The sequence below is a fragment of the Jiangella muralis genome (assembly GCF_001270745.1).
GTDB lineage: Bacteria > Actinomycetota > Actinomycetes > Jiangellales > Jiangellaceae > Jiangella > Jiangella muralis.
Genome location: NZ_KQ434760.1, coordinates 4121 through 60448, shown reverse-complemented (window position 1 = coordinate 60448; position 56328 = coordinate 4121). Strand labels below are relative to the sequence as shown.

Annotated in this window: 56 protein-coding genes and 1 pseudogene (1 of these 57 running past the window's edge); 38 read left to right on the top strand and 19 right to left on the bottom strand. The window is 73.7% G+C overall.

All coding sequences use genetic code 11. From position 1 onward, the window contains the following. On the top strand, window positions 1–165 hold the end of the coding sequence (leuD, locus tag ACW62_RS17615) for a 3-isopropylmalate dehydratase small subunit (protein WP_053205428.1). 426 nt of this gene lie to the left of the window's left edge; only the last 165 of its 591 coding nucleotides appear in the window; its start codon lies beyond the left edge, outside the window; it ends in the stop codon at window positions 163–165. 80 nt (window positions 166–245) lie between these two features. Next, the gene (locus ACW62_RS17610) at window positions 246–1178 is read left to right on the top strand and encodes an HU family DNA-binding protein (protein WP_053205427.1); all 933 of its coding nucleotides are present in this window, start codon (window positions 246–248) and stop codon (window positions 1176–1178) included. 87 nt (window positions 1179–1265) lie between these two features. On the opposite strand, the gene cofC is transcribed toward ACW62_RS17610, so the two are convergent. Then, on the bottom strand, window positions 1266–1910 hold the full coding sequence (gene cofC / locus ACW62_RS17605; RefSeq protein ID WP_053205426.1) for a 2-phospho-L-lactate guanylyltransferase: 645 nt from the start codon (window positions 1908–1910) through the stop codon (window positions 1266–1268). 114 nt (window positions 1911–2024) lie between these two features. Here cofC and ACW62_RS17600 point away from each other — a divergent pair, with 114 nt between their 5' ends. The 3 genes from ACW62_RS17600 to ACW62_RS17590 are packed head-to-tail and all read left to right on the top strand — an operon-like array spanning window position 2025 to window position 4934. After that, window positions 2025–2798, top strand: coding sequence for a lysophospholipid acyltransferase family protein (locus ACW62_RS17600; protein ID WP_053205425.1), 774 nt, complete (start codon window positions 2025–2027; stop codon window positions 2796–2798). After that, complete coding sequence (locus tag ACW62_RS17595) at window positions 2795–3802, top strand: NAD(P)H-dependent glycerol-3-phosphate dehydrogenase (RefSeq protein ID WP_053205424.1); 1008 nt, start codon at window positions 2795–2797, stop codon at window positions 3800–3802. Before ACW62_RS17600 ends, ACW62_RS17595 begins: the two co-directional genes overlap by 4 nt. A gap of 19 nt (window positions 3803–3821) precedes the next feature. Further along, window positions 3822–4934 carry a D-alanine--D-alanine ligase family protein gene (locus tag ACW62_RS17590; RefSeq protein WP_053205423.1) on the top strand — a complete coding sequence of 371 codons (1113 nt, stop codon included), beginning with the start codon at window positions 3822–3824 and terminating at the stop codon, window positions 4932–4934. Here the strand turns inward: ACW62_RS17590 and ACW62_RS17585 are convergent. Genes ACW62_RS17585 through ACW62_RS17575 form a run of 3 tightly spaced genes read right to left on the bottom strand, consistent with a single transcriptional unit; the run spans window position 4931 to window position 6123 of the window. Further along, entirely contained in the window at window positions 4931–5437 is a 507-nt protein-coding gene (locus ACW62_RS17585; RefSeq protein WP_083459871.1) for a GNAT family N-acetyltransferase, read from the bottom strand. The two genes, ACW62_RS17590 and ACW62_RS17585, sit on opposite strands and share 4 nt — an antisense overlap. A gap of 9 nt (window positions 5438–5446) precedes the next feature. After that, window positions 5447–5908 carry a DUF3515 domain-containing protein gene (locus ACW62_RS17580; protein WP_053205422.1) on the bottom strand — a complete coding sequence of 154 codons (462 nt, stop codon included), beginning with the start codon at window positions 5906–5908 and terminating at the stop codon, window positions 5447–5449. Further along, window positions 5887–6123: an Lrp/AsnC family transcriptional regulator gene (locus ACW62_RS17575; protein WP_053205421.1), complete on the bottom strand. Its 237-nt coding sequence runs from the start codon at window positions 6121–6123 to the stop codon at window positions 5887–5889. Before ACW62_RS17575 ends, ACW62_RS17580 begins: the two co-directional genes overlap by 22 nt. An 85-nt stretch (window positions 6124–6208) precedes the next feature. Here ACW62_RS17575 and ACW62_RS17570 point away from each other — a divergent pair, with 85 nt between their 5' ends. Then, window positions 6209–7159, top strand: a complete 951-nt coding sequence (locus ACW62_RS17570; RefSeq protein WP_053205420.1) for a thiamine-phosphate kinase — start codon at window positions 6209–6211, stop codon at window positions 7157–7159. Window positions 7160–7246: 87 nt separating this feature from the next. On the opposite strand, the gene rpmB is transcribed toward ACW62_RS17570, so the two are convergent. Continuing rightward, a complete protein-coding gene (gene rpmB, locus ACW62_RS17565) occupies window positions 7247–7435 on the bottom strand; it encodes a 50S ribosomal protein L28 (protein WP_046771409.1) in 189 nt (62 codons plus the stop codon). A 133-nt stretch (window positions 7436–7568) separates the two neighbouring features. On the opposite strand from rpmB, the gene ACW62_RS17560 reads away from it, so the two are divergent. The 14 genes from ACW62_RS17560 to ftsY all read left to right on the top strand — a co-directional run bounded on the left by ACW62_RS17560 (window position 7569) and on the right by ftsY (window position 22697). Next, window positions 7569–9179 carry a DAK2 domain-containing protein gene (locus tag ACW62_RS17560; RefSeq protein ID WP_053205419.1) on the top strand — a complete coding sequence of 537 codons (1611 nt, stop codon included), beginning with the start codon at window positions 7569–7571 and terminating at the stop codon, window positions 9177–9179. Further along, window positions 9179–11362 (top strand): ATP-dependent DNA helicase RecG, encoded by a 2184-nt coding sequence (recG, locus tag ACW62_RS17555; protein ID WP_053205418.1) that lies wholly within the window; start codon window positions 9179–9181, stop codon window positions 11360–11362. Before ACW62_RS17560 ends, recG begins: the two co-directional genes overlap by 1 nt. A gap of 341 nt (window positions 11363–11703) precedes the next feature. After that, complete coding sequence (locus ACW62_RS17550) at window positions 11704–12675, top strand: magnesium and cobalt transport protein CorA (protein WP_053205417.1); 972 nt, start codon at window positions 11704–11706, stop codon at window positions 12673–12675. 28 nt (window positions 12676–12703) lie between these two features. After that, a complete protein-coding gene (gene rsmD / locus ACW62_RS17545; RefSeq protein ID WP_053205416.1) occupies window positions 12704–13282 on the top strand; it encodes a 16S rRNA (guanine(966)-N(2))-methyltransferase RsmD in 579 nt (192 codons plus the stop codon). 18 nt (window positions 13283–13300) lie between these two features. Beyond that, complete coding sequence (gene coaD, locus ACW62_RS17540; RefSeq protein WP_053205415.1) at window positions 13301–13780, top strand: pantetheine-phosphate adenylyltransferase; 480 nt, start codon at window positions 13301–13303, stop codon at window positions 13778–13780. Window positions 13781–13810: 30 nt separating this feature from the next. Continuing rightward, window positions 13811–14452: a hypothetical protein gene (locus ACW62_RS17535; RefSeq protein ID WP_157574823.1), complete on the top strand. Its 642-nt coding sequence runs from the start codon at window positions 13811–13813 to the stop codon at window positions 14450–14452. Window positions 14453–14528: 76 nt separating this feature from the next. After that, window positions 14529–15131, top strand: coding sequence for a YceD family protein (locus ACW62_RS17530; RefSeq protein ID WP_420843600.1), 603 nt, complete (start codon window positions 14529–14531; stop codon window positions 15129–15131). A gap of 2 nt (window positions 15132–15133) precedes the next feature. Further along, window positions 15134–15337, top strand: coding sequence for a 50S ribosomal protein L32 (gene rpmF, locus ACW62_RS17525; protein ID WP_053205413.1), 204 nt, complete (start codon window positions 15134–15136; stop codon window positions 15335–15337). 19 nt (window positions 15338–15356) lie between these two features. Further along, entirely contained in the window at window positions 15357–16100 is a 744-nt protein-coding gene (rnc, locus tag ACW62_RS17520) for a ribonuclease III (RefSeq protein WP_053205412.1), read from the top strand. Continuing rightward, window positions 16084–16944, top strand: a complete 861-nt coding sequence (gene mutM, locus ACW62_RS17515) for a bifunctional DNA-formamidopyrimidine glycosylase/DNA-(apurinic or apyrimidinic site) lyase (protein ID WP_053205411.1) — start codon at window positions 16084–16086, stop codon at window positions 16942–16944. The genes rnc and mutM overlap by 17 nt, the downstream gene beginning before the upstream one ends. A gap of 156 nt (window positions 16945–17100) precedes the next feature. Continuing rightward, entirely contained in the window at window positions 17101–17316 is a 216-nt protein-coding gene (locus tag ACW62_RS17510; protein ID WP_053205410.1) for a hypothetical protein, read from the top strand. Between the two features lie 46 nt (window positions 17317–17362). Then, window positions 17363–20914 (top strand): chromosome segregation protein SMC, encoded by a 3552-nt coding sequence (gene smc, locus ACW62_RS17505; protein ID WP_053205409.1) that lies wholly within the window; start codon window positions 17363–17365, stop codon window positions 20912–20914. 173 nt (window positions 20915–21087) lie between these two features. After that, window positions 21088–21438 (top strand): hypothetical protein, encoded by a 351-nt coding sequence (locus tag ACW62_RS17500; protein ID WP_157574822.1) that lies wholly within the window; start codon window positions 21088–21090, stop codon window positions 21436–21438. Window positions 21439–21503: 65 nt separating this feature from the next. After that, the gene (ftsY, locus tag ACW62_RS17495; protein WP_083459869.1) at window positions 21504–22697 is read left to right on the top strand and encodes a signal recognition particle-docking protein FtsY; all 1194 of its coding nucleotides are present in this window, start codon (window positions 21504–21506) and stop codon (window positions 22695–22697) included. Window positions 22698–23177: 480 nt separating this feature from the next. On the opposite strand, the gene ACW62_RS17490 is transcribed toward ftsY, so the two are convergent. Next, complete coding sequence (locus ACW62_RS17490; protein ID WP_083459868.1) at window positions 23178–25403, bottom strand: MMPL family transporter; 2226 nt, start codon at window positions 25401–25403, stop codon at window positions 23178–23180. A gap of 131 nt (window positions 25404–25534) precedes the next feature. On the opposite strand from ACW62_RS17490, the gene ACW62_RS17485 reads away from it, so the two are divergent. The 9 genes from ACW62_RS17485 to ACW62_RS17445 all read left to right on the top strand — a co-directional run bounded on the left by ACW62_RS17485 (window position 25535) and on the right by ACW62_RS17445 (window position 35417). Further along, on the top strand, window positions 25535–26731 hold the full coding sequence (locus ACW62_RS17485; RefSeq protein WP_053205406.1) for a sensor histidine kinase: 1197 nt from the start codon (window positions 25535–25537) through the stop codon (window positions 26729–26731). Continuing rightward, on the top strand, window positions 26728–27408 hold the full coding sequence (locus ACW62_RS17480) for a response regulator transcription factor (RefSeq protein WP_053205405.1): 681 nt from the start codon (window positions 26728–26730) through the stop codon (window positions 27406–27408). Before ACW62_RS17485 ends, ACW62_RS17480 begins: the two co-directional genes overlap by 4 nt. Before the next feature lie 75 nt (window positions 27409–27483). Beyond that, on the top strand, window positions 27484–27702 hold the full coding sequence (locus ACW62_RS17475) for a hypothetical protein (RefSeq protein WP_157574821.1): 219 nt from the start codon (window positions 27484–27486) through the stop codon (window positions 27700–27702). Between the two features lie 58 nt (window positions 27703–27760). After that, window positions 27761–29959: a hypothetical protein gene (locus tag ACW62_RS17470; RefSeq protein ID WP_053205403.1), complete on the top strand. Its 2199-nt coding sequence runs from the start codon at window positions 27761–27763 to the stop codon at window positions 29957–29959. Continuing rightward, on the top strand, window positions 29952–31217 hold the full coding sequence (locus ACW62_RS17465; RefSeq protein ID WP_053205402.1) for a hypothetical protein: 1266 nt from the start codon (window positions 29952–29954) through the stop codon (window positions 31215–31217). Before ACW62_RS17470 ends, ACW62_RS17465 begins: the two co-directional genes overlap by 8 nt. Before the next feature lie 22 nt (window positions 31218–31239). After that, window positions 31240–31746, top strand: coding sequence for a hypothetical protein (locus tag ACW62_RS17460; protein WP_053205401.1), 507 nt, complete (start codon window positions 31240–31242; stop codon window positions 31744–31746). 22 nt (window positions 31747–31768) lie between these two features. Next, window positions 31769–33058, top strand: coding sequence for a hypothetical protein (locus tag ACW62_RS17455; protein WP_053205400.1), 1290 nt, complete (start codon window positions 31769–31771; stop codon window positions 33056–33058). Window positions 33059–33071: 13 nt separating this feature from the next. Then, window positions 33072–34589 carry an OmpA family protein gene (locus ACW62_RS17450; RefSeq protein WP_053205399.1) on the top strand — a complete coding sequence of 506 codons (1518 nt, stop codon included), beginning with the start codon at window positions 33072–33074 and terminating at the stop codon, window positions 34587–34589. A gap of 120 nt (window positions 34590–34709) precedes the next feature. Next, window positions 34710–35417, top strand: a complete 708-nt coding sequence (locus tag ACW62_RS17445) for an AfsR/SARP family transcriptional regulator (RefSeq protein ID WP_083459867.1) — start codon at window positions 34710–34712, stop codon at window positions 35415–35417. Here ACW62_RS17445 and ACW62_RS17440 read toward each other — a convergent pair. Further along, complete coding sequence (locus ACW62_RS17440) at window positions 35380–36009, bottom strand: LysE/ArgO family amino acid transporter (protein WP_053205398.1); 630 nt, start codon at window positions 36007–36009, stop codon at window positions 35380–35382. The genes ACW62_RS17445 and ACW62_RS17440 overlap by 38 nt on opposite strands. 40 nt (window positions 36010–36049) lie before the next feature. Between ACW62_RS17440 and ACW62_RS17435 the strand changes: the two genes are divergently transcribed. Then, on the top strand, window positions 36050–36946 hold the full coding sequence (locus tag ACW62_RS17435) for a LysR family transcriptional regulator ArgP (RefSeq protein WP_240477329.1): 897 nt from the start codon (window positions 36050–36052) through the stop codon (window positions 36944–36946). Here ACW62_RS17435 and ACW62_RS17430 read toward each other — a convergent pair. Together ACW62_RS17430 and ACW62_RS17425 are read right to left on the bottom strand one after the other, a co-directional pair. Further along, window positions 36922–37515, bottom strand: coding sequence for a TetR/AcrR family transcriptional regulator (locus ACW62_RS17430; protein WP_053205397.1), 594 nt, complete (start codon window positions 37513–37515; stop codon window positions 36922–36924). The genes ACW62_RS17435 and ACW62_RS17430 overlap by 25 nt on opposite strands. Beyond that, the gene (locus tag ACW62_RS17425) at window positions 37502–39049 is read right to left on the bottom strand and encodes an MFS transporter (RefSeq protein WP_053205487.1); all 1548 of its coding nucleotides are present in this window, start codon (window positions 39047–39049) and stop codon (window positions 37502–37504) included. Before ACW62_RS17425 ends, ACW62_RS17430 begins: the two co-directional genes overlap by 14 nt. Window positions 39050–39257: 208 nt before the next feature. Between ACW62_RS17425 and ACW62_RS17420 the strand changes: the two genes are divergently transcribed. From ACW62_RS17420 to ACW62_RS17405, 4 genes are read left to right on the top strand one after another with little or no spacing between them, the layout of a single operon-like run. Further along, a complete protein-coding gene (locus ACW62_RS17420; RefSeq protein ID WP_053205396.1) occupies window positions 39258–39863 on the top strand; it encodes a dihydrofolate reductase family protein in 606 nt (201 codons plus the stop codon). 14 nt (window positions 39864–39877) lie between these two features. Further along, on the top strand, window positions 39878–40480 hold the full coding sequence (locus tag ACW62_RS17415) for a dihydrofolate reductase family protein (RefSeq protein WP_053205395.1): 603 nt from the start codon (window positions 39878–39880) through the stop codon (window positions 40478–40480). Window positions 40481–40499: 19 nt separating this feature from the next. Continuing rightward, window positions 40500–40823: a YciI family protein gene (locus ACW62_RS17410; RefSeq protein ID WP_053205394.1), complete on the top strand. Its 324-nt coding sequence runs from the start codon at window positions 40500–40502 to the stop codon at window positions 40821–40823. Then, window positions 40820–42058, top strand: a complete 1239-nt coding sequence (locus tag ACW62_RS17405; protein ID WP_053205393.1) for an RNA polymerase sigma factor — start codon at window positions 40820–40822, stop codon at window positions 42056–42058. Before ACW62_RS17410 ends, ACW62_RS17405 begins: the two co-directional genes overlap by 4 nt. A gap of 9 nt (window positions 42059–42067) precedes the next feature. On the opposite strand, the gene ACW62_RS17400 is transcribed toward ACW62_RS17405, so the two are convergent. Continuing rightward, window positions 42068–42667, bottom strand: coding sequence for a dihydrofolate reductase family protein (locus tag ACW62_RS17400; protein WP_053205392.1), 600 nt, complete (start codon window positions 42665–42667; stop codon window positions 42068–42070). After that, entirely contained in the window at window positions 42664–43539 is an 876-nt protein-coding gene (locus tag ACW62_RS17395) for a metalloregulator ArsR/SmtB family transcription factor (RefSeq protein ID WP_053205391.1), read from the bottom strand. Before ACW62_RS17395 ends, ACW62_RS17400 begins: the two co-directional genes overlap by 4 nt. A 100-nt stretch (window positions 43540–43639) precedes the next feature. Here ACW62_RS17395 and ACW62_RS17390 point away from each other — a divergent pair, with 100 nt between their 5' ends. Both ACW62_RS17390 and ACW62_RS17385 read left to right on the top strand, forming a co-directional pair. Beyond that, the gene (locus ACW62_RS17390; RefSeq protein WP_053205390.1) at window positions 43640–44272 is read left to right on the top strand and encodes an alpha-ketoglutarate-dependent dioxygenase AlkB; all 633 of its coding nucleotides are present in this window, start codon (window positions 43640–43642) and stop codon (window positions 44270–44272) included. A gap of 43 nt (window positions 44273–44315) precedes the next feature. Further along, entirely contained in the window at window positions 44316–45149 is an 834-nt protein-coding gene (locus tag ACW62_RS17385; protein ID WP_053205389.1) for an MBL fold metallo-hydrolase, read from the top strand. Window positions 45150–45159: 10 nt separating this feature from the next. Here the strand turns inward: ACW62_RS17385 and ACW62_RS17380 are convergent, their stop codons facing one another. Continuing rightward, window positions 45160–45762 carry a DUF3558 family protein gene (locus ACW62_RS17380; protein WP_053205388.1) on the bottom strand — a complete coding sequence of 201 codons (603 nt, stop codon included), beginning with the start codon at window positions 45760–45762 and terminating at the stop codon, window positions 45160–45162. A 40-nt stretch (window positions 45763–45802) separates the two neighbouring features. Beyond that, a complete protein-coding gene (locus tag ACW62_RS17375) occupies window positions 45803–46777 on the bottom strand; it encodes a helix-turn-helix domain-containing protein (RefSeq protein ID WP_053205387.1) in 975 nt (324 codons plus the stop codon). Between the two features lie 188 nt (window positions 46778–46965). Here ACW62_RS17375 and ACW62_RS36230 point away from each other — a divergent pair, with 188 nt between their 5' ends. Continuing rightward, complete coding sequence (locus tag ACW62_RS36230; RefSeq protein ID WP_053205386.1) at window positions 46966–51267, top strand: S8 family serine peptidase; 4302 nt, start codon at window positions 46966–46968, stop codon at window positions 51265–51267. 36 nt (window positions 51268–51303) lie between these two features. On the opposite strand, the gene ACW62_RS17365 is transcribed toward ACW62_RS36230, so the two are convergent. Then, entirely contained in the window at window positions 51304–51573 is a 270-nt protein-coding gene (locus ACW62_RS17365; RefSeq protein WP_205629428.1) for a hypothetical protein, read from the bottom strand. A 121-nt stretch (window positions 51574–51694) separates the two neighbouring features. On the opposite strand from ACW62_RS17365, the gene ACW62_RS17360 reads away from it, so the two are divergent. Further along, complete coding sequence (locus ACW62_RS17360; RefSeq protein ID WP_053205384.1) at window positions 51695–52543, top strand: glycerophosphodiester phosphodiesterase; 849 nt, start codon at window positions 51695–51697, stop codon at window positions 52541–52543. A gap of 210 nt (window positions 52544–52753) precedes the next feature. On the opposite strand, the gene ACW62_RS17355 is transcribed toward ACW62_RS17360, so the two are convergent. The 5 genes and pseudogenes from ACW62_RS17355 to ACW62_RS36545 form a co-directional block, all read right to left on the bottom strand. Then, complete coding sequence (locus ACW62_RS17355; RefSeq protein ID WP_053205383.1) at window positions 52754–53536, bottom strand: aminoglycoside phosphotransferase family protein; 783 nt, start codon at window positions 53534–53536, stop codon at window positions 52754–52756. Window positions 53537–53690: 154 nt separating this feature from the next. Beyond that, window positions 53691–54530: an ABC-2 transporter permease gene (locus ACW62_RS17350; protein WP_083459880.1), complete on the bottom strand. Its 840-nt coding sequence runs from the start codon at window positions 54528–54530 to the stop codon at window positions 53691–53693. Between the two features lie 5 nt (window positions 54531–54535). Next, complete coding sequence (locus ACW62_RS17345; protein WP_053205382.1) at window positions 54536–55465, bottom strand: ABC transporter ATP-binding protein; 930 nt, start codon at window positions 55463–55465, stop codon at window positions 54536–54538. Window positions 55466–55576: 111 nt separating this feature from the next. Then, on the bottom strand, window positions 55577–56167 hold the full coding sequence (locus tag ACW62_RS17340; protein ID WP_053205381.1) for a histidine phosphatase family protein: 591 nt from the start codon (window positions 56165–56167) through the stop codon (window positions 55577–55579). Beyond that, window positions 56164–56328: pseudogene (locus ACW62_RS36545) on the bottom strand (alpha/beta hydrolase); the annotation flags it as partial. The gene ACW62_RS17340 and the pseudogene ACW62_RS36545, both read right to left, overlap by 4 nt.

Genomic DNA, 56328 nt, shown 5'->3' with positions numbered 1-56328 from the left:
GTGGTCACGTGCGGCGACATCGTCGCGCAGCTGCAGGTCGACGACTACACCCGCTGGCGGCTGATGGAGGGCCTCGACGACATCGGGCTCACCCTGCGTCACCCCGACGCGATCGACGACTTCGAGGCGGCCCGTCCGTCGCACAAGCCGCGCACGCTGGTCTGAAGTCCCTGATCCGCTGCCCTCAGCCGTCTATGGTGGGTGAGATGAACTCGCCCGCCGGGCGAGACGGCTGAGGAGCAACGGTGGGGAAGAAGAAACTGATCGACCGCATTGCCGACGGTTTCGACGGCAACCGCGAGGTGGCGCAGCACGCGCTCGACTCCGTCGTCGAGGGCATCCAGCGTTCGCTGGCCGCGGGCGAGAAGGTCGCCGTCAAGGGGCTCGGCGTCTTCGACCGCGACAAGGACAAGAGCGCCAAGAAGAAGTCCAAGAAGCGCACGGTGGCCACGTTCAGCCCGGCCGACGAGTTGCAGGACGTCGTCGCCGGCGTGAAGAAGGCGAGCACGCGGGTCAAGGAGTCGCTGTCGCTGGTGCCGGCCCAGGCCGCCGCAGCCGCGGAGTCGGCGACACGCTCGGTGTCGTCGGCGGCGAAGAAGGCGGCCGTCGCGGTTCGCGGCGAGTCGAAGGACACCACGGCCGCGGCGCCGGCGAAGAAGGCGGCGTCGACCGCGCGCAAGGTGCCGGCCAGCCGCCCGGCGGCGCCGAAGAAGGCAGCCGGACCGGCCCGCAAGTCCACCACGCCGGCCGCGAAGAAGACGACGGCCACCGCGGCGAAGAAGACGGCCGCCCCGGCTGCCCGCAAGACCACCGCCGCCAAGAAGGCGACGACGGCGGCGGCCGCCAAGAAGGCGACCACGGCGGCCAAGAAGACGACCGCGACGCCGGCGAAGAAGACCACGACCGCCGCGAAGAAGACGACCGCGACGGCGGCGAAGAAGACGACGACCGCCGCGAAGAAGACGACCGCCACGGCGGCCAAGAAGACCACGACGGCGGCGGCGAAGAAGACCACGACCGCCCGCAAGGCCACGGCGGCGAAGAAGACCGTGGCCCCGGCCGCCGGCGCCGCCACGGCCGCCAAGAAGACGACCGCGGCCCCCGCCAAGACGACCAGCGCGGCCCCGGCCTCGACGTCGGCCCCGGGCACCACCACGCCGCCGTCGACGCGCAGCTGAACCGAGCAGCACCCGAGCAGCACCCGAGCAGGCGCCCGAGCCGGGCGGCGGCCGCGAGCCCCCGCCCGGCTCGTCGCCGTCCCGGGTCTAGAGCGCGACGTCCAGCTCGGCTAGCAACGCGGCCGTCCGCGGGCCCACGCCGAGGCGGCGGGCGTCCCAGAGGTCCACGGCGGTGTCGACGTCGCGGCGGACCGTCGTGACGTCGTCGAGGTCCAGTTCGACGACGCCGGCCAGCCGGTGCGCCGCCCGGGACCGCCCGCCGAAGGCCGGCTCGAACGCGGCGCCCGGACCGGCGGCGTAGCTGGTGGTGCCGACGCCCGCGGCGTCGGCGAGGAACGACCGCGGGTGCGCCGCGGCCGCGTCGAGCACGCGGGCCAGTTCGGCCGGGCGCAGCGCCGGGAGGTCGGCGGAGAGCGTCGCCACGGCGGCCGAGGCGTCGGCGTGCCGGGCCACCGCAGCGCCGTGCCGCAGCGCCGCGTTCAGCCCCGCGTCGGGCGCGTCGGCCACGACCTCGGCGCCCAGCGTCCGCGCCTCGGCGGCCGCCTCGTCGTCGTCGGTCACCACGATGACGCGGGCCACCGGCGCGCAGTCGAGGGCGGCCTGGACGGTGTCGGCGGCGAACGCGCGGGCGAACCGCGGGCGGTGCTCGCCGACGGCGTCGGCCAGGCGGGTCTTGGCGTGCTCGGGTCGCTTGACGGGGATCACGATCGTCCAGCGCTGCGGTGTCGTCATCGAGATCCAGTCTGGCGCATCGGCTCGCGCGGCGCGCCGGTGGCCGGTTCGACGCGCGCACCCCGGTGGAGCGACACTGTCTGCGGGCATTCACGTGGGCGGAGGGAGAGGTACGTGGCGGGACCGAGTGCGAACGGGCCGGCGGGGGTGGGGTTCGCGTTCAAGTTCATCGCAACCCTGATCCGTCCGTTCCTCATGACCTTCACCCGGCAGAACTGGCGCGGCGGCGAGAACATTCCGCCGGGCGGCACCGGAGTGATCGTCGCGGGCAACCACATCTCGCACTTCGACCCGCTGTCGTTCGCGCACTTCCTGTGGGACAACGGCCGCGCCACCCGGTACCTCGCGAAGTCCGGCGTGTTCCGGGTGCCGGTGTTCGGCCGGCTCATCACGGCCGCCGGGCAGATCCCGGTGTACCGCGAGTCGCGCGACGCGTCGCAGGCGTACCGGGCCGCCGTCGCCGCCGTCAAGGCCGGTGAGCTGGTCGCGATCTACCCCGAGGGCACCATCTCCCGCGACCCGGACCTCTGGCCGATGGTCGGCAAGACCGGCGCCGCGCGGGTCGCGCTGGAGACCGGCTGCGACGTCATCCCGGTCGCGCAGTGGGGCGCCAACCACGTGCTGGCGCCGTACTCCAAGCGCATCCGGCTGCTGCCGCGCAAGACGATGTCCGTCATCGCCGGGCCGCCGATCCCGCTCGACGACCTGCGCGGCCGGCCGGTCGACTCCACCGTCCTGCGCATCGCCACCGACCGCATCATGGCCGCCATCACCGCGCAGCTGGCGCAGATCCGCGGCGAGGTCGCGCCGGCCGAGCGGTTCGACCCCAAGGCGGTCGGGCTGCCGCCGGTCGGCGACCCGAAGCAGCAACCGGAGGAGCAGCCGTGACCCGCGCCGCCGTCTTCGGGGCCGGCTCGTGGGGGACGGCGTTCGCGCTCGTGCTCGCCGACGCCGGCGCCGACGTCACCATCTGGGGCCGCCGCCCGGAGCTGTGCGACGCCATCAACGCCACCCACACCAACCCCGACTACCTGCCCGGCGTCGGGCTGCCGCTCGCGATCCGGGCCACCCACGAACCCGCCGAGGCCGCGCACGAGGCCGACCTCGTCGTGCTGGCGGTGCCGTCGCAGTCGTTGCGCTCGAACCTCGCCGAGTGGGCGCCCGCGCTGCCGTCGTCCGCGGCGCTGGTCAGCCTGATGAAGGGGGTCGAGCTCGGCACGGCGAAGCGGATGAGCGAGGTCATCGACGATGTCACCGGCGCCGGCCCGAAGCGTATCGCCGCCGTCTCCGGGCCCAACCTCGCCGGCGAGATCGCCCAGCGCCAGCCCGCCGCCAGCGTCGTCGCGGCCGCCGACGACGACCTCGTGAAGGCCATCCAGCGGGCCTGCCACTCGCCGCACTTCCGCCCGTACACCAACCACGACCTCGTCGGGGCGGAGCTGGGCGGCGCCGTCAAGAACGTCATCGCGCTCGCGGTCGGCATCGCCGCCGGGCTCGGCTTCGGCGACAACGCCCGCGCCAGCGTCATCACCCGCGGGCTGGCCGAGACCGCCCGGCTCGGCGCCGCGCTGGGCGCCGACGCGTACACGTTCTCCGGGCTGGCCGGGCTCGGCGACCTCGCCGCCACCTGCATGTCGCCGCTGTCGCGCAACCGCTCGTTCGGCGAGCAGCTGGGCCGCGGCAAGACCGTCGCCGAGATCGTCGCCGGCACCCGGCAGGTCGCCGAGGGGGTCAAGTCGTGCGAGTCGATCCTCGACCTCGCCGGACGCCACGGCGTCGACATGCCGATCGTCGAGCACGTCACCGGGGTGGTCCGGGGCGAGCTCACGCCCGCCGAGATGGTGGGGTCGCTGCTGTCCCGCTCGGCCAAGCCCGAACGGCACGGACATTGAGAACGGTAGGGTCGGCGCGGTGAACTACTCGCAGGACCGTCGCATCAGGGTCGCCGTCGTCTTCGGCGGCCGAAGCTCCGAGCACGAGATCTCGTGTGTCACGGCCGGTGGCGTCCTGGCCGCGCTCGACCCGCGCCGGTACGAGGTGCTGCCGATCGGCATCACGACGTCCGGCCGCTGGGTGCTGACCACCGCCGACCCGGAGCGGCTGGCCATCCACGGCCACACCATGCCTGCCGTCGACGACGAGGGCGGCACCGTCGTGCTGCCCGGGCGGGGCGCGCTGTCGGTGCAGTCGCCGGGCGAGGTGCCGCACGCGCTGGGCACGGTCGACGTCGTGTTCCCGCTGCTGCACGGCCCGTACGGCGAGGACGGCACCATCCAGGGGCTGCTCGAACTGGCCGACGTCCGCTACGTCGGGTCCGGCGTGCTGGCCTCGGCCGTCGGCATGGACAAGCACGTCATGAAGCTGCTGCTGGCCGGCGCCGGGCTGCCCGTGACCCGGCACGTGCTGGTGCGCCCGTCGGCGTGGGAGCCGCAGCGCGACCGCGTCGTCGCCGAGGTCGAGGCGTTCGGCTACCCGGTGTTCGTCAAGCCGGCCCGCGCCGGATCGAGCATGGGCGTCAGCAAGGTGCACGACGAGTCCGAGCTCGAGGCCGCCGTCCTGGCCGCCCGCGAGCACGACCCGAAGGTGCTGGTCGAGGAGGCCGTCACCGGCCGCGAGGTCGAGTGCGCCGTGCTGGAGGGCCAGGGCGGCGGCGAGCCCGAGGCGAGCGTCGTCGGCGAGATCCGCCTCGGCGCCGGCCACGACCTCTACGACTTCGAGGCCAAGTACCTGCCCGGCGACGACGTCGCGCTCGACATCCCCGCCGACCTCCCGGCCGACGTCGCCGAACGGGTCCGCCGGATGTCCATCGACGCGTTCCAGGCGTTGTCCTGCGAGAGCCTTGCCCGGGTCGACTTCTTCCTCCGCGACGACGGCTCGCTCGTGGTGAACGAGCTGAACACCATGCCGGGCTTCACGCCGACGTCGATGTTCCCGCAGCTGTGGGCGAAGACCGGCATCGACTACCCGTCGCTGGTCGACCGCCTCGTCGACACCGCGCTGCGCCGGCCGACCGGGCTGCGTTAGGTGGCGTCGCGCGCGTACACGACGACGTCGAGGCCGTCGTGCGTCGTCTCCTGCCAGAGCGTGAAGCCGAGCCGGCGCATCACGGCGATCGACCGCTCGTTCTCCGGGACGGTGACCGAGATCAGCCGCGGCAGGCCCAGCTCGCCGAACGCGTGCTCGATCCAGGCGGTCGCCGCCTCGGTGGCGTAGCCGTGGCCCCAGGCGTGCCGGGTCAGCCGCCAGCCGATCTCGACCTCGCCGGGGAACCACGGGTGGCGGTGCATGCCGGTGAAGCCGAGGAACACCCCGTCGGCCGTCCGCTCGACCGCGGCCAGGCCGAACCCCTCCTGCAGATGCTGCTCGCGCATCCTGGCGAGCATGCGGTCCGCCGCGGCGCGGTCCAGCGGGCCGGTGGTGAAGTGCTCCATGACGGCCGGATCGGCGTTCATGGCGGCCCACGCGTCGGCGTCGCGCTGCTCGATCGGGCGGAGGGTGAGGCGGTCCGTCGTCAGGGTGGTGGGCATTATCCGACGCTAGCGCAGGGCGCGTTCCGGGTCGGTGTCGAGGATCGCCGTCGCGAGGTCGGTCAGCACGTTCGCCTCGGGCGCGTAGTCGTCGGGGACGGCGACCTCGATCAGCACCTCCCGGTCGACGGCGGTGAAGAACATGCCGCCCTCGCCCTCGTCGGCCAGCCAGCCGACGCCTTCGACGTCGAACAGCTGGGCGTCCGGGCGGTAGGAGGCGGGCATCGGGACGCCGCAGCGCAGCACGATCGCCGGCTGCCCCCAGGCGGCCACGTACTCCGAGGACGGGTCGACGTCGCGCCGGATCGCGTCGTCGACGGTGTCGGGGAGGGCATCCTGGAGGGCGGCGCAGACGTCGGCGCTGCCGGGCTCGGGCTCGTGCGGCGTGACGTCGACGGCACCGAACCCGCAGCCGGCCAGCACCGTCGCGAGGAGGATGACGGCCGGCGTCAGATGTGGACGACTGGGCACGTGAGCGTGCGGGTGATGCCGTCGACCGTCTGCACCCGGGCGACCACGAGCTTCCCCAGGTCGTCGACGTTGCTGGCTTCGGCCCGCACGATGACGTCGTACGGCCCGGTGACGTCCTCGGCGAGAGTGACGCCGTCGATCTCGGCGATCCTCCGGGCGACCTCGGCGGCCTTGCCCACCTCGGTCTGGATCAGGATGTAAGCCTGTACGACCACGGGTTTGCCCTCTCACGCGTCCTGTGTGCGAAGGGGTCAACCTACCTGGTCGAGGAATCGTGCGGGAGAAGAGGGAGCGCAGAGAATGCCCGACAGCGTTGGCGAACTGGGAGAGTTCGGCCTCATCGACGCCGTGACCGCGCGGCTGCCGCAGGGCCCGGACGTCCTCCTGGGCCCCGGCGACGACTCCGCCGTGGTCGCGGCGCCCGACGGCCGCGTCGTCGTGACGACCGACCTGCTGGTGGAGAACCGGCACTTCCGCCGCGACTGGTCCGACCCTGCCGACGTCGGTCACAAGGCGGCCGCGCAGAACCTCTCCGACATCGAGGCGATGGGCGCGCGGCCCACCTCCCTCGTGGTGGGCCTGGGCCTGCCGGCCGACCTCCCGGCGTCGTGGGCGGTCTCGTTGGCCGCCGGCCTGGGCGAGGAGGCCGCCCTGGTCGGCGCCTCCGTCGTCGGGGGCGACGTCGTGCGCTCGCCGCTGATCGTCGTCTCGGTGACGGCGCTGGGCACGCTCTCCGGCGCCGAGCCCGTGACCCGGGCCGGCGCCCGGGCGGGCGACGTCGTCGCGATGTGCGGGCGGCTCGGCTGGGCGGAGGCCGGCTTCCAGGTGCTGAGCCGCGGCTTCCGCACGCCGCGCGCCGTCGTCGAGGCGCACCGGCGGCCCCGGGTCCCGTACGGAGCGGGGGCTGAGGCCGCCTCGCTGGGCGCGACGGCGATGTGCGACGTGAGCGACGGGCTCCTGGGCGATCTGGGCCACGTCGCCGCCGCCAGCGGGGTGTCCATCGACGTCGACCCCACGTTGCTCGAGGTGGCCGGGCCGCTGCGCGAGGTCGCGTCGGCCCTGGGCGCCGATCCGCTCGCCTGGGTGCTCACCGGCGGCGACGACAACGCCTTGGTGGCGACGTTCCCCGCTGAGGTGGAACTGCCGGAGCGGTGGACGGTGATCGGCTCGGTGTCGGCCGGCTCGGGGGTGACCGTCGGCGGGGCGGAGTACGACGCGCCGGGAGGGCACGACCACTTCGCCGGGGGATGACCGTTGCCCGGCCAACCGAAACCACCTGCGGAAAAGACAATGAACCGCCCCCACCAGGGGAGCGGTTCATGGTCGTTCAGGCAAGCGTCAGCGGCGCGCGACCTTGCCGGCCTTGAGGCACGACGTGCAGACGTTCAGCCGCTTGGGGGTGCCCCCGACGACCGTGCGCACGGTCTGGATGTTCGGGTTCCAGCGACGCGGGGTCCGGCGGTGCGAGTGCGAGATCGAGTTGCCGAAGCCCGGGCCCTTGCCGCAGACATCGCAGGTGGCAGCCACGGAGACTCCTACTGAGACGGATGATGGAAGACAACGGTCAACGTGCCCGCACCGGGAACCCGGCGCGAACAACCGCCCCAGCGTACCGGGCCGCCGCGCCAGATAACAAACCGGCGCGGGGTAGTCTCGCCGGGTGCCACCGGTTCCCGACGCTGAGATCCTGCTGCGGTGGTGCCGTGCCGGCCTGGACGCGCTCGCGGCGGCCCGTGAGGAGATCGACGCGCTGAACGTGTATCCGGTGCCCGACGGCGACACCGGGACCAACCTGTACCTCACGGTGGAGGCCGCGCTCCAGCAGGCCGAGGACGCCGAGCCGACGCTGGCCGCCACCGCCGAGGCGGCCGCACGCGGAGCGCTCATGGGCGCTCGCGGCAACTCCGGGATCATCGTCGCGCAGATGCTGCGCGGGGTGGCGGACGTGCTGAGCCGTCCGGGCACGACGCTGGCGGACGGGCGCGCGCTGGCCAGCGGGCTCGTCAACGCCGCCGACGAGGCGCACCGGGCGGTCGCGGAGCCGGTCGAAGGCACCATCCTCACGGTCGCCCGTGCCGCAGCCGACGCTGCCGAACGCCGCGCGGCCGCGACGGACAGCACCCTCGCCGCCGTCGCGCTGGCCGCGGCGGCAGCCGCCCACGAGGCCCTCGACCGGACCCCCGACCAGCTGGACGTCCTGCGCAGAGCGGGCGTCGTCGACGCGGGCGGGCGAGGGCTGACGGTGCTGCTGGACGCGTTCGACACGGTGCTGACCGGACGGCGGCCGTTGCCCCGCCCGCGCACCGTCGGCGCCCACACCGTCCCCGCGCCGGCCCGGCCGGAGCCGCCGGCACCGGAGCCCGCCTACGAGGTCATGTACCTGCTCGACGCCACCCGGCGCGAGGTCGACACGCTGAAACAGACGCTCGCCGGGCTGGGCGACTCGCTGGTCGTCAGCGGCGCCGGCGAGGAGTGGAACGTGCACGTCCACACCGACGACGCGGGCGCGGCCATCGAGGCGGGCATCGCCGCCGGCCGGCCGCACCGCATCAGCGTCACCTACCTGCCGGTCCAGCACGCCCGGCCCGCGCCCGAGACCCACCAGCGGGTCATCGTCGCGTTCGCCGCCGGCGACGGGCTGGCCGAGTTGTTCGCCGAGGCCGGAGCGGTCGTCGTGGCGACGGCGACGGGGCATCGTCCGTCCACCGGCGAGATGCTGGCCGCCGTCGACCGCGGCGACGCCGGCCGCACCGGCGACGTCGTCATCCTGCCGAACGAGCGCGACGCGGTGCCGGTCGCGGAGGCGGCCGCCGCCGAGCTGCGCACCCACGGCAGAAGGGCCGCCGTCATCCCCACGGTCGCGCAGGTCCAGGGCCTCGCCGCGCTCGCCGTCCACGAGCCGCACCGCGCCTTCGACGCCGACGTCGTCGCGATGACGGCCGCCGCGGGCCAGACCCGTCACGGCGCCGTCACCATCGCCGCACGGGAGGCCGTCACGATGGCTGGGGTGTGCCGGCCGGGCGACGTGCTCGGGGTGGTCGACGGCGACTTCGCGGTGATCGGCGCCGACCTGCTCGAGGTCGCCACCGAGGTGGTCGCCCGTATGCTCGCGGCAGGGGGCGAGCTGGTCACCGTCGTCACCGGCGACGGCGCCGGCCAGGGCCTCGCCGACGGCGTCGCCCGCGCCGTCCGCCGCGGCCACCCCGAGGCCGACACCGTCGTGTACCGCGGCGGCCAACCCCGCTACCCGCTACTGCTCGGAGTCGAGTGATGGTCGGATTCGACACACAGCTGACCCCCGTGGTCGGCGACAAGACCGCGAAGGCGCTGGCGAGCACGCTCGACCTGCACACCGTCGGCGACCTCATGCGCCACTATCCGCGCCGCTACGTGCAGCGCGGCGAGCTGACCGAGCTCAGCTCACTGCGCGAGGACGAGCTGGTCACCGTCGTCGCCATGGTGAAGAGCGTCTCGAGGCGGAGCATGAAGAACCGCCGCGGCTCGATCCTGGAGGCGGTCGTCACCGACGGCACCGGCGAGCTGAGGCTGACGTTCTTCAACCAGGCATGGCGCGAGCGTGACCTTCGCCCGGAGCGCATCGGTCTGTTCGCCGGCAAGGTCGGCACGTTCCGCGACCAGCGCCAGCTCGCGCACCCCGAGTACGAGATGTTCCCCGAGGACGCCGGCGACATCAAGGAGGCGGCCGAGAAGTACGCCGACGAGATCATCCCGGTCTATCCGGCCAGCGTGAAGGTCCCCTCCTGGCTGATCGCGAAGACGGTCGACGTCGTGCTCCAGCAGCTCGGCGACCCGCCGGACCCGATCCCCGCCGAGGTCCTGCGCGGGCGGCACCTGCCCGGTCTCACCGAGGCCCTGCACGCCGTGCACCGGCCCAAGGCCATCGAGAAGGCCAAGCGGGCGCAGCACCGGCTGCGGTACGAAGAGGCGTTCGTCCTGCAGACGGAGCTGGCCCGGCGTCGCCTGTCGACCGCCGCGCTGCCGGCGAAGCCGCGCCGGGCCACGCCGGGCGGGCTGGTCGACGCGCTGGACGAGCGGCTGCCGTTCGAGCTGACGGAGGGCCAGCGGCAGGTCGGCGACCAGCTGGCCACCGAGCTGGACACCCCGCACCCGATGCACCGGCTGCTGCAGGGCGAGGTCGGCGCCGGCAAGACCGTCGTCGCGCTGCGGGCGATGCTGGCCGTCGTCGACGCCGGGGGACAGGCCGCGCTGCTGGCGCCGACCGAGGTGCTGGCCCAGCAGCACCACCGCTCGCTGACGGCGATGCTCGGCGAGCTGGCGCAGGCCGGCATGCTCGGCGGCGCCGACCAGGGCACCCGGGTCGCGCTGCTCACCGGCTCGATGTCGACGGCGCAGCGCCGGACCGCACTGAACGAGATCGTCACCGGCGACGCCGGCATCGTCGTCGGCACCCACGCGCTGCTGGAGGAGAACGTCCAGTTCTTCGACCTCGGCCTGGTCGTCGTCGACGAACAACACCGGTTCGGCGTCGAGCAGCGGGCCGCGCTGGCCGCCAAGAGCCGCGACGGCACGCGGCCGCACGTGCTGGTCATGACCGCGACGCCGATCCCGCGGACGGTCGCGATGACTGTCTTCGGCGACCTCGAGATCTCCACGCTGTCCGACGTGCCGCGCGGCCGCGCCGATGTCGCCACGCACGTCGTCCCGGTGGACGAGAAGCCGCACTTCCTCGACCGGGCCTGGCAGCGGGTGCGCGAGGAGGTCGAGGCCGGGCACCGCGTCTACATCGTCTGCCCGCGCATCGGCGACGACGACACCGGCTCGGCCGAGGAGGAGCCGCCGCCGGCCGAGGACGACAAGCGCCGCCCGGCCGCCGTCCTCGAGCTGGCCGAGTACCTGCGCACCGGCCCGTTGCAGGGCGTCGGCCTGGACGTCCTGCACGGCCGGCTGCCGGCGGAGACGAAGGACGCGGTCATGGCGGCGTTCGCGACCGGCACCACGCCCGTGGTCGTCGCGACGACGGTCATCGAGGTCGGCATCGACGTCGCGGCGGCGTCGATGATGGTGGTCGTCGACGCCGACCGGTTCGGCGTCTCGCAGCTGCACCAGCTCCGTGGCCGCATCGGCCGTGGCTCGATCCCCGGCGTGTGCCTGCTGGTCACCGAGGCGCCGCCGGGCACACCGGCGCGCGAGCGGCTGGACGCGGTCGCCCGTACCCGCGACGGGTTCGAGCTCTCGCAGGTCGACCTCGAGCACCGCCGCGAGGGCGACGTGCTCGGCGCGTCGCAGTCCGGCCACCGGTCCAGCCTGAAGCTGCTCCGGGTCATCCGCGACGTCGACATTATCGAGCAGGCCCGCGAGGACGCCGCCGCCGTCGTCGAGGCCGACCCGGATCTCGCCGCGCACCCGGCGCTGCTGGACGCCGTCGAGGCCGCGCTGGCCGAGCAGGAGGCCGACTACCTCGACAAGGCCTGAGCCCGGGCCGCGCGGGCCGGCCGCGGGCCACCAGCCGGGCCGGGCGACGAATCCGCAGGTGAGGGAGGTCAGTAACCCCGCTGGTGCTCTGCAGTCCGATCCGACCGCAGACCTCCATCGCGCGATGGTGCTCTGCAGTCGGATGTGGCGGCAGAGCACCAGCGAGCCGAACGGAGTCGCCCGGCGGCGCGAACCGGCGGCGCGAACCGGGGGAGGGGAGCTGGTCACGGGCCGGGCCGAGACGGGCCTGCGCGCGGTCCTGACGCCGCGCGGCCGAATCTCAACGCTTTCTTGACGCCTGGCGGCCGGATCGGGCGCCGCGGCCGTGCTGGAATCGGGGCGTGATCGTGGACAAGGCCATTTACCGAGACGGTGCGCGCGAGGAGATCGACGGCGACATCAGCGAGGCGTTCGAGCGTGCCAAGGCGCGCGGCGACTGCTTCCTGTGGATCGGCCTGTTCGAGCCCACGCACGAGGAGTTCGACCTCATCGTCGACGAGCTGAAGTTGCACCCACTGGCCGTCGACGACGCCGTCAACGCGCATCAGCGGCCCAAGCTGGAGCTGTACGGCGACACCGTCTTCGCCGTGTTCAAGACGCTCGAGCACCGCGACGACGCCGCCACGCTCGACGTCGGCGAGATCATGATGTTCATCGGCGACGACTTCGTCATCACCGTCAGGCACGGCGCCATCAACCCGCTGGACACCGTCCGCGACCGCGTCGAGTCGGAGAAGTGGCTGGTCGACGCGGGTCCGGCCGGCGTGCTGTACGCCGTCAGCGACCTCGTCGCGGACAGCTACACGCGGCTGGCCCGGCAGGTCGAGGCGGACGTCATCGAGACCGAGCGGCTGGTGTTCCAGCCGGGCGCGGCCGACGCCACCGAGGCGATCTACTCGCTGAAGCGGCAGGTCCTGCAGTTCCGCATCGCCGTCGACCCGCTGGTGCCGGTCATGGAGGACCTCACCAGGGGCCGCGTCGCGCTGTGCGCCGGCCTGAGCGAGTACTTCCGCGACATCCTCGACCACCTGCTGCGCGTCGACCGCATGGTGGAGGCGCAGAACGAGCTGCTCACGGGCGTGCTGGCGGCCAACCTGTCGCTGGTGACCATGCAGCAGAACGTCGACCTGCGCAAGATCTCGGCGTGGGCCGCGATCGTGGCCGTGCCGACGATGATCGCCGGGATCTACGGCATGAACTTCGACCACATGCCCGAACTGCACTGGTCCTTCGGCTACCCGCTGGTCGTGGGCGTCATGATAGGCGCGTGTCTGTTGCTCCATCGAAAGCTGCGCCGCAGCGGCTGGCTCTGAGGTCCGTACCACCCGGGGCGGTCCGCCGGTGACGCGCATCGTGGCCGGCGCCGCGGGCGGCCGGCGGCTGTCCGTACCACCCGGCAACCGCACCCGGCCGACGTCGGACCGGGTGCGCGAGGCGCTGTTCTCGTCCCTGGCGGCGACGTTCGGCGGCGGCCCCGGCGGCCCCGGCGGCCTCGGCGGGCTGCGCGTCCTCGACCTCTACGCGGGCAGCGGCGCCCTCGGCCTGGAGGCGCTGTCGCGCGGCGCGGAGCACTGCCTGCTGGTGGAATCCGACGCCCGCGCAGCGGCCGTGATCAGGGCGAACGTCAAGGCGGTGGGGCTGCCGGGCGCCGTCGTCGTCGCGTCTACGGTCGAGCGGGTGCTGGCCGCGCCGCCGGACGCCCCGTACGACGTCGTGCTGGCCGATCCGCCGTACGCGATGGTTGACGCCGAGCTGAGTGGGGTACTCGTCTCACTGACGGCGGGCTGGCTCGCACCGGACGCGGTGGTCGTCGTCGAACGCGACCGCCGCAGCGCGCCGGTGACCTGGCCCGACGACATCGATCCGGGCCGGGAACGGCGGTACGGCGAGACCGTGCTCTGGTACGGTCGCGCCCGGTGAAATGACACAGGAGGACATGTGCGCCGCTGTCTGTGCCCAGGCTCGTTCGACCCGGTCACGAACGGTCACCTCGACGTCATCGAGCGGGCCGCAAGCCTGTTCGACGAGGTCGTCGTCGCCGTCCTGGTGAACGTGTCGAAGAAGGGGCTGTTCTCCGTCGACGAGCGCATCGACCTGCTGGAGAAGGCGTGCGGGCACCTGCCCGCCGTCCGGGTCGAGAGCTTCGAGGGGCTCTTGGTCGATTTCGCCCGTCAACGCGAGATCCCGGCTGTCGTGAAAGGCCTGCGCGCGGTCACCGATTTCGACTATGAACTACAGATGGCGCAGATGAACCACCGCCTGACGGGATTGGAGACGCTGTTCGTGGCGACCAATCCCGACTACTCGTTCCTTTCGTCCTCGTTGGTGAAAGAGGTAGCGTCCTACGGCGGTGACGTCGCTGGGCTGGTGCCCGACGTGGTGCTCCAGCGGCTTCAGGAGAGATTGGGACGCCGGTGATCCCGCGCCGGCACACCTAGGGGGATGGTCATGGAGGTTCATGACAAGATCGCCGAGATCGTCGCACTCGTCGACTCGGCGCGGACGATGCCCATGTCGTCCACCGCAATGGTGAACAAACAGCAGTTGCTGGCCCTGCTCGACGAGGTCCGCGAAGGGCTGCCTGCCAACCTGCAGGCGGCCGAGGCGGTCCTGGGGCAACGCGAGGCGCTGCTGATCGAGGCGCGCGGCAACGCCGAGCGCGTCCTCGCCAACGCCAACGCCGAGCAGGCCCGCCTGGTGGCCGACCACGCCGTCACCCAGGCGGCCCGGCTGGAGGCCGAGGAGATCCTGCGGCAGGCCCGCGAGCAGGCCGAGAACATCCGCAGCGACGCCGACGACTACGTCGACGCGAAGCTGGCCCGGCTGGAGATCTCGGCGGCCCGCATCGTCGAGACCGTCCGCGACGGCCGCGAGCAGCTGCGCCACCCCACGGCCTACGAGGAGCTGTCGCAACGGCGCAACGGCAACCCGGTCGTCGTGCCGCAGCTCGACGGCGCGCAGGACGACTTCGGCGCCGGCTCGGACGGCCGGGCCGAGCGGTTCGGCGCGGACGCCGACGACTCGCCCGACGAGCCAGGATCCGGCGGCCGCGACCCGCAGCCCGACAAGCTCACGTCGGGTTTGGGGTAGCGGGCCGCCGTCTAGTACCATCGGTCGTCGGCCTCACGCTGAGGCCGAGGTTCGCATGCCCAAACCAGCACGAGAGTTGACTACGCTGAGCACGCTCGATCCGCGCGCCCCGTTCGTACTCGCCACCCACGAGCTCGGACGACGGCCGGGGTCGACCCAGAACGTCTCTCTCACGGTTCCGGCGCCTGCCGATCTCGGACTCGGTGCGGTGGTCGGGGTGCCCGAAGGGACCGGAATCGAGTTGGACCTGCGGCTCGAGTCGGTCATGGAGGGCGTGTTGGTGTCCGGCACCGTCCGGGCCCCGTACACGGGCGAGTGCGTGCGCTGCCTGGAGTCCGTCGACGGCGAAGTCGTCGCCGAGGTCCAGGAACTGTACGTCTACCCGGAACGGGCCGACGACCCCGACACCGAGACCGACGACGAAGAACTGCGGGTCGAGGACGACCTCCTCGACCTCGAACAACCGGTCCGGGACGCGGTGGTGCTCGCACTGCCGCAGTCGCCGGTCTGCCAGGACGACTGCCCGGGCCTGTGCCCGGACTGCGGCGCCCGGCTGGCCGACGACCCGGATCACGCGCACGACGCCACAGATCCACGGTGGGCGGCCCTGGCCGGGTTGACCATCGACGAAACGCAAGAGTCCGGCTCGCACAGGGCCGGCCCGATGGAAGAGAGCTAGCCGTGGCCGTCCCGAAGCGGAAGATGTCGCGCAGCAACACCCGCCACCGCCGTTCGCAGTGGAAGGCGAAGCTGCCGCAGGTCCAGCAGCGCACCGTGAACGGGCGCACCACCTGGGTCGTCGCTCACCGCGCCACCGTGGTCGAGGACTCCCAGGGCACGCCGCTGTTCCTGGAGTACAACGGTCGCCAGGTCGGCGACGTCTGAGGGCTCACGTAGGAGCTTCCTGGTGACGTCCGAGGCCCCATCCCTGTCCGTGTTGGAGGGGCGTCTTGGCGTGCCCATCGAGCCCCAGCTGCTGCAGCTGGCGCTGACCCACCGCTCGTACGCGTACGAGAACGGCGGGCTGCCGACCAACGAGCGGCTGGAGTTCCTGGGCGACGCCGTGCTCGGCCTGGTCGTCACCGACGCGCTGTACCGGCTGCACCCCGATCTCTCCGAGGGGCAGCTGGCGAAGCTGCGAGCCGCCGTGGTCAACATGCGCGCGCTCGCCTCCGTCGGCCGCGAGCTCGAGCTGGGCCGGTTCGTCCGGCTCGGCCGCGGCGAAGAGACCACCGGCGGGCGGGACAAGTCGTCCATCCTCGCCGACACCGTCGAGGCGCTGATCGGCGCGGTCTACATCGACCGCGGCCTGGTCGAGACGTCGGCGCTGGTGCACCGCCTGGTCGACGACCTCATCGAGGCGTCCGCGCTGCTCGGCGCCGGGCTGGACTGGAAGACGTCGCTGCAGGAGCTGACGTCGCGGCACGCGCTCGGCGTCCCCGAGTACCGCATCGCCGAGGACGGCCCCGACCACGCGAAGACGTTCACCGCCGACGTCGTGGTCAGCGGCGAGGTGCGCGGCACCGGCACCGGCCGCAGCAAGAAGGAGGCCGAGGCGCGGGCCGCCGAGCTGGCCTGGAAGGCGCTCAGCGAGGCCGCCGAGGCCGAACAGGCCGCGGCCGGCGACTCCGGTGCCCGAACTCCCTGAAGTCGAGGTCGTCCGGCGTGGCCTCGCCGCGCACGCCGTCGGCCGCGTCATCGACCACGTCGAGGTGGCGCACGCCCGCGCCGTCCGCCGGCACGTCGCCGGCCCCGCCGACTTCGCCGGTTCACTGGTCGAGGCGGCCTTCACCGACGCCCGGCGGCGTGGCAAGTACCTGTGGCTGCCGCTGGACGACGGCGTCCGCGCGGTCGTCGGACACCTGGGCATGAGCGGCCAGCTGCTGGTGCAGCCGGGCGCCGCGCCGGACGAGACGCACCTGCGGGTCCGGTTCGTCTTCGCCGACGGCGACCCCGAGCTGCGCTTCGTCGACCAGCGCACGTTCGGCGGCCTGGCCGTCGCCGGGCTGGGGCCGGACGGCGTGCCCGTCCCGATCGCGCACATCGCGCCCGACCCGCTGGACCCGGCGTTCGACGACGAGGCGTTCCGGCTGGCGCTGGGGCGCCGTCACACGGGCGTCAAGCGGGCGCTGCTGGACCAGTCGCTGATCTCCGGCGTCGGCAACATCTACGCCGACGAGGCGCTGTGGCGGGCGAAGCTGCACTTCGCCCGGCCCACCGAGACGCTGCGCCGGCCCGACGTCACGCGAGTGCTGCGGGCCGTCCGTGAGGTCATGGCGGCCGCGCTCCAGCAGGGCGGCACGTCATTCGACAGCCTCTACGTGAACGTCAACGGCGAGAGCGGGTACTTCGACCGCTCGCTGGACGCCTACGGGCAGGAGGGGCGTCCGTGCCGCCGCTGCGGCACCCCGATCCGGCGTGACCCGTTCATGAACAGATCGTCGTACACCTGTCCTCGCTGCCAGCCTCGGCCACGGCATGCGCGCTGGTGAGACCCGCTGAGGGAATCCTCCGAACGAGTTGACCGAGAGGTACGTCCGGTGAGATGCTGGTATGCGTTGCGGCCTGTGCGTCTACGTTCAGACGGGTGCCGCGTCACACACGAAAAGTGATCATCACATTCTCAGGCCTTCTGGAGGGCTTCGACAATGGCGAAGGCGCTGTTGGGTTATGTCGGGGGAACGGATCCGAGGCTCACGACCGAGGTACAGCGCTTGCGCAGGCGGGTGACCGACCTCGAAGCGCAGGTGTTGCGGCTGCAGGTCGAGAACGACCAGCTTGCCGAGGCAGCGGTCGAGCACGGTCGGCTCCTCGACGACGCTGTGCTCAGCGACACGCATGTGCCGCAACCTGCCCTGACCTGACCTTTAGCGGTTGTAGGCTGGCCCCCTCAGCAGGGGAGTCGGTCCATTGCACCTGAAGAACTTGACGTTACGGGGATTCAAGTCCTTCGCGTCGTCCACGACGCTACGCCTGGAACCGGGCATCACCTGTGTGGTCGGGCCCAACGGTTCGGGTAAGTCGAACGTCGTCGACGCCCTGGCCTGGGTCATGGGCGAGCAGGGGGCCAAGAGCCTGCGCGGCGGCAAGATGGAGGACGTCATCTTCGCCGGCACCGCGGGGCGTCCCGCGCTCGGCCGCGCCGAGGTCGTCCTCACCATCGACAACACCGACGGCGCGCTGCCGATCGAGTACTCCGAGGTCACCATCTCGCGGACGATGTTCCGCAACGGCGGCTCCGAGTACGCCATCAACGGCCAGTCCTGCCGGCTGCTGGACGTGCAGGAGTTGCTGTCCGACTCCGGCATCGGCCGCGAGATGCACGTCATCGTCGGCCAGGGCCAGCTCGACGCCGTCCTGTCGGCCACGCCCGAGGACCGCCGCGGCTTCATCGAAGAGGCGGCCGGCGTCCTCAAGCACCGCAAGCGCAAGGAGAAGGCGCTGCGGAAGCTGGAGGCGATGGCCGCCAACCTCACCCGCGTGCAGGACCTCACCGCGGAGCTGCGCCGTCAGCTCGGGCCGCTGGGCCGGCAGGCCGAGCTGGCCCGCCGGGCCGCCACCATCCAGGCCGACCTCCGCGACTCCCGGCTGCGGGTGCTCGCCGACGAGCTGGTGCAGGCCCGGGCGAGCTTCGAGCAGGAGGTCGCCGACGAGACCGCGCTGAAGGCCCGGCAGGCCGAACTGGCCCGTGCGCTGGAGCAGGCGCGCGCCGCCGAGGCCCGGCTGGAGGCCGAGGTCGCCCAGGTGGCGCCGCGGCTGACGCAGGCCTCCGACGCCTGGTACCAGCTGTCCGGGCTGCGCGAGCGGGTCCGCGGCACCGCGTCGCTGGCCACCGAGCGGGCCCGGCACCTGTCCGCCGCCGGCGAGGCGCCGCGCTCCGGCCGCGACCCCGACGAGCTGGAGCAGGAGGCGGCCGCCGTCCGCGAGCAGGAGGCCGAGCTCGAGGAGCAGATCGCCGCCGCCCGCGAGGCGCTCGACGACGCGCTGGAGACCCGCCGGGGCGCCGAGGAGGCGGCCGAGGCCGAGGAGCGCCGGCTGGCCGCCGCCGCCCGCGCCAGCGCCGACCGCCGCGAGGGCGTGGCCCGGCTGTCCGGCCAGCTCGAGGGCGCCCGCCGCCGGGCCGCCGCGGCCGAAGCCGAGCTGACCCGCCTCGGCGCCGCCCGCGAGGAGGCGCTGCGCCGCGCCGCCGCGGCCGAGCACGAGCACACCGTCATCGAGACCACCGTCGCCGGGCTGTCCGTCGGCGAGGACGGCCTCGACAGCGAGCACGAGCGGGCCGCCGCCGCGCTGGCCGCCGCCGACGACGTCCTGACGAAGCTGCGCGAGCAGGAGCGGGCCGCCGAGGGCGAGCGGTCCGCGCTGGGCGCCCGGCACGAGGCGCTGCAGATGGGGCTGGCCCGCCGCGACGGCTCCGAGGCGCTGCTGGCCGCGTCCGACCGGCTGTCCGGCGTGCTCGGGTCGGTGGCCGCGCTGCTCACCGTCGAGTCCGGCTGGGAGGCCGCGGTCGCGACCGCGCTGGGCGCCGCGTCCGACGCCGTCGCCGTCGGGTCCGTCGACGACGCCGTCACCGCGCTGCGGCTGCTGCGCGAGGAGGATCTCGGCCGGGCCGGCCTGCTGGTCGGCGGCGCACCGTATGACGATCCCGCGTCCTGGCAGCCGCTGCCTGGCGGGTTGCGCTACGTGGTCGACCTCGTCACCACGCCGGCCGAGCTGCGGCCCGCGCTGACCAACCTGCTGCGCGGCATCGCCGCCGTCGACGACCTCGCCACCGCCCGCGCGCTGGTGGCCGAGCTGCCCGAGCTGATCGCCGTCACGCGCGAGGGCGACCTGCTGGGACGCGACCGCGCCTTCGGCGGGTCCAGCAGCGCGCCCAGCCTGCTGGAGGTGCAGGCCGCCGTCGACGAAGCCGCCGACCGGCTGGCCATCGCCACCGGCAAGGCCGAGGACCTCGGCCGCAAGTTGGCCGCCGCCGAGCGGGCCCGGGCCGAGGCGGCCGCCGCCGAGTCCGCCGCGCTGACGAAGCTGCGCGAGTCCGACGCCGAGCTGTCCTCCGTCGCCGAGCAGCTGGGCCGGCTCAGCGGCACCGCGCGGGCCGCGTCCGAGGAGGCAGAGCGGCTGGCCGCGTCCGTCGCGCAGGCCGAGGAGACCCGCGACCGCGACCTCGGCGCGCTGGAGGAGATGGAAGAGCGGCTGGCCGCCGCCGAGGAGATCGGCGACGACGAGGTCGAGCCGTCCACCGACGAGCGCGACCGGCTGGCCGAGCGGTCCCGCGCCGCCCGGCAGGCCGAGACCGAGGCGCGGCTGGCGCTGCGCACCGGCGAGGAACGGGCCCGCGCGCTGACCGGCCGGGCCGAGAGCCTCGAGCGGGCCGCCCGGCAGGAACGGGCCGCCCGCGAGGCCGCCGTCGCCGCCGCCAGCCGCCGCGCCGCGGAGGCCCGGGTCGCCGCCGCCGTGGGCCGCGGGGCCGCCGTCGTGCTGCGGTACCTGGAACGGTCGCTGGAGCTGGCCGCCGCCGAGCGCGACGAGATGCAGGAGCTGCGGGCCGAGCGCGAGCAGGCGCTGACGGCGGAGCGGGTGCGCGTGCGCGAGGTGTCCACGGAGCTGGACGAGATCACGTCCAGCGTCCACCGCGACGAGCTGGCCCGCGCCGAGCACCGCATGCGGGTCGAGACACTGGAGACCAAGGCGCTGGAGGAGCTGGGCGTCGACCCGGGCACGCTGATCGAGGAGTTCGGCCCGCACCTGCTCGTCCCCGTCCCGCCCGGCGACGACGGCGAGCCGCGCGAGCCGATCCCGTACGTGCGCGAGCAGCAGCTCAAGCGGCTCAAGACGGCCGAACGCGGGCTGACGGCGCTGGGCAAGGTGAACCCGCTGGCACTGGAGGAGTTCGCGGCGCTGGAAGAGCGGCACGCGTTCCTCACCGAGCAGCTCGAGGACCTCAAGAAGACCCGCGCCGACCTCCTCGACATCGTCAAGGAGGTCGACGACCGCGTCCAGCAGGTGTTCGCGTCCGCGTTCGAGGACACCGCCCGCGAGTTCGCCGACGTGTTCTCCCGGCTGTTCCCCGGCGGTGAGGGCAAGCTGGTGCTGACCGAGCCCGACGACATGCTCACCACCGGCATCGAGGTCGAGGCCAGGCCGCCGGGCAAGAAGGTCAAGCGGCTGTCGCTGCTGTCCGGCGGCGAGCGCTCGCTGGTGGCCGTCGCGTTCCTGGTGGCGCTGTTCAAGGCGCGGCCGAGCCCGTTCTACATCCTCGACGAGGTCGAGGCGGCGCTCGACGACACCAACCTCGGCCGGCTGCTGAGCATCTACGAGGAACTGCGCGAGCGCAGCCAGCTCATCGTCATCACGCACCAGAAGCGGACCATGGAGATCGCCGACGCCCTCTACGGCGTCTCCATGCGCGGCGACGGCGTCACCGCGGTCATCTCGCAGCGCATCCGGGAGACCGAGCCGGTCTGACCCGCCGGGCATGGCCGGCGCGCTCCTGGGTACTGGAATGGTCCCTGTGGCGCGTGGGGCAACCGGACGGACACGCCGCGCGTCATGAATGTGCAGTGACCAAGGTGCACGTGCGCTACCGTCGGTGGTGCAGGTGTGAAAGATGTTACTGATGTGACCAACGGGGGTGTCACATGACGGCAGTAGTAGTGGCGATGCTGGTGATCGTGATGGTGGCGACGGCCGTGCTGGCCGCAGTCGGCGCGTACTACCACTTGGCGAGCTCGGCCGTGGTGCGGCGAAGACTGCGCCACTGGCGGTTCCTCACGGTGGCCCGCATGGACGACTGGCGCGACGCCGCCTTCCACACTCTGCGCGTCGCCCGCCGCGGCATCGCCCGGCGCCTGGCCCGGCCCGCGTCCTCCTCGTCGTCCTCGTCGTCCGCCGCGGAGGCCGCGGACGGTTCGGAGGCGGAGCCGGCGAGCGTTCCCGCGGCGCTGCCCCGCATCGGCGGCGCCGCCGAGGTGACGCACCGGGCCGCCTGACCCGCGGAGCCGCGAGCCGCGGAGCCGCCGGGCATCGTCCGGCGGGCCGCTGAGAACGTGCGAGGATGGCGGCCGTGGAGTACATCGTCATCGTCGCAGCCGTCGTGGTCGTCCTGGGCATCGCCCTCGCAGCGTTCCTGGTGCCCCGCCGCCGGCGCGGCCAGGTCGAGGCGCCCGCGCCGCGGCCCGGGGCCGACGGGGCCGACGTCCTGCCCGGGGTCGGCGACGACGCCACCACACCGGTCGAGGAGCAGCGGGCGCCGATCACCGACGTCGAGCTGCCCGAAGCGCCGGCCGAGCCCGTCGTCGAGGAACCGGTCCTCGAACGCCCCGAGCCGGCCGCCGGACGGCTGGCCCGGCTGCGCTCGCGGCTGGCCCGCTCGCAGTCCGGCTTCGGCAAGGGCCTGCTCAGCCTGCTCTCGCGCGAGCGCCTCGACGACGAGACGTGGGAGGAGATCGAGGACACCCTGCTGATGGCCGACCTCGGCGTCGCGCCGGCGCAGGAGCTGGTCGAGCGGCTGCGCACCCGGGCCCGCGTCGAGGGCGTGCAGAACCCCGAGGCCGCCCGCACCCTGCTCCGCGAGGAGCTGATCGCCCTCGTCGACCCGGCGCTGGACCGCGCGCTGCGCACCGAGCGGCACGTCGAGGACGGCCGGCCCGCCGTCGTGCTGGTGGTCGGCGTCAACGGCACCGGCAAGACGACCACGGTCGGCAAGCTGGCCCGCGTGCTGGTCGCCGAGGACCGCGACGTCGTCCTCGGCGCCGCCGACACGTTCCGGGCGGCGGCCGCCGACCAGCTCACCACCTGGGGCGACCGCGTCGGCGTCGTCACCGTCCGCGGCCCCGAGGGCGGCGACCCCGCCAGCGTCGCCTTCGACGCCGTCAAGGCCGGCATCGAGCAGGAGGCCGACACCGTCCTCGTCGACACCGCCGGGCGGCTGCAGACCAAGGTCGGCCTGATGGACGAGCTGGGCAAGGTCAAGCGGGTCATCGAGAAGCACGGCCCGGTCGACGAGGTCCTGCTCGTCCTCGACGCCACCACCGGGCAGAACGGCCTCGTGCAGGCGCGCGTCTTCGGCGAGGTCGTCGACGTCACCGGCATCGTCCTCACCAAGCTCGACGGCACCGCCAAGGGCGGCATCGTCGTCGCCGTCCAGCGCGAGCTGGGCGTCCCGGTCAAGCTGGTCGGCCTCGGGGAGGGGCCCGACGATCTCGCCCCCTTCGACCCCGAGGCCTTCGTCGACGGCATCCTGGGCTGAGTGATCGGGCGAGCCGGACGCACGAAGGGGACCGGCTCTCGCCGGTCCCCGTTCGCTCCCTGGTGGCCCGGCCTCAGCCGACCCGATCCGAGGTCACATCCGAATCAAGAACGCCACCACGAACAGCGGCCAGAGATCCCGCAGGATCTGACCGATGAGACTGGTATGACGATGAAGCCTCTCCAAGCGCTCCAACGTCGTGCGTTCTTGCCTGTTGCCGCGACTCACTCGGATTCCTCCCAAGTGCCGAGGGCGCCGAGTGAACCGCGTCTACAGTCCGCCCGGTAGCCCATCTCTGGACTACGCCGGGCGGATTCCCGATGTAGTTAGCCCGCCAGAGTGACACTGAGACAAGTGGCCCGTCAAGGAGTAGGGTTGGTCTTGGCTGGGGGAGGTGCGTCTACACCGATGATCCCAGCTGAGCCCCGACGCGTGCTGCTGTGACTCCGCGTCGGGGCTTCTTGACGTCTCGTGGACGGGCTAGATCGTCCCCACCGGCTCACGCTCGCGCTCGGCCGCCGGGAGGAAGAGCTCTGGCCGGCCCTCGACGTAGAGCTGCGGCATCCGCCGGTCCAGCCACTGCGGCGACCACCAGTTGGCCCGGCCGAGCACGTGCATGACGGCCGGGACGAGCAGCATGCGCACGATGGTCGCGTCGATGAGGATCGCCGCCGCCATGCCGACGCCGAGCGACTTCAGCACGACGTCCGGGCTCGGCACCAGGGCCGCGAACACCGTCACCATGATCGCCGCGGCCGCCGTGATGACCCGGCCGGTCCCGGCCAGCCCGTCGACGATCGCGCGGGCGTTGTCGGACGTGCGCAGCCACGACTCGCGCATGCGGCTGATCAGGAACACCTCGTAGTCCATCGACAGCCCGAACAGCACCGCGAACATCACCACCGGCACGTACGCCGGCATCGGCGTCTCCGTCGAGACGCCGACCAGCTGCCCGAACCAGCCGCCCTCCAGCACCAGCGCCACCACCCCGTACGCGGCGGCGACGGAGAGCAGGTTCATCACCGCGGCGGTCAGCATGATGACGACGCTGCGGAACGACACCAGCAGCAGCACCATCGACACCGTCACGACGCCGCCGATCAGCAGCGGCAGCCCGTCGGCCATCGACTCGTTGACGTCGATCGCCGCGGCCGTCACGCCACCCACGTGCACGTCGACGGGTGCGCCCGGCAGCACGTCGTCGCGCAGGGTGTGCACGAGATCCTCCGTCGCGGCGTCCTGCGGCCCGCCCGACGGGATGACGGTGAGCAGCGCGGCGTCGCCGGCCTCGGTGACGACGGCGGGCAGGACGGCGGCGACGCCCGGCGTGGCGGCGACGGTGTCGGCCAGCTCCGGCAGGGCGTTCGCGTCGGCCCCGCCGCCGGGCAGGTCCGCGACCAGCAGCAGCGGCCCGTTCGCGCCCGCACCGAACCCGTCGGCGAGCAGGTCGTACGCCTGCCGGCTGGAGTGGCTCGCCGGGTCGTTCCCGGCGTCGGGGAAGCCGAACCGGGCGCCCAGGAACGGCGCCGCCAGCGCCAGCATCAGCCCGCCGCCCAGCACGACGGCGAGGACGTTGCGGCGCTCGATCAGCCGGCTCCATCGCAGCCACGCCCGAGACGGCTGCACGTGGCCGCCCTCGGCGACCGTCACCGCGCCGCGGCGCCGCCCGATCGGCAGCCGCCACCGCTCGATCCGGTGCCCGAAGAAGCCGAGCAGCGCCGGGAACAGCGTCGCCGCGGCCGCCATCACGATGAGGACGGCGACCATCGTCACGACGGCCGCGCCGCGCATGAACGACAGCCCCATCGCGAACAGCCCGAACATGCTGATCATCACCGTGCTGCCGGCCACCATGACGGCGCGCCCGGCGGTGTCCAGCGTCGCCACGGCCGCGTCCGGCGGCGCCAGCCCGGCCGCCCGCCATTCGCGGAACCGCGTCACCATCAGCAGCACGTAGTCGATGCCCAGCGCGATGCCCAGCAGCGACGCCAGGATCGGCGCCCAGTCGGGCACGTCCATCACTGCCGCGACCAGTCCGGCCAGCGTCGAGCTGATCGCCAGCCCGGCGACGGCGACGCCGATCGGCAGCCCGGCCGCCACCACCGTCCCGAACGTCACCAGCAGGATGACGGCCGCGGCGACCAGCCCGACCATCTCACTGCCGAACTCGCCGGACTCGGCGATGCGGATCGTGTCGCCGCCCAGCGCGACGTCCAGCCCGGGCCGCTCGGCCGCTTCCGCCGCGGCCAGCAGCCGCTCGGTGTCCTCGACCGGCATGTTCTCCGGCGCGTCCACGCCGAGGTTCAGCCGCGCCGTCAGCGTCCGGCCGTCCGGCGCCAGCCCGCCGGGCGTCGTGTATGGGTCGTCGACGGCGGTGACGTGCGGCAGCGTGCTCAGCTCGGCCAGCAGCGCGCCGACCTCGGCCTGCACGGACGGGTCGGTGACCGGCGCGTCCGTGCGCACGACCACGTCCACCGGCTCGCCGGCCTGCGCCGGGAACCGGTCGGTGAGCAGCCGCTGCGCCTGCTGCGAGTCGCTGCCCGGGCTGGAGTAGTCGACCTCGTAGTCCCCGCCGAACGCCGCCGCGAGCCCCACGGCGACGGCCAGCGCCGCCGCCCAGCCGATCAGCACCCGCCAGCGGTGCCGGAACGCCACGCCGGCCAGCCGCCCCAGCGGCCCCGGCCTGTGCATCGGTGTAGTCGTCATACCGTGATCCTGGAAGCACGGCCCGGCCGCCGTCGTCCGCCGCCGAGCGCGTCCGGCTACGCCACCGGGAGTAGCCCGCCGCACCGGGTGGACGACGCCGGGTGTGGGCGCGCGTCGCTACGATCGCTGCCATGGAGCGGTTGGTACAGCGCCTCCCGACGTTGTCGGCGCGCACCCAGGACGTGCTGATCGCCGGCTTCGTCACGTTGCTGCAGGTGCAGGGCACGCATTCGGCCATCGAGCGCGAGCCCGAGCTGGGCGGGCCGGCCGAGGCGCTCGGCATCCCCGGCAACGCGCTGCTCATGCTCAGCGGCCTGGTCCTGCTGGTGCGGCGGCGCTGGCCGATCCCCGTCTTCATCGTGACCGGCCTGGTCAGCGTCGCCTACTTCGGTTCCGGGTTCCCCGACGGCCCCGGCTGGCTGTCGCTGTTCGTGGCCATCTACACGGTGACGGCGCACGGCGACGGGCGGCGCTCGCTGGTCGTCGTCGCGAACGGACTCACGGTGCTGGCCGTCGTCTGGATCGCCACGGCCGACACCGGCGGCGAGGGCATCGGCTGGCTGGCGTTCCGCATCGGCGCCACCATCATGGCCGCCGCGCTGGGCGAGTCGGTCCGCTCCCGCCGCGTCATCGCCACCGACGCCGTCCAGCGGGCCGAGGTGGCCGAGCGGACCCGCGAGGAGGAGGCCCGCCGCCGCGTCGACGCCGAGCGGCTGCGCATCGCCCGCGAGGTGCACGACACCGTCGCGCACGCCATCGCGATCATCAACGTGCAGGCCGGGGTGACGGCGCACGTGCTGGACAAGCGGCCGGAGCGGGCTCGCGAGACGCTGCTGACGATCGAGCAGACCAGCGCCCGGGCGCTGCGCGAGATGCGCTCCGTCCTCGGCGTGCTGCGCGGCGACGACGACGGCTCGCCCGGGCCGAGCCTGGGCGCGCTGGACGAGCTGGTCGCCGTCGGGCGGCGGGCCGGCCTGGACGTCACGGTGACGGGGGCGGTGCCCGCCGGGGTCGTCCCCGACGACGTCGACCGCGCCGCCTACCGCATCGTCCAGGAGGGCATCACCAACGTCATCCGGCACGCCGGGCCGGCCCGCGTCGCCGTCGGCCTCGAGCTGGGCGGCGGCGAACTGCGCGTCTCGATCGCCGACGACGGCGGCGAGTTGAGCGCCCCGCCCGGCCCGCCGGTCGAGCCGGGCCGCGGGCTGGCCGGCATGCGGGAACGGTGCGAGCTGCTCGGCGGGACGTTCGAGGCCGGCCCCGACGGCGACGGCTTCAAGGTGTGCGCCCGGCTGCCGCTGAACAGCGTCGAGGTCGCCGCCCGATGACGTCCGCCACCGTCCGCGTCGTCCTCGCCGACGACCAGGTGCTCGTGCGCACCGGCTTCCGCGTCCTCCTCGACGTCGAAGAGGACATCGACGTCGTCGGCGAGGCGGCCGACGGCGCCGAGGCGATCGAGCGCTGCCGCGAGTCCCGTCCCGACGTCGTGCTGATGGACATCCGCATGCCCGGCCTCGACGGCATCGAGGCGACCCGCCGCATTGCCGCCATCCCCGGGCTGGACCGGGTGAAGGTGCTGATCCTCACGACGTACGACACCGAGGAGTACGTGTTCGACGCGCTCGAGGCCGGCGCCAGCGGGTTCCTCCTCAAGGACGCCGGGCCACAGGAGCTGCTGCACGCCATCCGCGTCGTCGCCGCCGGCGAGGCGCTGCTCGCCCCCAAGATCACCCGGCGGCTGATCGCCCAGTTCACCGCGGCCCGGACGGCGTACCAGGTGGCCGAGGATCGCCTCGGCGTGCTCACCCAGCGCGAGCGCGAGGTGCTCGCCCTCGTCGGCACCGGCCGGTCCAACGCCGAGATCGGCGCCGAACTGTCGCTCAGCCCGGCGACCGCCAAGACCCACGTCAGCCGCGCGATGATCAAGCTCGGCGCCCGTGACCGCGCCCAGCTCGTCGTCATCGCCTACCAGACCGGCCTGGTCAGCGCCCGCCCGCCGGCCTGACCGACCGGTCCCGGCGACGGCGCGGGTGACGGGTGGGCATACGGCCGGCAGACGCCGCGGCGGCAGGCTGCCCCCATGCCCCGTCCGCGTTGGTGTGTGGTCGTCGTCCGCTGCTGGGTGGACGGCGATGACCTGAAGGTACGGATGCTGGCGACCGGCGACGTCGAGGGCCGCCTGGTGCGCGGCTCCGCGGCGGCGGCCGGCGAGCAGCTGGGCCACTGGCTGACCGCGCTGCTGGCGCTCGACCCCGGGCCCGATGACGACAGCCGAGACGGGCCGGAGACGCCACGGTGACGATCACGCACACGGGCGCCGCCTACGGTCCCTCCCGTAGTCGTCCCTGGAGGTCGTCATGAACACGCCCGCCATGGTGTCGCCCTTCGTCGGCAGCGCGTTGCAGGCCGAGCGGCCGCCCGGGCCACCGGCCGAGCCCGGCGCGGCCGAGCTGACGCTGCCCGGACTGCTCTCCCCGTTCTCGACCAGCCGGCTCGAAGCGGCCGGCGACGACGGCGAGCTGTTCGAGGACCTGCTCGCCGAGCTGGAGGACGAGGCGTTCGACGACGCCGTCGAGGCGCTGGTCGACGAGGCCGCGGCCGTGCACCTGACCACGTCGTCGGAGGGTGAGGCGGACGGCCGGGACGCCCAGCTGGAGGCGTGGTCGGCCCGGCTGCTCGACGAGGCACGGCGGGTGCTCGACCATCTCGAGGAGACGTTCGCCGGCCGCACCCCGGAGTCGGTGGCCGAGGACGAGATCGAGCTCGCCGCGGCGCAGGCGCGGACCGACCCGATGAGCCCGGCCGCCGAGCAGTTCCTGGGCGGCCTGGTCGCCAAGGTGAAGAGCGGCTTCGCGAAGGTCAAGACCGCCGCCACGGCGGTGGCACGAACCGGCCTGGGCGTGCTGGGCAGCATCACCGGCCTGGGCCAGCTGACGGGCATCCTCAAGAAGCTGGTCGAGCCGCTGGTCAAGCGGGTGCTCAACGCCGCACGCAACCGGCTGCCGGCGTCGCTGCAGGGTCCGGCTGCCGCGCTGGCGGCCAAGCTCGGCATCCGCGCCCCGGAGACCGGCCGGGAAGTCGCGGAGGACTTCGACCGCCAGTACGCGCAGGCGCTCACCGTCACCGACGAGGCGGCGGCCGAGGAGCTCCTGCTCTCCGCCGCCGACGCCGGCCGGGCGGCCGGTGAGGACCCGGTCGCCGACCTCGACGCCGCGCGGGCCCGGCTGGCCGCCGAGTTGGCCGACGCGACGCCGGGCGAGGCGCCGGTGGCGCCGGTGGAGCAGTTCATCCCCGCCGTCACGGCCGCGATGCCCCTGGTCCGCACGGCGGTCCGGCTGATCGGGCGGGACCGCGTGAAGCGGCTGCTGGCCGGGCCGCTGGCCACGTTCATCGCGCCGTTCGTCGGCCGGCAGGCGGCGAAGTCGCTGGCCCCGCCGATCGCGGACACCGGGCTGCGGCTGCTGCGCCTGGAGCACGAGGAGGCCGCGGTGCTCGGGGCGGAGGCGCTGGTGTCGACGCTGGAGGAGACGGTGCGGCAGGTGCTCTCGCTGCCGGCGGAGTCGCTGGCCGACGACGTCCGCGTCGCGGCCGAGGTCCAGGAGGCGTTCGCCGAGGCGGCCGCCCGGTACCTGCCGCCGCGGGTGCTCCGGGCGGACCTGGGGGAGGACGAGGGCGAGACCGAGGCCGGCGGGTGGATCATGATGCCGCGCGGCCCGCGCCCGCGCTACCGCTACCGCGCGTACAGCCACCCGTACCGGGTGCTGCTCAGCCGCCCCACGGCCCGGGCGATCGTCGTCAGCGGCGAGGAGACGCTCGAGGAGCGGCTGCTCGACGACGGCGTCGGCAGCTGGCCGGCCGAGGTGGAGGTGCACCTGTTCGAGGCGATGCCGGGCACCCGGCGCGGGCACCTGGCCGCAGCCGACGAGGACGGCACGCTGTCGCCGGACGAGTTCGGCGAGCTGACGCCGCAGGTGGCGGGTGCGCTGCTGCGGCGCCCGGCGCTCGGCGCCGCCGGCTCCCGTACCGGCGCCCGGGTTCCCGCCGCGCCGGGGCAGCGGCTGTTCCGCGTCGTCGTCCCCGGACGGCCCGGGCACGCCCGGCGGGTGCGGCGGCTGGCCGTCCGCGTCGACCTGTCCGGCCCGGCACCGCGGCTGCGGGTGCACCTGCGGATCGGCGAACGGATGGCGCACACGCTGGCCGCGCAGCTGGACCGCCGGGCGCACACCCAGGTCATCGCGGCCGTCCGGCGGCTGCTGGGTCCGCCGGCCCGGGACTGGCTGACGCAGCGGCTGGGCCGGTCCCGCGCCCTGAACGCGCCGCGCCCCATGCCGCCCGAGCGCCGCCGCGCGCTGGCGGAGGCGCTGGCGGAGGGGATGATCACCGCGCTGGCCAAGGAGCTGCCGGCCGCCGGTCCGACGCTGGCGGGCGCCGCCCAGGACCCGGCCGCCGGGCTGACCCTGACGTTCACGTTCCCGTTCGCCGGCCGAGACGCGCTCGCGGCCGGAACGCCCGGAACGCCCGTGCTCGCGATCCGCCCGGGACTGCGCCATGGCTGAGCCGGACCCGGCCGAGCCCGAGCGCGTGCAGCTGGCGGCGGAGATCGCGCACTGGCGGCACGCCGTCGACGCGCTGGCCGACCTGGACACCATCGCCGCGCCCGCCGCCTGGGCGGGTCTGGAGGAGTACCTGCGCATGCGGGTACGCGACCGGCTCGCCGCCGTCGTCGCGGACCTCTCACTGGAGGCGGCGCACTGTTCGACCGCCTTGACCCGCGGCGACGACACCGTCGCGGTGCGCCGTAGCGTGCTCGCGCTGCGCCGCCGCTACCTGCAGGTCGAGACCATCCTCGACTTCTACGGCGACGCGGTCGGCTCGCGCACCAACCCGGCGCTCGCCGCCGTGCTGAGCGGACTGGACGTGATCGCCGGCGACAGCCTCGACGTGATCCTCGGCCGGGTCGGCATCGCGGCGCCGCCGGCCGTCGTCTACGTCGACAAGGGCCTGGGAGCGGCGATCCTGCGTGCGGACGTCCGGCTCTGGGACCGCACCAGCCCGTCGCCCGTCGCGGCGATCAAGCTCACCCGGCACAACCTCAGCTACCCGACCGCCATCCTGCACGAATGCGGCCATCAGGTCGGCCACCTGACCGGCTGGAACGCGGAGCTGGCCGACGCCCTCGCGGTCGCGCTGGCGCCCCGGTCCCGCGAGCTGGCCGAGGCGTGGCGGGCGTGGGCGAGCGAGCTGGCGGCCGACGTCCACGCGTTCGCCCAGGCCGGCTGGGCGCCGCTGCCGGCGCTGGCCAACGTGGTCGACGGCGACACCGCGGCGGTCTACCAGGCGGTTCACGGCGATCCGCACCCGTTCCCGTGGATCCGGGTGATCGTCAACGCCGCCCTGTGCCGGAGCTGGTTCGGCGCCGGGCCGTGGGACGTCCTGGCCGTCGCCTGGGCGCGCCGCCACCCGCCGGAACGGGCGCCGTCCGAGACGGCCGGCCTGGCCCGGCTGAGCGTGGACGCGCTCGACGACATCGTCCGGGTCTGCACCCGGCAGCCGATGGCCGCGTTCGGCGGCCGGCCGCTGTCCGCCGTCGCCGACCCGGCCCGCCGGTCGCCGGACGCGCTCGACGCCCTGGCCCGCCGGGCCGGGCCGTCGCTGCTGACCTCGCAGTACCTCGCCCGCCGGGAACCGCTGGCGGTGCTGGCGTGGCTGGCGATCAGGCCGGTCACGGACCCGGTGAACGGTCCGGCCCATCGCCGGGACCTGCTCGACTGGCTGGCCCGGCTCTCGCCCGGGGCGCCCGCGCGGGCCGCCTGACCCACTGGAGGAGGAGATCGACATGTCCGCTGACCGCCCACCGGACGGCGGCCTGCCGTCCGAGGCGACGCTGCGCGAGTTCGTGACGGCGCTGCACGACGTCGCCACCGCGATCACCCAGCACACCACCGAGCTGCACGATGACCGGCGTCGCGGCGACGGGGATCGACCGGCCTCCGTGGCCCAGCGGCGCACCGCCCTCGACTATCGAGTGCTCGGCGCCCTGACCGGCCGGCTCGCGCCGGGCGGTGTCCTGGTGAGCGCGCGGCGGTTCCAGGACAAGGACCGGGAGCGGGTCGAGCTGGAGCCGCTCCCGGCGACGGCGGCCCGGGTAGCCGTGCAGGCCGCCGGCGAGGAGGAGCCGGAACTGCTCGGCATCGACCGCGGTTCCGGCTCCTCCGGAACCGTCACGCTGGACCGCACCCGCGGCAAGGACATCGCGCGGCTCGAGGTGTGGAACGGCGCCGGCCAGCCCATCCGGCTGGGACCCCGGCTGCCGCGGCTGCCGGCCCAGACCCCGGTCGATTGACCTGCCGAAGGGGGCCCACGACATGTTCAGAAACCTTGCCCAGCTGTTCGCCGCAACACCCGGCCGCGACCGCCGGGACGTGTTCCTCGTCCACCCGATCCAGCTCAGCCGCTGGCTCGACGAGGCATGGGACAGCGCCCGGACGGTGCCCGCGTTCGGCGACCCGTCCACCCTCGAACCGTTCCTCGGCGCCGCCGACGTCGTGGAGACGCTGAACCTGCCCCGGCCCCAGGTGATCGGCGGCGCCGAGGTCGCGCCGTCCGGTGTGGTGCTGGCCGATCCCGACGTCTTCGGCGGCCAGCCGCTGCGACTGCAGGCCAGCGGGCTGGCGTGGGACCACGCGGCCTACGCGTACCTCGTGGAGTCGACCGGGGTGTTCGAGGTGCTGGCAGAGGTGGTCCGCCGCCTGGTCACCGGCGAGACCCTGGACACGCTCTCCGCCGGCGGGCTGCGCTGGCTGCGGGCCACCGAGGAGCTGTTCTTCCGCGACCCGCCGCTGTTCTCCATCGGCGGCGTCACCAGCAGCGTGCGGCCGGACGACCGGGTCAACCGGCGCAACTGCATGTGGCGGATGTTCGGCATGGACCTGCCGCATCCGATCCCGGCCCGCTGGGCCCGGCCCGGGTCGGCCGGCGAGCAGGACTGGAAGTCCGACACCGGCAGCGGCGTCAACACCGGGTTCCGGGAGAAGTGGACCGAACTGCTGCGGCAGGTGTGGCTCGGCATCGAGAACGCCCGCAACGAGAGCGGCCCGAACGCCACCGACAAGGAGTACGTGGCGTTCCTGTGCAGCGCGCTCAAGGACATGATGACCATGCGCCGTCGCGGCGGCCAGCTCGCTCGCGAGGAGTTCGTGTACGTCACGACGATGAGCTGGTTCCACCTGACGCTCGAGACTCCGGACACGCCGATCGTGGTCGACCTGCGGGCCGACGCGACCAGCGCCGCGGACCGGCTGGCGAAGATCGCCCAGCGGGTCGGCATGCAGCCGGCCGCGCGATCGCGCGAGCTGTTCGAGCTGGCCGACCTGATGTCGGCGATGCTGCGGGCGATCGAGCTGGGCGCGTTCGACACCGGCGAGAAGGCGGAGACCCTCTACGTGCCGCTGGCCGGCGGCGTGAACGCCCAGCTGCTGCAGGACATGAACCGGATCATCGACCTGTGGCAGTCCGCGACCGGGGACCGGGTGAAGGACCGGCCCGTCGGCGGCGTGGCCGGGAGCCTGAGCGCCCAGCCGTTGCGCATCCCCGCAGCACCGCCGCCCGTGCCGTCGCCGCCGCCCACCGTCGCCGCCACCAACGGCCGCGGCTGAGACGGAGGTCGTCATGACGAGCGAACCGCTCACCACCGCCCTCCTGGAGTCGCCGTTCGCGCCGGCCGAGGCGGCGCCCGAGCCGGCCGAGGCGCAGGAGTCGTGGGGGCACCTCTACGAGGAGGCGCCGGGCGAGCCGGCCTTCGAGGAGCAGGCCGCGCCGGCCCTGTCGCGGCTCACCCGCACCTTCCCGCCCGAGGCGCTCGCCGAGCTGCCCGACGTGCTGCGGGCCAAGCCGCTGGTGAGCGCCGAGGTGACGGTGCGGACCGAACGGATCCTGTGGATGATCTCGGGGGCACGGGCGAACGTGGGCGCGGAGCCGGGCTGGGGCGACCGCCTGCTGGTCGACCTGCCGGACCTGCCCAAGGCCGGGCCCAGCAGCACCGTGCACGTCCTGGTCGTCGAGACGGTGCCGTTCGACGTCGTCGAGCAGGACAAGCTCCGGGCGTTCCACCGCTTCTGCCAGAAGGCGCACCCGTCGAAGGTGCCGCCGTTCGATGCCGTCTCGGTCGGGCCGTGGACGCTGAACCGCTGGCTGGAGGAGGCGCTGGAGCTCGCGCCCGGCTCACTGGCCGCGGCGGCCGGGCTGTCCACGCAGCTGACGGCTGACCAGGCGGCCACCTACAAGCTGGTCGTGTACGCGCTGCTGCCGCGGACCGTCGGGGCGGTCGTGGCGCCGGTGGACCAGCGGTCGCTACGCGGGTTCCCGTTCGCGAAGGCCACGCTGACCGAGGAGCACGAGCGGCTGATCGCCTCGCTGGCGCGCGAGATCGTCCGCAGCTGGTACTCGCGGCGCATCGTGACGAAGATCGTCGCGCAGGGCCACACCGACCCCGTCGGCACCCGTGCCTACAACCTCGACCTCGGCCGCCGCCGGGCCCAGGCGGTGGCCGCCCGGCTCAAGGAGCTGGTCGCCCAGCAGGCCGGCCGGCTGCCCGTCGGGACGGTGGAGCGGATCGAATACGTCATCGAGAGCTACGGCGAGGACCGGCCGTTCTCGACCCGCCTGCACACCCTGAACCGCCGGGTCGAGATCACCGTGTACCGCGACTACACGCCACCGCCGGACCCGCTCGTGCTGGACGAGGTGATCGTGCGGGTCACCCCGCTGCTGCCCACGCTGACACCGGAGGCGGCCAAGCGTCTGAGCTGCGTGCTGGAGAAGATCAAGCAGCCCGGCATGGACGACCGGTTCGCCACCGACACCCAGGTGTTCCTCATCAAGCGCGACAACGAGATGCCCAGGGCCGAGGAGTGGAGCCGCGTCCTGAGCCGGCTGCTGCATCCGGACCTGTTCGGCCCGCAGGTGCCCGAGGACCGGCTCACCACCAACCTGCGGCTGCTCGACGAGGACATCGCCGGCGGGATCGTGAAGATGAGCCAGATCATCGCCTACGCCTCCGGCGCCGAGTGGGGACTGGGGCTGCTGGCGCTGCCGAAGGCGTTCAAGCAGTTCAACGCGTGGATCATCGACCGGTTGAAGGACCAGGCGAGCATCTACAGCTGCTACGCGGAGGACTTCCTGGAGTAGGCGCCGGCACACCCTAGGCGAGTCGCGATCATGCGAGTACAACATTGACTAGGCCGGACCCGCGAGCCATCGCGTGGGTCCGGCCAACCGGGGGGTGTCGATATGGCTGCGGTGGAACAGATGGCTGACCTCCACGTCATCGGGGCCTTCGAGGTCCTCGTCGCCGGGGTCCCGGTCGCGCTGCCCACCAGCCCGCGGCGGCTGCTGGCCTACCTCGCCGTCAACGGCGGTGCGCAGCGCCGCGACGCGGTGACGGGCCAGCTCTGGGGCTGGGTGCCGCAGGCGCAGGCGCGGGCGAGGTTGCGCACGGCGCTGTGGCGGATCGGCCAGCTCCCGGCCGGCCTGGTGCACAGCGGCCGCGACGAGCTCCAGCTGCGGCCGTCGGTCCGGGTCGACCTCGCTGAGAGCGCGGGGCTCGCGCGCGTCCTGCTCGACCCGGCCGGCCGCGACCGGTTGCCGGACTCGGCCGACCTGCTCACCGACGACATCCTCCCCGGCTGGGACGAGGAGTGGCTGCAGCTGGAGCGCGAGCGGCACCGTCAGCTGCGCATCCACGCCCTCGAGGCGCTCAGCCGCCGCCTCACCACGGCGGGCCGGTTCGGCGCGGCCATCGACGTGGCGTACCGGGCGATCGCGGCCGAGCCGCTGCGGGAGTCGGCGTGGTGCGCGTTGATCCGCGCCCACCTGGCCGAGGGCAACCGGTCGGTCGCCTCGCACCAGCTGGGCGAGTACCGGCGGCTGCTGGCCGACGAGCTGGGCCTCGACCCGTCGGAGGCGATCGAGTCGCTGCTCACCCAATCAGCAGGCGGGTACCGATCGCGAGCATGACGACGGCGATCAGGCCGTCCAGCACCCGCCAGGCGCCCGGCCGCTCGAACACCGCGCTGAGCGACCGGGCGCCGAACCCGAGCGCGGTGAACCAGCTCAGCGACGCCGCCATGGCGCCCGCTCCGTACAGCCAGCGGCCGTCGTCGCCGTGCTGGTTGGCCAGCGCGCCGAGCAGCACGACGGTGTCGAGGTACACGTGCGGGTTGAGGAAGGTGAAGCCGAGGCAGGCGAGCACCGCCGCCCGCGCCGTCGCCGCCGCTCCCGCCCCGGCGACCAGCGCCGACGGCCGTAGCGCCCGCCGCGCCGCCAGCGCGCCGTACCCGAGCACGAACGCCGCCCCGCCGTAGCGGGCCACGTCCAGCGCCCATGGGTGCGTCGTCAACGCGGCGCCGAGCCCGGCGATCCCGGCGCCGATCAGCGCCGCGTCCGCCACCGCGCACACCGCGACGACGGGGACGACGTGCCGGCGGGCGAGGCCCTGGCGCAGGACGAACGCGTTCTGGGCGCCGATCGCGACGATCAGCGAGAGGGACGTGGCGAACCCGACGACGGCACTGGACACGCCGTCGACGCTAGGGCCGGCGTGGACCATAGGCCAGCTAAAGTTTCTACGCCTTCCTTAGCATGGCTTCATGATGCGCATCGACCTCGCCCAGCTCAGCGCGTTCGCCGCCGTCGTCGAGGAGGGCAGCTTCGAGGCCGCCGCCCGCCGGTTGCACGTCACGCCGTCGGCGGTGAGCCAGCGGGTCAAGGCGCTGGAGTCGCGGCTGGGCCGCGTGCTGGTCAGCCGCACCCGCCCGGCCGGCGCCACGGATGCCGGGCAGCTGCTGGCCCGGTACGCGCGCCAGGTGCGGCTGCTGGAGAGCGAGGCGCTGTCCGGCCTGGCCTCCGACGACGTCGAGGTGCGGCTGGCGGTCGCCGTCAACGCGGACTCGCTGGCGACGTGGTTCCTGCCGGCGCTGACGGGGCTGGCGGACGGGCGCGGCGCCCGGTTCGAGCTGCACCAGGAGGACCAGGACCACTCGGCGACGCTGCTACGCGAGGGCGCCGTCATGGCCGCCGTCACCGCCGACCCGCACGCCGTGCAGGGCTGCGGCGTGCGCCCGCTCGGCCGCATGCGCTACCTCGGCGTCGCCACCCCGGCGTTCGCCCGGCGCTGGTTCCCGGACGGCCCGGCGGCGGCGGCCTTCGCGGCGGCGACGTCACTGCTGCTGAACCGGAAGGACGCGCTGCAGGACCGGTTCGTCCGCGAGCTGACCGGCCGCCGGATCGTCCTCCCCGTCACCGTCGTCCCCACCTCCCACGGCTTCGCCGAGGCGACGATCCTGGGGCTGGCGTGGGCGCTGCTGCCGGAGTCGATGGCCCGCCCCGCCCTCGACGACGGCCGGCTGGTCGAGATCGCGCCCGGCCGCCACCTCGACGTGCCGCTGTACTGGCAGCGCTGGAAGCTGGCGTCGCCGCTGCTGGACGAGCTGACCGACGCCGTCGTCGCGGCGGCCGCGGGTCAGCTGCGGGCGCCGAAGCCGTAGATCGTCGCTCGGGCCAGCGTCTCGGCGTCCTCGGGCCGGGGGAGCGCGACGTTGGTGAGGATGCGCAGCACGATGATCCCGCCGAACCAGTCGAACATCAGCTGGCGGTCGACGTCCGGGGGGAGCTCGCCGCGGGCGATCGCGCGGTCGAAGACGACGCCGGACTCGGCCAGCCGGGTGGCCAGCGAGGCGCGGTACAGCTCGCCGACGCGGGGGTCGCGGCCGGCCTCCGTCGCGGCCAGCCGGAAGAACGCCCGGCCGTTGTCGCTGCCGGCCAGGCGCAGCACGTCCGTGTAGATCTCGGCGAGGTCGCCGAGCAGCGAGCCGGTGTCGGGGACCCGGACCTCCAGCTCGAACAACGTCTCGGCGGCGGCCAGCGCCAGCTCGTCCTTGCTGGCCCAGCGCCGGTAGAGGGTCGCCTTGCCGACCCCGGCCCGCTCCGCGACCGCGTCGACCGTCATGCCGTCGACGCCGCGCTCCAGCAGCAGGCCGGCCGCGGCCTCCCGGATGCGGCGGTCCGCCTCCGGGTCGCGCGGCCGGCCGCGGCGCGGCTCGTCAGGCCTGTTCATCGCGGGCGTGGTTGGGCAGCCACAGCAGCGCGACCAGCGCGCCGACCAGGACGACGATCCCGGCGACGGCGGTCGTCGTGGTCATGGCGTCGACGAACGCGGCGTCGGCGGCGTGGACGAGGGCGGCGGCGGGCTCGGCGGGCAGTTCGCCGGCGGCGGCGTAGGCGCCCTGGATGCTGTCGCCGGCGGCGTGCGCGGCCTCGGCGGGGAGCTGGGCGGCGGCGTCGTCCACCTGCGCAGAGTAGACCGAGTTCAGGACGGAGATCAGCACCGCGACGCCCAGCGCGCCGCCGACCTGCCGGACGGTGTCGTTGACCGCCGAGCCGACGCCGGCCTTGGCCCGTGGCACCGCGCCCATCACCGACTCCGTCGCCGGGCCCATCGCGAACGCCATGCCGAACCCCATGACGATCGTGGCGGTGAGGCCGCGGGGCGCGTAGCCGCTGCCGACCGTCGTCCCGGTGAAGATCCAGAACGACACCGCCAGCAGCGCCAGCCCGAACACCGTCGGCCACTTCTCGCCGACCCACTGCGCGACCGCCATGGCCGCCGGACCGCCGATGACCAGCCCGATCGCCAGCGGCAGGATGCGCAACCCGGCCTCCAGCGGGGTGTAGCCGAGCACCGTCTGCAGGTAGACGGACAGGAAGAACGCGGCGCCCATCATCGCGAAGAAGACCAGCGTGATCGAGATCGCCGGCACGCTGAAGCGGCGGTTCAGGAAGAACTCGACCGGCAGCATCGGGTGCGGGTGGCGGCGCTCCCAGAGCACGAAGCCGGCCAGGATCGCCAGCGACGCCGCGACCGCGCCGAGCGTGACGCCGTTCGTCCAGCCGCGTGCAGGCGCCTCGATCAGCGCCCAGACGAGCGCGACCAGCCCGGCGCACGACAGCGCCGCGCCGACGAGGTCCAGCCGCGGCGCCGTCCGGTCCCGCGACTCCGGCACCAGCCAGAACCCGAGCAGCAGCGCGGCGCCGGCGATCGGCACGTTGATCATCAGCGCCGAGCCCCACCAGAAGTGCTCGAGCAGCCAGCCGCCGACGGCCGGGCCGCCCGCGATGCCGATGCCGGCCATCGCCGCCCACACGCCGATGGCCCGCTTGCGCTCCTTCGGGTCGCGGAACACGTCGATGAGGATCGACAACGTGCTCGGCATGATCAGGGCGCCGCCCATGCCCATCACCGTCCGCGCGGCGATGACGGTGGTGGGGTCGTTCGCCATGGCGCCCCAGACGCTCGCGGCGGCGAAGACGATCAGCCCGGCGGCGAGGGCGAGCTTGCGGCCGTACTTGTCGCCCCACGCGCCGGCCGTCAGCAGCAGCCCGGCGAACGCCAGCGTGTAGGCGTCGATGATCCACTGCAACTCGCTGGCGGTCGCGCCGAGGTCGCGCTGCATGGTCGGGATCGCCGTGTTCAGGACGGTGGTGTCCATGCCGATGAGCACCAGGCTCAACGACAGCACCCCGAGCGTCGCCCAGCGGCGCTGGTGCCGGGTGGAGGTGGCGTACTCGGTGTCGGGCGGTGCGAGGGTCATGACCACTCCGGGTGATTCCGAGACTGACGAGTTCTGAAAGTAGATACTAGACCTGCGAGTCTCGTAATTGAACCCGTCGTGGAGGTGTCCTCCGTCACCGTCGTCGCGAGAAATCTCCGGGAGCGATGTCGAAACGGGGCGGTCGCGTTCGTAGCAGGGGTGAGAGGCTGCCCACCAAGGGCCGCTCCGACGAGAGGGAACCGCGATCATGAGACTGACCATCACCACGAACGTCTCCGTCGATGGCGTCATGCAGGGGCTCGGCGGGCCGGGCGAGGACCGCCGCGGCGGGTTCGAGCGCGGCGGCTGGGCGCTGCCGCTGTTCGACGGCGAGGGCGAGACGTACCTCAGCGAGATCTACGGGCGCGCCGACGCGTTCCTGTTCGGCCGGCGGACGTTCGAGATCTTCGCCGCCTCCTGGGGGACGTGGGCCGACCCGGGCGACAGCCTCATCTGGACGGCGCTGAACTCGCGGCCCAAGTACGTCGCCTCGGCCACGCTCACCGACCCGGCGTGGGCGGACACCACCGTCCTGGCCGGCGACGTCGCGGCGATCCGGGAGCTGAAGGCGCGGCCGGGCGGCGAGCTGCAGGTGCACGGCAGCGGCGAGCTGGCCCGCTGGCTGCTCGCGAACGACCTCGTCGACGAGCTGACACTGCTGACCTACCCCGTGGTCGTCGGCCAGGGCACGCGGCTGTTCCCGGACGACGGCCCGGACGCGGCGCTCGAACTGGCCGACGCGCGGGCCTTCGCCAACGGCATCACGGCGCACGTCTACCGGCCGGCCGGACGCCCGCAGTACGCCACGAACTGAGAGGGCAGGCGATCATGAAGCTCACCACCGTCATGCAGGTCACCGTCGACGGCGTCATGCAGGCCAACGGCGGGGCGCACCCCGACCTCGACCCCGGCTTCGACCGCGGCGGCTGGGCGCTGCCGCTGTTCGACGACGAGGCGCTCGGCTACGTCGACGAGCTGTGCGAGCGGGCCGGGGCGTTCCTGTTCGGCCGCCGCACCTACGAGTTCTTCGCCAGCACGTGGGGCGCCATCGAGGAGATGGCGGACACCCGCATCGGACGCGCCTTCAACGACCGCCCCAAGTACGTCGCGTCGACCACGCTCACCGACCCGAGCTGGGCGCCCGCCACCGTCGTCGCCGGCGCGGACGCCGTCCGGGAGCTGAAGGCCGCCCCGGGCGGCGAGCTGCAGGTGCACGGCAGCGGCGAGCTCACCCGCTGGCTGCTCGCGAACGACCTCGTCGACGAGCTGACGCTGCTGGTCGCACCGGTGGTCGTCGGCCGGGGCACGCGGCTGTTCCCCGACGACGGCCCGGACCTCGCGCTCGACCTGGTCGAGTCGCGCGCCTTCCCGAAGGGCTTCCTGCTCCAGGTCTACCGACCGGCCGGCCGTCCGCGCTACGCCACCGGCTGACACAGGAGATGATGCCGGGATGAAGTACATGGTTTCCGTGATCGACGACCGCACCGGCTCGGCCACGGCCGACGAGATGACGGCCATCCACGCGTTCAACGAGCGGCTCCAGGCCGACGGCAACTGGGTGTTCGCCAGCGGCCTCGCGGGGCCCGAGACGTCCACCGTCATCGACAACCGGGGTGGCGAGCCGCTGATCACCGACGGCCCGTTCCTGGAGACGAAGGAGTACTTCGCCGGCTTCTGGATCATGGCGGCGCCCGACCTCGACGTCGCCCTCCGGCTCGCCGCCGAGGGATCGAAGGCGTGCAACCGCAGGGTCGAGGTCCGGCCGCTGCTGTGAGCGGGGCCGACGTCCGCGCGGAGATCACCCGGGCGCACCGCGAGGAGTGGGCGCGCGTGGTCGCCTCGGTGACCAAGCGGTTCGGCGACCTCGACGTCGCGGAGGAGGCGGCGGCCGAGGCGTTCGCGGCCGCCGTCGAGCGGTGGCCGTCCGACGGCGTTCCGGCCAACCCGGGCGCCTGGCTGACCACCACCGCCAACCGCCGGGCGATCGACCGGCTCCGGCGCGAGTCCAAGCGCGACGACAAGCAGAAGGAGGCGGGGCTCGTGTTCGGCGACAACCCGCCCGAGCCGCTCGGCGCCATCGACGACGAGCGGCTGCGGCTGATCTTCACCTGCTGCCACCCGGCGCTGGCGATGCAGACCCGGGTCGCGCTGACGCTGCGCATGGTCGGTGGCCTGACGGTGCCGGAGATCGCCCGGGCCTTCCTGGTGCAGGAGGCCACCATGGGACAGCGCATCAGCCGCGCGAAGGCCAAGATCAAGGCGGCCCGCATCCCGTACCGGGTGCCGTCCGCGGCGGACCTCCCGGCCCGCGTCTCCGGCGTGCTGGCCGTCCTGTTCCTCGTCTACAACGAGGGCTACCTGGCGACCGGCCCGGACCCCGACCCCGTGCGGCACGACCTCACCGCCGAGGCGATCCGGCTGGCCCGCCTCATCCGCACCTTGCTGCCCGACGACGGCGAGGTGGCCGGCCTGCTGGCGCTGATGCTGCTCACCGAGGCCCGCCGCACCGCCCGGGTGTCGCCGGGCGGCGAGCTGGTCTCCCTCGACGAGCAGGACCGCGGCACGTGGGACGCGGCGCTGATCGCCGAGGGCCATCGGCTGGTGCGCGAGCGGCTGGCCTCCGGGGTGGCGCCGGGCCGCTACCAGCTCCTCGCCGCGATCAACGCCGTGCACACGTCCGCCCGCGACGTCCGCGACACCGACTGGTCGCAGGTGATCGCCCTCTACGACCAGCTCGCCGCCGTCGACCCGTCGCCGGTCGTCGTCCTGAACCGGGCGGTCGCGGTCGGTGAGCTCGACGGCCCCGCCGTCGCCCTGGCCGCCGTCGACCGGCTCGGGGCCTCGCTGGCCGGTTACCACGCGTTCCACGCGACCCGGGCCGAGCTGTTGCGCCGGCTCGGCCGGACCGAGGAGGCGCGGGCGGCGTACGACGAGGCCATCGCGCTGGCCGGCAACACCGCCGAGTCCGCCGCCCTGACCCGTCGCCGCGACCGGCTGGAGTCGGGGTAGGACGCCGGTTCAGCGGATGCGGTCGTAGACGAGGGACACCATGCCGTGCTCGCCCGGGACCTCGCTCACCAGAGTCCACTCGGCGGTCGGCAGGCCGTCGTCGAACAGGCGCGGCCCGCCGCCGAGGAAGACCGGGAAGAGGGTGAGCGCCAGCCGGTCGACCAGGTCGGCCGCCAGCAGGGCCTTGATGACGCTCGCGCTGGAGAGCACGAGGAGGTCGCCTCCCTCGGTCGCCCCGAGTTCCGCGATCGCCTCGGCGGCCGGCCGGTCGACGATCGTGGTCCGCTCCCACGGCGCCTCGCGGAGCGAGGAGGAGAAGACCACCTTGTCGGTCTCGACCAGCCACTTGGCGAAGGCTTCGTCGCGCGGGTCGGCGCCGGGGGCGCCGATGACGGTGGGCCAGAAGCCGAGGAACCCCTCGGCGTTGACCCGCCCCATGACGGCGGTGGTGGCCGGTTCCCAGAGGCTGGTCAGGTGGTCGCGGGCGACGTCGGTGACGGCGTAGGGCAGCACCCACCGCATGTCCTGCGGGTCCGGCCCGCTGTAGTGGCCGTCGAGCGAGAGCGCGATGTTGGTGACGACTCGGCGGCGGTCGGTCTGCGGGGTCATTCGGTGCTCCTCGGGTTGGTGTCGTGCTCGAGGCCGTTGGCGTCGAGGTCGTCGTGGGGGTCGGCGGCGAGGGTCGCCGCGAGTGTGTCGAGGCTCTGGCCGAAGCCGATCTCGATGCCCGCGATGAAGTCCGCGGATTCGACCGTGCTGTCGGCGATGCGAAGTGCGACGTCGAGGTCCGTGCCGGCGCCGGTGGGCCGGAGGTCGTATTCGACGTGGGCGGTGAAGGCGTGTCCGCCGTCGGGCAGCAGCGGGGCGAGCCGGTAGCTGAGACGCTCGCCGGGGCGTACCTCGGTGACGATGCCCTCGGCGCGTCCGGCGACCGGGTCCGACCCGTCGGCGTCCTCGGCGTCGCGGTACTCATGGATGATCGGCGCACCCGGCCGTGCCTCGAAGGCGAGCTCGGAGACGCGCAGGTCCTCGGGCGTCCACCAGCGGGCGAGCAGGTCCGGCTCGGTCAAGTGGCGCCAGACGAGTTCGGAGCGTCCCGGCAGTTGCCTGGAGAACCGGAAGGAGCGGCCGTCGGCCCACCCCGACTCGTCCGCGGCGAGCCGTTCGGCCTGGAGGCTGAGCCCGTAGCGGTCGAAGGTCGCGTGCGGGCCGGCCGCCTGTTCGGCGGCGTCGGCGAGCTGACCCAGCGCGGCGGCCAGGTCGCGGAGGGGATCGGAGCGCAACGCGTAGATGTGGCGCTGGCCGCTGCGCTGGGAGGTGACGAGGCCGGCGCGTTCGAGGGTCTGCAGGTGCTTGGTCGTCTGCGGCTGGCGTGCATGGGCGAGCTGGGCGAGGACGCCCACCGAGCGGGGCCGCTCGGCCAGCAGGCGCACGAGCCGCCAGCGGGCCGGGTCGGCCAGTGCGGAGAGGATCACGTCCATGCCCGCAGTATTCACGAACAAGAATATTCGTGTCAAGGAATATCAGTTCGTGGTTGGTTCACCTGTAGAACGTTCGTTCGAATCAGGGTAGCGTGGCGGCATGAGCGTTGCCTTCCAAGCCTCCCTGCTCGACGCCGTCAGCGGTGCCACACTCGGCCCGCTCGGTGCCGCCGTCGAGCGCACCGTGCTCACCCGGGGCGCCTGGGTCGACGTCCGGCGGGGGTGGGTCGCCGGGTCCGACCAGCTGTTCGCCGGGCTGGTCGAGTCGGTGCCGTGGCGGGCCGAGCGTCGCACCATGTACGAGCGGGTGGTCGACGTCCCGCGGCTGGTGCGCTTCTACGGCGACGACGAGCCGTTGCCCGATCCGCTGCTCACCGACGCCCGCGAGGCGCTGAGCCGGCACTACGCCGCCGAGCTGGGCGAGCCGTTCACCACCGCCGGCATGTGCTTCTACCGCGACGGCCGCGACAGCGTCGCGTGGCACGGCGACACCATCGGGCGCAGCCGCACCGAGGACACCATGGTCGGCATCGTCTCGCTCGGCGCGCCGCGAGCCCTGCTGCTGCGCCAGCGCGGCGGCGGCAGCGCCACCCTCCGCTTCGCCGTCGGCCACGGCGACCTCCTGGTCATGGGCGGGTCCTGCCAGCGCACGTGGGAGCACGCGGTCCCGAAGACGGCGAAGCCGGTCGGCCCGCGCATCAGCGTCCAGTTCCGGCCCAGGGGAGTGCGCTAGCGTCGCGACCAGCCGGTGCCAACCACGAGCGGAAGGCGGCACCATGCTGACGCAGGTCGCGGAGGGTGTGCACGTTCACCAGAGCGCGTTGCTCGAGAACAACGCCGTCGTCGTGCAGGGCCGCGACGGCGTCCTGCTCGTCGACCCCGGCCTCACGACCGACGAGCTGACCTGCCTCGCGACCGACCTGTCCGCGGCGGGCCAGACGGTGGTGGCGGGCTTCGCGACGCATCCCGACTGGGACCACGTGCTCTGGCACGCCGACCTCGGCGAGGCGCCCCGCTACGGCACGGCCGGCTGCGCGGCCTTCATGCGAGATCTGCTGGCGGACGCGCAGTGGCGGGCCCGCGCCGCCGAGGGGTTGCCGCCCGAGATCGCCGACGACGTGCCGCTGGACCTCTTCGGCCGCATCACCGGCCTGCCCGCCGGAACCGCGCAGCTTCCCTGGGACGGCCCGCGGGTCCGGATCCTCGAGCATCGGGGGCATGCCCCGGGCCATGCCGCGCTGCTGGTCGAGGAGCCCGGTGTGCTGGTCGCCGGCGACATGCTGTCCGACGTCCTCGTCCCGATGCTCGACGTGGGCGCCACCGCGGACCCGATCGAGGACTACCTCGCCGCGCTGCGGCTGTTCGACGACGTGGCGGACGACGTCGAGGTCGTCGTCCCTGGCCACGGCTCCGTCGGCGGGGCCGACCAGCTACGCGCGCGGATCGACCTCGATCGCGCGTACGTGCACGCCTTGCGCGACGGCCGCGAACCCAGCGACCCGCGCATCGGCCCGTCGCCCAAGCCCGGCTGGGAGTGGGCGGTCGACGTGCACACCGGGCAACGCGACAGCCTCGCCCGGAGAGGGGAGCGCGACGCGACGCCCGAGTAGCGTCCGTCCGTCAGGGCAGCGCGGGCTCGGCGGCGGCGGCCAGGGCGGCGGCGTGGTCGCAGGCCAGCGCGGCATCGCCGCCGACGGCGGTGGAATCGAGGCGGGACGTCTCGGTGACGGCGAGGCTGACGACGCAGCCGCCGGTGGTGCCGGTGAACGTGACCGCCTCGTGCGACCCGACCGCAGGCAGTGGCTGGACGTCCGTCGCGACGATGTCGGCGGCGCCGTGGCCGCCGAACAGCTCGATCGACACGGTGAAGCTCTCGTCCAGCGTCGGCCCCTCGAACCGGTAGCGGCAGGCCCGCGCCTCGCCGACCTCCTTCGCCTCGCCGCCGGTCAGCTCGAGCGACGCGAGCCCGGCGGCGTCGACCATCGCACACGGGTCCAGCGCGGCCAGGGGGTCGTCGGCCGGCCCGTCCGAGCCGTCGGACCCGTCCGTGCCGGTCGGTGTCGGTTCGGGGTCCGACGGGGTCGCCGGCGGCTCGCTGGTCTCAGGGCTGGTCGCGGAGGCGGTCGTCGCGGGCGCGTCGCCGGCCGGGTCGTCCCCGCCGCAGCCCGTGAGCAGGAGCAGCCCGAGGGCGACGGCAGCGGCAGCAGTGGGTATCCGTGGCACGGCGCACATCCTGGCATGCTCGCCCGTCCGCCGCTGCCATTCACCACCACCCGCGCCGCGCCGCCTGGATGCCGGCCTGGAACCGGTTCGTCGCCTCCAGCTGGTCGAACAGCCGCCGGGTGCGCCGCCGCATGGTCCGTGTCGACAACCCGAGCTGCCGCGCGATCGCGTTGTCCGTCAGCCCCGCCGCCAGCAGCCGCACCAGCTGCCGGTCCTCGTCCGGCGCGTCCGGGGCGAGAGGCGCGGTCGGGGACGTCAGCGGCGTCGCCCGGGCCCAGTACACCTCGAACAGCTCCACCAGCGCGTCGAGCAGCGTCGACTCGCGGATCACCAGTCCCTGCGCGTGGCCCACCTCCATCGACAACGGGAGCAGCGCGACCCGGCGGTCGGCGATGGCCAGCTTCATCGGCAGGCCGGGCAGGACGCGGCCCTGCTCGCCGCGCTGGGTGAAGTCGTCGATCTCGTCCATGGCGCCGGGGATCTCCAGCGCCTCGGGCGCGTAGATGGCCCGCCAGTGCACGCCGCTGTCGAGGCGCACCGGCTCGACCGGGTTGACGGCGGCCAGCACGTACGGCGGGCGGTCCATCACCATCATCTCCGAGCGCACCTGGTGCTGCAGCCGGACGAACCAGCGGCCCTGCTCCTCGGGCCCGTTGAGCAGCTCGACGGTGCTGCCGCCACCGGCCTGGCGGCGGGCGGCGTGGAAGATCGACGACAGTGCGAGGGCGGAGCCGCGCACCTGGTCCAGCTCGCCGGCGCGCTCGCGGACCAGCGCGTCGAGCGCCGACTCGGGGTCGACGGCGGTGTAGCGGCGGCGCCGTCCGGACATCCGGATCACCAGCCCGAGCCCGTGCAGCCGCCCGCACGCGCGGTCGACCCGGCCCTCCGGCTGCCCCAGCTGCTGCGCCAGCGTCGCCGGAGTGGCATCGACGCAGGTCAGGAGGGCACGGTAGACCTCTTCGTCGAACGGGGCGAGGCCCACGGGCGCGAGCGAGGAGTCGTCGTCGGTCGTCATCGTCCCCTTCCCCCTTTCCCTTGAAGGGCTCGCCGCTGCTGGGGACCTCGCGGCCGGCGTCCGGCGATTGTGGCCGGATTGTGCCACCGGCCGCAAGCGGCCAGCCACAGCCATTGATACCCGGAGTCACAACCACTACGAATGTGGCAAACCCGCGGAACCCCCGCCCGCGGTATGACCTCGGGAGCATGATGATTGCTCGACGACTCCGCGCCGGATCCGGCGCCGCACTGGCCGTCGCCCTCGCCGCGGCCGGCCTGGCCCCGTTCGCCACCGGCGCGGCCGCCGAGACCGACCCGGCGGCCGGACAGGACACCCGCGTCATCGTCCTCATGGCCGGGCCCGACGGCGAACCCGTCGCGCCCGCCGAACTCGCGGCCGCGAGCGCACAGACCGAGCGGGCCGCCGTCGCCGCCCAGCGCACGATGCTGTCGGCGGCCGCGGACCAGGGCATCGACGCCGAGGTCGAGCACGAGTTCACCGACCTGGTGCACGCCGTCGCGCTCACCGTCCCGGCCGACGACGTCGACGCGCTGCGGGCGCTGCCCGGCGTCGCCGACGTCGTCCCGGACCAGCGGGTCAGGGCCAGCACCGACGTCAGCGTGCCGCTCGTCGGCGCCCCCGAGGTGTGGGAGCAGGAGGCGCCGGCCGGCGGGCCCGCCGACGGCACCGGCACCGTCGTGGCCGTCCTCGACTCCGGCGTCGACTACACGCACCCGTCGCTGGGCGGCGGGTTCGGCCCGGACCACAAGGTCGTCGCCGGGTACGACTTCTACAACGGCGACGACGACCCGATGGACGACAACGGCCACGGCACCCACGTCGCCGGCATCATCGCCGGCACCGGCGATCCGGCCGCACCGGTCACCGGAGTCGCCCCCGGCGCGCAGCTGACCGCCTACAAGGTGATGAACGCGCGCGGCGAGGGCTGGGAGTCCGACATCATCGCCGGTCTCGAGGCCGCCACCGACCCGGACAACCCCTACCGGGCCGACGTGGTGAACATGAGCCTCGGCGGTCCGGGCGACGGCACCGACCCGATCGGTCTCGCGGCCACCGCCGCCACCGAGGCCGGCGTCGTCGTGGTCGCGTCGTCCGGCAACTCCGGCCCCGGCGCGCACACCATGGGCAGCCCGGCGCTGGCCGACGGCGTCCTGTCGGTCGGCGCGTCCGCCAGCGCCCTGGTGCTGCCGACGGCCCGGCTGGCCGCGCCCCGTCAGGAGCCGATCGCCACCTTCCGGGTGCCGTTCTCCGCACCGGCGCCGGACGCGCCGGTGGTCGGTGAGCTGGTCGATGTCGGCGACGGCAACGAGGAGGACTACGACCGCGTCGGCGACGTCACCGGCAAGGTGGTGGCCTACCGGCAGAACCTGCCGGCCCTGATCACCGACGTCGCGCCGTGGATGATCGAGCAGGCCCGGCTGGCCGAGGAGCGCGGCGCCGTCGCGCTGCTCGCCTACATCGACAACTACGGCGGCCCGGTGCTGATGGGCGAGAACCCCGGGGCGCCGTCCGCCCTCGACAGCGCCGCGGCCGAGCCCGGCGTCGTCGACGTCCCGCTGCCGAGCAACGCGATCTCCGGCGACGACTTCCGGATGGACCAGCTGGTCGTCATGGGCCTGCTGGAGTCGCAGTGGGAGGTGCTGAAGCGTGACCTCGGGGCCGGCCCCGTGCAGGTCGAGATCTCCGGCGAGGACGTCACCGACCAGGTGCTGGGGTTCAGCTCGCGCGGCCCGTCGCCGGACTACTCGATCGAGCCCGACCTCGTCGCTCCCGGCTTCGAGATCATGTCGGCGATCCCCACCGAGTGGTGGGCGCCCGGCCAGTACCGGCTGTCCGGCACCAGCATGGCCGCCCCGCACGTCGCCGGGGCCGCGGCGCTGGTGCGCCAGCTGCGTCCCGACGACGCCGCCACCGACGTGAACGCGCGGCTCACCGGGTCGGCGGCGCCGGTCGAGGCCGGCCCGACCATCTCCGGCGCGGGACGGCTCGACGTCGCCGCCGCGGCCGCGGCGGACGTGATCGCCTCGCCGGCCTCGGTGTCGCTCGGCCTGGCCGACCTCTCCACCCCGGTCATCGGCGGCAGCGGCACGACCACCCTGCGCAACACGTCGGACGCCGACGTCACGGTCGCGCTGACGGCGCAGCAGGCGCCGGGCAGCGCCGGCACGGCCACCGTCACGCCGGCCGAGGCGACCATCCCGGCCGGCGGCGAGCTCGAGGTCGAGGTCGCGGTGTCCGCGGACCGGCCCGAGCAGGACGCCGACCTGTCCGGCTGGATCGTCGCCACCACCGGCGACGAGCAGGTCCGGGTGCCGTACCTGCTGGCGGCGCGCAGCCTCGTCGTGCAGACCTCGCCCGACCCCAGCGACGGCGCGTCGGAGGCGTTCATCTGGACGCCCGGCCCGCTCGATGAGCCGCCGACGGTGACGGTGACGCCGCCGCGTGGCCGGCCGGTCACCGTCCAGGCCGAGCACGACCACGGCAGCTGGTACCGCGCCGCCCTCACCGGCCCGAAGACCGGCGCCTACGCCGTCGACGTCACCGCGACGACGCAGGACGGCATCGGGCTGGTCGGCTCGGCGACGTTCGAGGTCGTGGCGCCGGTGGGCAACTCGAACAGCCCCGCCTCCTGGCAGCCGATCGGGCCGAACTCGGGTTCCGGTCCCATCGCGACGACCCCGGCCGACCCGGACGTCGCCGCCATCACCCAGTACCTCAAGGCCGGCCCGTGGACCACCGACGACGGCGGCGAGAGCTGGCGGCAGCACAACCGGCTGCCGGTCGCCGGCGGCACCGGCAACGGCAACCTCGTCGTGGCCGCCGACGACCCGGACGTCATGTGGTACGCCGTCAACGGGTCCACCGGCGGGTTCCTCGACACCACCGCCGACCCCGCGTACCGCGGCCGCATCCTGCGCACGGAGGACGGCGGCGAGACGTGGCGGCAGCTCGACGTCCCGGACGTCTCTACGATCGCGCTGGTCAGCGACCCGCAGACGCAGGTGCTGGTGGCCGTCACCGCTGACGCGCTGCTGGTCAGCCGCGACCGCGGCGACACGTGGGTCAGCCACCCCAACCTCGCCGGCAGCGAACTGACCGGCGCCGCCGTCTCCGGCGACGACCTGTTCCTGGCGGACCTGCGCGGGGTCTGGGCGGTGCGCGGGCTGATCGCCGGCGACCCGACCGGCACCGAGCAGATCTACGCGCCGAAGGAGGGCTTCGTCGAGGGCATCGCCGCCGACGACGACCTGCTCGCGCTGCTGGTCGACGACGTCGTCATCGGCTCGCACGACGGCGGGCGCGGCTGGGACGTCAACTACCCGATCCCGGACGGCGGCGCGCTCGACATCGTCCTCAGCGGCGACCTGCTGATGGTCACCACCTACCGGCCGGTGCAGCACGTCAGCCGCGACGGCGGGCAGACCTGGGCCGAGCTGCCGCAACCGGTGGTGGGCGCGATCGAGGACGACGTCGTGGCCTGGGACGACGGCCTGCTGTGGTCGTCGCCGGGCGCCGGCCTGTTCGCCGTCGACGAGAACGGCGAGGACCCGCAGCGCATCGGCGTCCAGGCGGCCACGCCCTACGACCTGGAGATCGTCGACCGCGGCACGCCGACGCTGCTGGCCGGCACCGACTTCGACGTCTACGCCACCGGCCTGCCCACCCGGCCCAAGCTGCCCGGCGGCGGCACCGAGTGGGGGCTGTCGGGCTACGAGGCCTACGTCGGCACCCGGGTCGCGCAGCTGGCCGCCGACCCGCAGGACCCGGAGACGGTGTGGAAGATCCGCAAGGACGCGCTGTCGCAGTTCTGGGTCTACCGCAGCACCGACGGCGGCCAGGAGTGGGAGCACCTCGCCAGCACCAACGAGGTGCCGTTCGACCTCGCCGTCTCGCCGGCCGACAGCGGCCGCGTCGTGATCCCGTTCTGGAGCCTCGGCGGCGTCGGGGTGTACGTCACCGACGACGACGGCAAGAGCTGGCGCAAGCAGTTCCACAGCGAGATGTTCACGACCGTCGCCATGGACCCGGCCGACCCGGACGGGCTCTGGCTGGGCAGCGCGTCCGGCCTGTACCGCTCCGACGACTTCGGGCGGACGGTGCGGAAGGTCGCCGACGGCCAGGTGACCTCCGTCGCGGTGGACGGTGAGCGGGTCGTCGCCGGCGGCGCCGCCATCCAGGTGAGCGACGACGGCGGGCAGACGTTCCGCACCGCCGACACCGGCGGGGTGCCGATGTCGGTCGGCGACCTGATCGTGTCGCCTGCCGATCCGGACACCTGGTACGCGGCGACCACGTCGTTCTCCGCGAACGGCCTGGTCAAGGGCGGCCGCGGCGTCCTGCGCAGCACCGACGGCGGGCAGACCTGGGTGAACGTGTCCAGCGGCCTGCAGAACCTGAACGTCGTGTCGCTGGAGATCAGCCCGGACGGGCGCTGGCTCTACGCCGGCACCCAGCTGGGCGGTGTCCACCGGATCCGCACCCGGTAGGCCGCAGCAACGCGCGGCGAGTGGGACCGGCCCCTTTCAGGAGTCGTCCCACTCGTCGCGCAGTTCCTTGCGCAGCACGTCGACCTGCACGATCAGCGCACCGAGCAGCTCCTCGCGGTTCAGCCGGTTGGTGGTGCGGTACGACCACGCGGGCCGCCCGTCGGCGTCGAGGACCTTGATCAGCACGAACGCCTCGATGGCCGTCTCACCCGGCGCGAGCGGGTGCACCTCGAGGCCGCTGAGCACCTGAGCGACCGGCACGCGCTCGTCGCCGATCGAATCGGGGTCGCTGTCCATGGAGGACATCCAAGCACCCCGTGTCCGGGCCCCGCGGGGTGGTCTTCACCGAGCTGTCAGCCGGGGTCCGACTCCGCGTCACGTCCATCGGACAGCCTGGTGCACACCCACCCGAATCGGAGGACGTATCGTGCGGAACGCCAGGATCGCCGGGCTCGTCGTGATCTCGTTGTTGACCGTCTCGCCAGCAGCCGCCGTCGCGGCGGACGAGGCCGACGGGCCCGCCGTCATCGCCCACCGCGGCTCGTCCGGCATCGCGCCGGAGAACACCGCCGCCGCCGTCCGCGCCGCCGTCCGCCAGCGCGCGGACGTCGTCGAGATCGACGTCCAGCGCACCAGGGACGGCCGGCTGGTGAACTTCCACGACTGCACCCTGCAGCGCACCACCGACGTGGAGGAGCGCTTCCCGGGCCGGGCGTCGTACCGGGTGTCCGACTTCACCTGGGCCGAGCTGCGCACCCTCGACGCCGGCTCGTGGTTCGACGAGAGCTTCGCCGGTGAGCCGATCATCACGGTCCGGGAGGTGATCCGGCTGCTCGGCCGGCGTACCGGCCTGCTGGCCGAGATCAGCCCGTGCGGGCACTACGCCGACACCGGCCTGCCCGAGCAACTGGCCGCCGAGCTGAGCGCGATCCCCGGCTACGTCGACGACGCGCTGGAGGACGGCCGGCTCGGCGTGCAGTCCTTCGTGGTCGCGGACGCGCGCGCGTTCCAGGCCGCGCTGCCGGAGGTGCCGGTCGGCCTGCTCGACGCCGACCGGCCCACCGAGGCGGAGCTGCTGGAGCTGGCGACCTGGGCGGATCAGGTGAACCCGCAGTTCACCGTCACCGACCAGGCGCTGATCGACCGCGTCCACGAGCTGGGCATGGAGATCAACGTGTGGACGGTCGACGAGCCCGGCGCCATGCGGCGGATGCGGGACCTGGGCGTCGACGGGATCATCACCGACTTCCCGCAGTCGCTCACCCAACGCGGCTGAGGCCGTCTCCCAAGTCTCTGCCGTAGCGAGCGGCGTTCAGGTGGATGCCGCGCAAGGTGCGAGGAAGGACGACCGACGAGAACGATCAGGTGACGAAGCCGCGGCGAATCCGAGCGATACGTCACCTGATCGTCGGCAGCTGGCGCCGACACACACGGCGACGCGCCGCCCGCACACCGCGCAGCAGGCCACGGACCCGGGCAACGCACCCTACGGAGCGAGCTTCACCGCGACGTCGTAGAGGTCGTGCCACTCGGGCGCCTCCTGGGCGCAGCGGGCGAACAGCCAGAGCCGCAGCCGCCCGGGGTCGAGGTCGAGCAGGCCGGCCATGCGGTCGGACAGCGCACCGGGGTCGTCCATGAGGCGGTCCATGTTGAACATGTGCTGGGTCGCGTCGTAGGTGCGGTCGCCGACGTACGGCTTGGGGTCGATGACGAGCCAGGGCTCGCGCTGCGCCGCGACGATGTTCTCGGGATGCAGGTCGGTGCAGAGCAGGACGTCGTCGTCGCTGCCGAGGGGCAGTTCGCGGTAGAGCGTGACGCCCTCGCCGAGCAGGCCGCGGTCGAACGCGGGCGGCGCCGACTCGACGCGCTGGTCGAAGTCGCGGGCCCAGAACTCGCACATCGACGCCAGCGAGCGGAACGGGTGGCCGTCGGGCGGACGGCGCCAGAGCCGGCGCAGCAGCCCGGCCAGCACGACGTCCTGCTCGAGCGGCGGCAGCGACCGCGCCAGCGGCGTCCCCGGCTCGGCCCGCTCCAGCAGCAGCGCGCTGGTGTCGCCGGACTTCTCGTCGGCGTACACCCGTACGGCGCCGTCGCCGGCCCAGAACCGCAGCCCCTCGGCCTCGTGCTCCGCCTCGGCGTGCCGGAAGCCCACCTTCAGCACGACGGGGTCACCGGCGGCCGTCGTGGCCGGCGCCACCCACGAGCACTGCCCGCCCGGCTCGTACGCCTCGCCGACGTTCAATTCCCACCGCGCCACCACCGCCGGCACGACCGACGGCAGCGTCGCCGCCCACTCCGTGAGCCGTGGCTCCTGACCGCGGGCGCGAACTCGGACAGTTTCGTGGGCATGCGGAAGGCGGTCACGCCGGTATTCAAACCGACGCGACCGCCGTCACGCACTGCCCCCCTTTCAGGCAGCGCTGTCAGGCGTCGCGGCGCTTGAACAGCCAGCCGGCGATCAGCAGCAGCAGCGCCGCCTCACCGGCGAACACCCCGATGCCGGTCCACGGCCCCAGCAGGTCGGGGTTGAAGGACTCGACGGTGGCCATCGTCGTGCCGGCGTTGCCCGGCATCAGCTTCGTCAGCCATTCGCCGGCCGCGCCGGGGATGAGGCCGACCAGGTTGCCGACGACGAAGATCAGCGCGATGCCGACGGTGACCGCACCGGCGGTGTGCCGCAGCAGCAGGCCGAGGCCCAGGCCGAACACGCCCAGCACGGCGAGGTAGAGGCCGCCGCCGACCATCGTCCGCAGCACGTCGGGGTCGCTGAGCGTGAGCCCGATCCCCTCGCGGTCGAGGAAGAAGTTGCCGGCCAGGATCGCGACGGTCGACGTGATGGCGCCGAGCACCAGCAGCAGCGTGGTGATCACGGTCGTCTTGGCCGCCAGCACCGACCACCGGCGCGGCGCCGCGGCGAGCGTGGTGCGGATCATGCCGCTGGAGTATTCGGAGGTCGCCACCAGGATGCCGAGCACGAGCGCGGCGATCTGGCCGAACATCAGGCCCCAGGTGGCGAACGCGCCGATCGGCTCGTCGGCGGCCTCGCCGGCCAGTTCGCCGGCGGCGGCGAAGCAGATCAGCGCCGTCAGGCCGACGCTGAGGACGAACAGCGAGGTGAGCGTCCAGACGGTGGACCGGACGGTGCGGATCTTGGTCCACTCGGCGTCGAGGATGCGACCGAACGTGAGCCGCGCGCCGCCGCTGCCGTCGTGGCGGGCCACCGGCGGCGACGCCGGCGGGGTCAGGGTCGAGGACGTGGTCATGGTGGTCACACTCCGGCGGGGACGGGCTGGTCGGTGCGGGCGTGGTACTCGACGCTGTCGGCGGTGAGGCGCATGAACGCCTCCTCGAGCGAGGCGCTGACCGTGCTCAGTTCGTGCAGGTACAGCCCGCGGGAGCCGGCGACGTCGCCGATCTGCTCGGGCGTGGCGCCGTCGACGAGCAGCGCGCCGTCGTCGTCGCGGCGGATGGCCCAGCCGCGCTCGCGCAGCGCCTCGGCCAGCACGCCGCCCTGCGGCGACCGGACCCGGACGTGGGCGGCGGAGTTGCGGGCGATGAAGTCGGACATGTCGGTGTCGGCGATGATGGTGCCGCGCCCGATGACCAGCAGGTGGTCGGCGGTCAGCGCCATCTCCGACATCAGGTGGCTGGACACGAACACCGTCCGGCCCTCGGCGGCCAGCGACCGGATCAGGTTCCGGATCCACCGGATGCCCTCCGGGTCGAGGCCGTTGACCGGCTCGTCGAACAGCAGCACGCCGGGGTCGCCGAGCAGCGCGGCAGCGATGCCGAGCCGCTGGCCCATGCCGAGCGAGAACCCGCCGGACCGCTTGCGGGCGACGGCCTCCAGCCCGACCATGCCGATGACCTCGTCGACGCGGCGGCGCGGGATGCCGTTGGTCTTCGCCAGCCACAGCAGGTGGTTGTAGGCCGTGCGGCCGCCGTGGATCGCCTTCGCCTCCAGCAGCGCGCCGACCTCGTGCAGCGGCGCGGGGAGGTCGCGGTAGGCGCGGCCGTTGACGGTGACGCGGCCGCCGGACGGGTGATCGAGGCCCATCACCATGCGCATGGTCGTGGATTTCCCGGCGCCGTTCGGGCCCAGGAAGCCGGTGACCGCGCCGGGCCGGACCGTGAAGTCGATCGCGTCGACCGCGGTCTTGTCTCCGTAGCGTTTCGTCAGCCGTTCCGCTGTGATCATGGCGGACACGCTACGACCATCGCTGGCGATAAAACAGCAGTTCAAGGGTGGTTTCAGGGCTGACTCAGGGACATCTCGGGGTGGTCCCTGAGCCGGCCCCGGAGTCACGCCCTAGACGCGTAGCGCGTCCGGGAACCCGGTCCAGCGCAGCTCGTCGGGCAGGTGCCTGGTGTCGTTGTGCACCAGGACGGACGGCGCGCGCTCCGGCGCGTACCGGATCACCGTCAGCGCCGCGTTGCCCTGGTTCACCGTCAGCCACCGCCACGGCGCGGCGTCGAGGGCGTGCCGCACCAGCCAGCCGATCGTGAACGCGTGCGTCACCACCAGCTCGTGCCGGTCGGTGTCGCCGCCGGCCGGTCCGGTGAACCGCTCGACCGCCTCCGCCGCCAGCCGATCGCCGTCGTCGTCGTCGAACTGGTCGACGAAGCCCTGGTAGGCCACGGGGACGCCGTCGCGGTGCGGCACGTAGTCGCCCGCCGCCGGGTGCTCCCGCGGCTCGACCCCGAGGGCCGTGGCGACGATGCGCGCGGTCTCGGCCGCGCGGGGGAGCGGCCCGTGCTGCACGGCGTCGATCGTGGCGGCGCCATCGCGGAGGCGCGCGCCGAGGAGGCGGGCCTGCTCACGTCCGGCCGGCGTCAGGCCGGTCTCGTCGGGCGCGGCTTCGGCGTGGCGGGCGAGGTAGAGGTAGCGGGTGGCGGTCATGCGGGCGGCTCCAGCAGGCCGGCGACGGCGTCGAGGACGGCCGGCCAGGCACTCGATTCGGGGTCGATGAGGCCGTAGTGTTCCACGCCCTCCAGTTCGCGGAGCGTGCCGCCCGGCCCGGCCGCGGCGGCGTAGCGGCGGCTGAACGCGGGCGGGACCTG

Bases quoted from the DNA above. Each gene is read 5' to 3' on its own strand.
- cofC (WP_053205426.1), bottom strand. From the start codon at position 1,910: ATGACGACACCGCAGCGCTGGACGATCGTGATCCCCGTCAAGCGACCC.
- ACW62_RS17585 (WP_083459871.1), bottom strand. From the start codon at position 5,437: ATGCCCACCACCCTGACGACGGACCGCCTCACCCTCCGCCCGATCGAG.
- ACW62_RS17570 (WP_053205420.1), top strand. From the start codon at position 6,209: ATGCCCGACAGCGTTGGCGAACTGGGAGAGTTCGGCCTCATCGACGCC.
- recG (WP_053205418.1), top strand. From the start codon at position 9,179: ATGGTCGGATTCGACACACAGCTGACCCCCGTGGTCGGCGACAAGACC.
- ACW62_RS17535 (WP_157574823.1), top strand. From the start codon at position 13,811: ATGGAGGTTCATGACAAGATCGCCGAGATCGTCGCACTCGTCGACTCG.
- ACW62_RS17510 (WP_053205410.1), top strand. From the start codon at position 17,101: ATGGCGAAGGCGCTGTTGGGTTATGTCGGGGGAACGGATCCGAGGCTC.
- ACW62_RS17500 (WP_157574822.1), top strand. From the start codon at position 21,088: ATGACGGCAGTAGTAGTGGCGATGCTGGTGATCGTGATGGTGGCGACG.
- ftsY (WP_083459869.1), top strand. From the start codon at position 21,504: ATGGCGGCCGTGGAGTACATCGTCATCGTCGCAGCCGTCGTGGTCGTC.
- ACW62_RS17490 (WP_083459868.1), bottom strand. From the start codon at position 25,403: ATGACGACTACACCGATGCACAGGCCGGGGCCGCTGGGGCGGCTGGCC.
- ACW62_RS17485 (WP_053205406.1), top strand. From the start codon at position 25,535: ATGGAGCGGTTGGTACAGCGCCTCCCGACGTTGTCGGCGCGCACCCAG.
- ACW62_RS17480 (WP_053205405.1), top strand. From the start codon at position 26,728: ATGACGTCCGCCACCGTCCGCGTCGTCCTCGCCGACGACCAGGTGCTC.
- ACW62_RS17475 (WP_157574821.1), top strand. From the start codon at position 27,484: ATGCCCCGTCCGCGTTGGTGTGTGGTCGTCGTCCGCTGCTGGGTGGAC.
- ACW62_RS17470 (WP_053205403.1), top strand. From the start codon at position 27,761: ATGAACACGCCCGCCATGGTGTCGCCCTTCGTCGGCAGCGCGTTGCAG.
- ACW62_RS17465 (WP_053205402.1), top strand. From the start codon at position 29,952: ATGGCTGAGCCGGACCCGGCCGAGCCCGAGCGCGTGCAGCTGGCGGCG.
- ACW62_RS17460 (WP_053205401.1), top strand. From the start codon at position 31,240: ATGTCCGCTGACCGCCCACCGGACGGCGGCCTGCCGTCCGAGGCGACG.
- ACW62_RS17455 (WP_053205400.1), top strand. From the start codon at position 31,769: ATGTTCAGAAACCTTGCCCAGCTGTTCGCCGCAACACCCGGCCGCGAC.
- ACW62_RS17450 (WP_053205399.1), top strand. From the start codon at position 33,072: ATGACGAGCGAACCGCTCACCACCGCCCTCCTGGAGTCGCCGTTCGCG.
- ACW62_RS17445 (WP_083459867.1), top strand. From the start codon at position 34,710: ATGGCTGACCTCCACGTCATCGGGGCCTTCGAGGTCCTCGTCGCCGGG.
- ACW62_RS17440 (WP_053205398.1), bottom strand. From the start codon at position 36,009: ATGGTCCACGCCGGCCCTAGCGTCGACGGCGTGTCCAGTGCCGTCGTC.
- ACW62_RS17435 (WP_240477329.1), top strand. From the start codon at position 36,050: ATGATGCGCATCGACCTCGCCCAGCTCAGCGCGTTCGCCGCCGTCGTC.
- ACW62_RS17430 (WP_053205397.1), bottom strand. From the start codon at position 37,515: ATGAACAGGCCTGACGAGCCGCGCCGCGGCCGGCCGCGCGACCCGGAG.
- ACW62_RS17425 (WP_053205487.1), bottom strand. From the start codon at position 39,049: ATGACCCTCGCACCGCCCGACACCGAGTACGCCACCTCCACCCGGCAC.
- ACW62_RS17420 (WP_053205396.1), top strand. From the start codon at position 39,258: ATGAGACTGACCATCACCACGAACGTCTCCGTCGATGGCGTCATGCAG.
- ACW62_RS17415 (WP_053205395.1), top strand. From the start codon at position 39,878: ATGAAGCTCACCACCGTCATGCAGGTCACCGTCGACGGCGTCATGCAG.
- ACW62_RS17410 (WP_053205394.1), top strand. From the start codon at position 40,500: ATGAAGTACATGGTTTCCGTGATCGACGACCGCACCGGCTCGGCCACG.
- ACW62_RS17400 (WP_053205392.1), bottom strand. From the start codon at position 42,667: ATGACCCCGCAGACCGACCGCCGCCGAGTCGTCACCAACATCGCGCTC.
- ACW62_RS17395 (WP_053205391.1), bottom strand. From the start codon at position 43,539: ATGGACGTGATCCTCTCCGCACTGGCCGACCCGGCCCGCTGGCGGCTC.
- ACW62_RS17390 (WP_053205390.1), top strand. From the start codon at position 43,640: ATGAGCGTTGCCTTCCAAGCCTCCCTGCTCGACGCCGTCAGCGGTGCC.
- ACW62_RS17385 (WP_053205389.1), top strand. From the start codon at position 44,316: ATGCTGACGCAGGTCGCGGAGGGTGTGCACGTTCACCAGAGCGCGTTG.
- ACW62_RS17375 (WP_053205387.1), bottom strand. From the start codon at position 46,777: ATGACGACCGACGACGACTCCTCGCTCGCGCCCGTGGGCCTCGCCCCG.
- ACW62_RS36230 (WP_053205386.1), top strand. From the start codon at position 46,966: ATGATGATTGCTCGACGACTCCGCGCCGGATCCGGCGCCGCACTGGCC.
- ACW62_RS17365 (WP_205629428.1), bottom strand. From the start codon at position 51,573: ATGTCCTCCATGGACAGCGACCCCGATTCGATCGGCGACGAGCGCGTG.
- ACW62_RS17350 (WP_083459880.1), bottom strand. From the start codon at position 54,530: ATGACCACGTCCTCGACCCTGACCCCGCCGGCGTCGCCGCCGGTGGCC.
- ACW62_RS17345 (WP_053205382.1), bottom strand. From the start codon at position 55,465: ATGATCACAGCGGAACGGCTGACGAAACGCTACGGAGACAAGACCGCG.
- ACW62_RS17340 (WP_053205381.1), bottom strand. From the start codon at position 56,167: ATGACCGCCACCCGCTACCTCTACCTCGCCCGCCACGCCGAAGCCGCG.